The 57671-nt window shown below is 71.7% G+C and carries 48 protein-coding genes (1 of these 48 only partly in view); 27 read left to right on the top strand and 21 right to left on the bottom strand.

Going from position 1 to position 57671, the window contains the following annotated elements; all coding sequences use genetic code 11:
• Positions 1-110 precede the first annotated feature (110 nt).
• Positions 111-1220 carry a glycosyltransferase gene (locus AB0I81_RS34060; RefSeq protein WP_360665128.1) on the bottom strand — a complete coding sequence of 370 codons (1110 nt, stop codon included), beginning with the start codon at positions 1218-1220 and terminating at the stop codon, positions 111-113.
• A 135-nt stretch (positions 1221-1355) separates the two neighbouring features.
• On the opposite strand from AB0I81_RS34060, the gene tatA reads away from it, so the two are divergent.
• The 4 genes from tatA to AB0I81_RS34080 all read left to right on the top strand — a co-directional run bounded on the left by tatA (position 1356) and on the right by AB0I81_RS34080 (position 6012).
• Positions 1356-1664, top strand: coding sequence for a Sec-independent protein translocase subunit TatA (gene tatA / locus AB0I81_RS34065; RefSeq protein ID WP_360665131.1), 309 nt, complete (start codon positions 1356-1358; stop codon positions 1662-1664).
• A gap of 65 nt (positions 1665-1729) precedes the next feature.
• Positions 1730-2077: a metalloregulator ArsR/SmtB family transcription factor gene (locus tag AB0I81_RS34070; RefSeq protein WP_360665133.1), complete on the top strand. Its 348-nt coding sequence runs from the start codon at positions 1730-1732 to the stop codon at positions 2075-2077.
• Positions 2061-4592 (top strand): magnesium-translocating P-type ATPase, encoded by a 2532-nt coding sequence (gene mgtA, locus AB0I81_RS34075; RefSeq protein WP_360665136.1) that lies wholly within the window; start codon positions 2061-2063, stop codon positions 4590-4592. Before AB0I81_RS34070 ends, mgtA begins: the two co-directional genes overlap by 17 nt.
• A 121-nt stretch (positions 4593-4713) precedes the next feature.
• Positions 4714-6012: a hemolysin family protein gene (locus tag AB0I81_RS34080; RefSeq protein WP_360665139.1), complete on the top strand. Its 1299-nt coding sequence runs from the start codon at positions 4714-4716 to the stop codon at positions 6010-6012.
• A gap of 99 nt (positions 6013-6111) precedes the next feature.
• Here the strand turns inward: AB0I81_RS34080 and AB0I81_RS34085 are convergent, their stop codons facing one another.
• The 3 genes from AB0I81_RS34085 to AB0I81_RS34095 form a co-directional block, all read right to left on the bottom strand.
• The gene (locus tag AB0I81_RS34085) at positions 6112-7071 is read right to left on the bottom strand and encodes a CoA ester lyase (RefSeq protein ID WP_360665142.1); all 960 of its coding nucleotides are present in this window, start codon (positions 7069-7071) and stop codon (positions 6112-6114) included.
• Positions 7061-8272 carry a CoA transferase gene (locus AB0I81_RS34090; RefSeq protein WP_360665145.1) on the bottom strand — a complete coding sequence of 404 codons (1212 nt, stop codon included), beginning with the start codon at positions 8270-8272 and terminating at the stop codon, positions 7061-7063. The genes AB0I81_RS34085 and AB0I81_RS34090 overlap by 11 nt, the downstream gene beginning before the upstream one ends.
• Positions 8273-8483: 211 nt before the next feature.
• Positions 8484-9407, bottom strand: coding sequence for a LysR family transcriptional regulator (locus tag AB0I81_RS34095; protein ID WP_360665148.1), 924 nt, complete (start codon positions 9405-9407; stop codon positions 8484-8486).
• A gap of 24 nt (positions 9408-9431) precedes the next feature.
• Between AB0I81_RS34095 and AB0I81_RS34100 the strand changes: the two genes are divergently transcribed.
• The 5 genes from AB0I81_RS34100 to AB0I81_RS34120 all read left to right on the top strand — a co-directional run bounded on the left by AB0I81_RS34100 (position 9432) and on the right by AB0I81_RS34120 (position 18033).
• Positions 9432-10820, top strand: a complete 1389-nt coding sequence (locus tag AB0I81_RS34100) for a citrate:proton symporter (RefSeq protein WP_360665151.1) — start codon at positions 9432-9434, stop codon at positions 10818-10820.
• Between the two features lie 25 nt (positions 10821-10845).
• On the top strand, positions 10846-11790 hold the full coding sequence (sigJ, locus tag AB0I81_RS34105; RefSeq protein WP_360665154.1) for an RNA polymerase sigma factor SigJ: 945 nt from the start codon (positions 10846-10848) through the stop codon (positions 11788-11790).
• Between the two features lie 94 nt (positions 11791-11884).
• Entirely contained in the window at positions 11885-13084 is a 1200-nt protein-coding gene (locus AB0I81_RS34110; protein WP_360665156.1) for an FAD-dependent oxidoreductase, read from the top strand.
• 129 nt (positions 13085-13213) lie between these two features.
• Positions 13214-16771 carry a protein kinase gene (locus tag AB0I81_RS34115; protein ID WP_360665159.1) on the top strand — a complete coding sequence of 1186 codons (3558 nt, stop codon included), beginning with the start codon at positions 13214-13216 and terminating at the stop codon, positions 16769-16771.
• On the top strand, positions 16768-18033 hold the full coding sequence (locus AB0I81_RS34120; protein ID WP_360665162.1) for a protein kinase: 1266 nt from the start codon (positions 16768-16770) through the stop codon (positions 18031-18033). The genes AB0I81_RS34115 and AB0I81_RS34120 overlap by 4 nt, the downstream gene beginning before the upstream one ends.
• 7 nt (positions 18034-18040) lie before the next feature.
• On the opposite strand, the gene AB0I81_RS34125 is transcribed toward AB0I81_RS34120, so the two are convergent.
• Positions 18041-19081, bottom strand: coding sequence for a LacI family DNA-binding transcriptional regulator (locus AB0I81_RS34125; protein WP_360665165.1), 1041 nt, complete (start codon positions 19079-19081; stop codon positions 18041-18043).
• A gap of 149 nt (positions 19082-19230) precedes the next feature.
• On the opposite strand from AB0I81_RS34125, the gene AB0I81_RS34130 reads away from it, so the two are divergent.
• From AB0I81_RS34130 to AB0I81_RS34155, 6 genes are read left to right on the top strand one after another with little or no spacing between them, the layout of a single operon-like run.
• A complete protein-coding gene (locus AB0I81_RS34130; protein WP_360665168.1) occupies positions 19231-20151 on the top strand; it encodes a PmoA family protein in 921 nt (306 codons plus the stop codon).
• Positions 20148-21476, top strand: coding sequence for an ABC transporter substrate-binding protein (locus AB0I81_RS34135; RefSeq protein WP_360665171.1), 1329 nt, complete (start codon positions 20148-20150; stop codon positions 21474-21476). The genes AB0I81_RS34130 and AB0I81_RS34135 overlap by 4 nt, the downstream gene beginning before the upstream one ends.
• On the top strand, positions 21473-22441 hold the full coding sequence (locus AB0I81_RS34140) for a sugar ABC transporter permease (protein WP_360665174.1): 969 nt from the start codon (positions 21473-21475) through the stop codon (positions 22439-22441). Before AB0I81_RS34135 ends, AB0I81_RS34140 begins: the two co-directional genes overlap by 4 nt.
• On the top strand, positions 22438-23274 hold the full coding sequence (locus AB0I81_RS34145; protein WP_360665177.1) for a carbohydrate ABC transporter permease: 837 nt from the start codon (positions 22438-22440) through the stop codon (positions 23272-23274). The genes AB0I81_RS34140 and AB0I81_RS34145 overlap by 4 nt, the downstream gene beginning before the upstream one ends.
• A 6-nt stretch (positions 23275-23280) precedes the next feature.
• Complete coding sequence (locus AB0I81_RS34150; protein ID WP_360665180.1) at positions 23281-23871, top strand: hypothetical protein; 591 nt, start codon at positions 23281-23283, stop codon at positions 23869-23871.
• A 42-nt stretch (positions 23872-23913) separates the two neighbouring features.
• The gene (locus tag AB0I81_RS34155) at positions 23914-25710 is read left to right on the top strand and encodes a sugar-binding domain-containing protein (protein WP_360665182.1); all 1797 of its coding nucleotides are present in this window, start codon (positions 23914-23916) and stop codon (positions 25708-25710) included.
• A 6-nt stretch (positions 25711-25716) separates the two neighbouring features.
• Here AB0I81_RS34155 and AB0I81_RS34160 read toward each other — a convergent pair whose 3' ends face one another.
• From AB0I81_RS34160 to AB0I81_RS34185, 6 genes are all read right to left on the bottom strand, one after another.
• Positions 25717-26664, bottom strand: coding sequence for a zinc-binding dehydrogenase (locus AB0I81_RS34160; protein ID WP_360665185.1), 948 nt, complete (start codon positions 26662-26664; stop codon positions 25717-25719).
• Between the two features lie 4 nt (positions 26665-26668).
• Positions 26669-27709: an alpha-hydroxy acid oxidase gene (locus AB0I81_RS34165; RefSeq protein ID WP_360665187.1), complete on the bottom strand. Its 1041-nt coding sequence runs from the start codon at positions 27707-27709 to the stop codon at positions 26669-26671.
• A 70-nt stretch (positions 27710-27779) separates the two neighbouring features.
• Positions 27780-28718, bottom strand: a complete 939-nt coding sequence (locus AB0I81_RS34170; protein WP_360665190.1) for a dihydrodipicolinate synthase family protein — start codon at positions 28716-28718, stop codon at positions 27780-27782.
• Positions 28719-28744: 26 nt separating this feature from the next.
• A complete protein-coding gene (locus AB0I81_RS34175; RefSeq protein WP_360665193.1) occupies positions 28745-29605 on the bottom strand; it encodes an ABC transporter permease in 861 nt (286 codons plus the stop codon).
• Between the two features lies 1 nt (position 29606).
• Positions 29607-30635, bottom strand: coding sequence for an ABC transporter substrate-binding protein (locus tag AB0I81_RS34180; protein WP_360665197.1), 1029 nt, complete (start codon positions 30633-30635; stop codon positions 29607-29609).
• A gap of 36 nt (positions 30636-30671) precedes the next feature.
• Positions 30672-31463 (bottom strand): ABC transporter ATP-binding protein, encoded by a 792-nt coding sequence (locus AB0I81_RS34185; protein WP_360665200.1) that lies wholly within the window; start codon positions 31461-31463, stop codon positions 30672-30674.
• A 114-nt stretch (positions 31464-31577) separates the two neighbouring features.
• Between AB0I81_RS34185 and AB0I81_RS34190 the strand changes: the two genes are divergently transcribed.
• Positions 31578-32474, top strand: a complete 897-nt coding sequence (locus AB0I81_RS34190) for a LysR family transcriptional regulator (RefSeq protein ID WP_360665202.1) — start codon at positions 31578-31580, stop codon at positions 32472-32474.
• A 127-nt stretch (positions 32475-32601) separates the two neighbouring features.
• Here AB0I81_RS34190 and AB0I81_RS34195 read toward each other — a convergent pair whose 3' ends face one another.
• Together AB0I81_RS34195 and AB0I81_RS34200 are read right to left on the bottom strand one after the other, a co-directional pair.
• Complete coding sequence (locus AB0I81_RS34195; protein WP_360665205.1) at positions 32602-33825, bottom strand: serine hydrolase domain-containing protein; 1224 nt, start codon at positions 33823-33825, stop codon at positions 32602-32604.
• Between the two features lie 166 nt (positions 33826-33991).
• Positions 33992-34861, bottom strand: a complete 870-nt coding sequence (locus tag AB0I81_RS34200) for an LLM class F420-dependent oxidoreductase (RefSeq protein WP_360665208.1) — start codon at positions 34859-34861, stop codon at positions 33992-33994.
• Between the two features lie 182 nt (positions 34862-35043).
• On the opposite strand from AB0I81_RS34200, the gene AB0I81_RS34205 reads away from it, so the two are divergent.
• From AB0I81_RS34205 to AB0I81_RS34225, 5 genes are all read left to right on the top strand, one after another.
• The gene (locus AB0I81_RS34205) at positions 35044-36252 is read left to right on the top strand and encodes an MFS transporter (RefSeq protein ID WP_360665210.1); all 1209 of its coding nucleotides are present in this window, start codon (positions 35044-35046) and stop codon (positions 36250-36252) included.
• A gap of 43 nt (positions 36253-36295) precedes the next feature.
• The gene (locus AB0I81_RS34210; RefSeq protein ID WP_360665213.1) at positions 36296-38005 is read left to right on the top strand and encodes an IlvD/Edd family dehydratase; all 1710 of its coding nucleotides are present in this window, start codon (positions 36296-36298) and stop codon (positions 38003-38005) included.
• 185 nt (positions 38006-38190) lie between these two features.
• The gene (locus AB0I81_RS34215) at positions 38191-38724 is read left to right on the top strand and encodes a hypothetical protein (protein WP_360665216.1); all 534 of its coding nucleotides are present in this window, start codon (positions 38191-38193) and stop codon (positions 38722-38724) included.
• Positions 38725-38756: 32 nt separating this feature from the next.
• A complete protein-coding gene (locus tag AB0I81_RS34220; protein WP_360665219.1) occupies positions 38757-39662 on the top strand; it encodes a DUF4097 family beta strand repeat-containing protein in 906 nt (301 codons plus the stop codon).
• Positions 39663-39691: 29 nt separating this feature from the next.
• Positions 39692-40273, top strand: a complete 582-nt coding sequence (locus AB0I81_RS34225; RefSeq protein ID WP_360665222.1) for a DUF1707 domain-containing protein — start codon at positions 39692-39694, stop codon at positions 40271-40273.
• A 90-nt stretch (positions 40274-40363) separates the two neighbouring features.
• Here AB0I81_RS34225 and AB0I81_RS34230 read toward each other — a convergent pair whose 3' ends face one another.
• The 4 genes from AB0I81_RS34230 to AB0I81_RS34245 form a co-directional block, all read right to left on the bottom strand.
• Positions 40364-43474: a glycoside hydrolase family 2 TIM barrel-domain containing protein gene (locus AB0I81_RS34230; RefSeq protein WP_360665225.1), complete on the bottom strand. Its 3111-nt coding sequence runs from the start codon at positions 43472-43474 to the stop codon at positions 40364-40366.
• A gap of 107 nt (positions 43475-43581) precedes the next feature.
• Positions 43582-44568: a LacI family DNA-binding transcriptional regulator gene (locus AB0I81_RS34235; RefSeq protein ID WP_360665228.1), complete on the bottom strand. Its 987-nt coding sequence runs from the start codon at positions 44566-44568 to the stop codon at positions 43582-43584.
• A 79-nt stretch (positions 44569-44647) separates the two neighbouring features.
• Entirely contained in the window at positions 44648-45307 is a 660-nt protein-coding gene (locus AB0I81_RS34240; RefSeq protein ID WP_360665231.1) for a class I SAM-dependent methyltransferase, read from the bottom strand.
• 92 nt (positions 45308-45399) lie between these two features.
• Positions 45400-45855 (bottom strand): STAS domain-containing protein, encoded by a 456-nt coding sequence (locus tag AB0I81_RS34245; protein WP_360665234.1) that lies wholly within the window; start codon positions 45853-45855, stop codon positions 45400-45402.
• 329 nt (positions 45856-46184) lie between these two features.
• Here AB0I81_RS34245 and AB0I81_RS34250 point away from each other — a divergent pair, with 329 nt between their 5' ends.
• From AB0I81_RS34250 to AB0I81_RS34275, 6 genes are all read left to right on the top strand, one after another.
• Positions 46185-46913: a TetR/AcrR family transcriptional regulator gene (locus AB0I81_RS34250; protein ID WP_360665237.1), complete on the top strand. Its 729-nt coding sequence runs from the start codon at positions 46185-46187 to the stop codon at positions 46911-46913.
• On the top strand, positions 46910-47500 hold the full coding sequence (locus AB0I81_RS34255; protein WP_360665240.1) for a GNAT family N-acetyltransferase: 591 nt from the start codon (positions 46910-46912) through the stop codon (positions 47498-47500). The genes AB0I81_RS34250 and AB0I81_RS34255 overlap by 4 nt, the downstream gene beginning before the upstream one ends.
• A gap of 74 nt (positions 47501-47574) precedes the next feature.
• On the top strand, positions 47575-48672 hold the full coding sequence (locus AB0I81_RS34260) for a histidine kinase (RefSeq protein WP_360665242.1): 1098 nt from the start codon (positions 47575-47577) through the stop codon (positions 48670-48672).
• A gap of 21 nt (positions 48673-48693) precedes the next feature.
• Positions 48694-49371 carry a response regulator transcription factor gene (locus AB0I81_RS34265; RefSeq protein WP_360665245.1) on the top strand — a complete coding sequence of 226 codons (678 nt, stop codon included), beginning with the start codon at positions 48694-48696 and terminating at the stop codon, positions 49369-49371.
• A 59-nt stretch (positions 49372-49430) separates the two neighbouring features.
• Positions 49431-50909: a glycosyltransferase family 39 protein gene (locus AB0I81_RS34270; protein WP_360665248.1), complete on the top strand. Its 1479-nt coding sequence runs from the start codon at positions 49431-49433 to the stop codon at positions 50907-50909.
• 10 nt (positions 50910-50919) lie between these two features.
• Complete coding sequence (locus AB0I81_RS34275) at positions 50920-51726, top strand: polyprenol monophosphomannose synthase (RefSeq protein ID WP_360665251.1); 807 nt, start codon at positions 50920-50922, stop codon at positions 51724-51726.
• Here AB0I81_RS34275 and AB0I81_RS34280 read toward each other — a convergent pair.
• The 4 genes from AB0I81_RS34280 to dnaE all read right to left on the bottom strand — a co-directional run.
• Positions 51611-52441: a ChbG/HpnK family deacetylase gene (locus AB0I81_RS34280; protein ID WP_360665254.1), complete on the bottom strand. Its 831-nt coding sequence runs from the start codon at positions 52439-52441 to the stop codon at positions 51611-51613. The two genes, AB0I81_RS34275 and AB0I81_RS34280, sit on opposite strands and share 116 nt — an antisense overlap.
• Positions 52438-53811 (bottom strand): MFS transporter, encoded by a 1374-nt coding sequence (locus AB0I81_RS34285; RefSeq protein WP_360665257.1) that lies wholly within the window; start codon positions 53809-53811, stop codon positions 52438-52440. Before AB0I81_RS34285 ends, AB0I81_RS34280 begins: the two co-directional genes overlap by 4 nt.
• 245 nt (positions 53812-54056) lie before the next feature.
• Positions 54057-54398 (bottom strand): DUF6300 family protein, encoded by a 342-nt coding sequence (locus tag AB0I81_RS34290; protein WP_360665260.1) that lies wholly within the window; start codon positions 54396-54398, stop codon positions 54057-54059.
• Positions 54395-57671: the 3' portion of a DNA polymerase III subunit alpha gene (gene dnaE / locus AB0I81_RS34295; protein ID WP_360665263.1), read on the bottom strand. Its footprint extends 278 nt past the window's final position; only the last 3277 of its 3555 coding nucleotides appear in the window; its start codon lies off the right edge, out of view; its stop codon occupies positions 54395-54397. The genes AB0I81_RS34290 and dnaE overlap by 4 nt, the downstream gene beginning before the upstream one ends.

The following is a 57671-nucleotide window of genomic DNA, read 5'->3' on the forward strand; positions in this document are numbered from 1 at the left end:
GGCCTCACCGGCACGTTGATCAGGGGCGGCCGTCATCGCGGCCTCACCGGCACGTCGGTCAGGGGCGGCGGTCATCGCGGCCTCACCGGCAGGTCGATCAGGGGCGGCGGTCATCGGGGGCTCGCTGACGTGTCGATCAGGCGGTGGGCTCGCAGGAAGCCTCTGACGGCGGCCGGCCAGGTGTAGTGCTCGGCGCGGGCGCGGGCCGACTCGCGGCGTTCCCGGCCGAGCAGGCTCATGACCGCGTCGGCGTAGGCCCCGGGGTCGTCGTCCACCGCCGCCCCGGCCGGGCCGATGACCTCGGGCAGGGCGCTGTCCCGGCTGACCACCACCGGAGTTCCGCTGGCCAGCGCTTCGAGCGCGGCCAGCCCGAACGTCTCGACCGGGCCCGGCGCGAACGCCACGTCGGCGGTCGCGAGCAGTTTGGCCAGCGCGTCCCGGTCAGCGAGGTGCCCGAGGAAACGCACCGGCAGCCCGGCGGCCCGTGCCCGCAACGATCCGAGCAGCGGCCCGGTGCCGGCCACGGCCAGCACCGCGGGCACGCCCCTGCGCCGCAGCTCGGCCAGGGCCAGGATCGAGCGGTCGGGACGTTTCTCCGGCGAGAGCCGGCCGCAGTGCACCAGCAGGAGCTCACCGGGCCGGGCCAGCCCGGCCCGTAGCCCGTCGTCGAAGTTGCCGGGGGTGAAGGAGCGGAGGTCCACGCCCAGGGGCACACGGACCAGGTTCGGTACGGCGAGCCGCTGGAACTCGGCGGCGGCCCAGGCGGTGGTGCAGATCACCGTGTCGAACGCCTCTGCGCTGGCCCGGTTGAGCCGGTCCGCCAGGGTCCGGGCGGGCAGCCGGTACAGGCGCAGCAGCCCCGCCAGGCTCTCGTGCGACACCATGGCCGACGGCACGCCCGCCGCCCTGGCCCAGGAGCCGGTCCAGCGCAGCGTGGTCCGGTCCGACACTTCGAGCCGGTCGGGTTCGAGGGCGTCGAGCAGCCGGCGCAGCCGCCGCCTGCCCGTGATGACGCGGTATCCGCCCATTCCCGGAACCAAGGGGCCGGGCACGGTGATGCGCCGTCCGGCGCGGGTCCGCTCGTCCCCGGCGCTCTCGCCGGGCACGACCAGCACCGGTTCGTGACCGGCGGCGAGGTATCCGGCGCCGAGCTCGTCGAGCGTGGTACGCAGCCCGCCCGAGACGGGAGTGACGAAGTTTGCAAGCCGAACGATACGCACAGCCAGGTGATTGCCGGATATTTCACACAACCAGGTAACGGCGCGTGACGAGGAAGGTAAGAGTGCCCGACGCATCAGCACCGGAGCACAGTCCTATACTTGCGCATCCGAGCAACTATCGGCCGGGAGGCACGCATGTCGCAACTGGGCTGGGGCGAGATTCTCATCATCGCGCTGGTGTTCGTCCTTCTCTTCGGGGCCAAGAGGCTGCCCGACACCGCCCGCTCGATCGGCCGTTCGCTGCGCGTCTTCAAGGCCGAGACGGTCAAGCTCCATGACGACGAGGAGCCCGCGAGCCCAGCGGTCTCCGTGGAGGAGCAGGCCCGCCGCCTGGAGGAGCAGGCGGCCCGGCTGCGCGCGGCGGCCCGGCAGGACCACGGGCAGGACAAGGGGCAGGGCGACGGGCAGGGCGACGGGCGGAGCAAGGGAGCCGATGCCGCCTGAGCGGCGGGTCGTTGCCCGCCGATCCCGGCCTACACTTGGCTACGGCCGGGACGGAGGAAGATCACATGACAGCTGCGGAGACGAGCGATCCGTCGGCCGAGGTGCTGGCCGAGGCGGCGGCCGCGTTCGGGCTGCTGTCCTCTCCCCCGCGCCTGCACATCGTCTGGGTGTTGTCCCAGGGCGAGTGCGACGTCACCGGCCTGGCCGAGCGGGTGGGCAGCAACCTTCCCGCGGTCAGCCAGCACCTGGCGAAGCTGAAGCTCGCCGGCCTGGTCCGCTCACGGCGTGAGGGCCGCCGGGTGGTCTACCTGATCGACGACCCCGACATCGTGACGACCGTGCAGAACCTGATCGAACGGCTGGCCACGCGTTCCGGCCCCGCGGCTGGACGTCTTCGTGGTCTGGGCGCCTGAAGCTTCGACGGCCCGTACGAGCAAGCTTGAGCTGCTGCGCCGGCTCAGCACAGGCCCGCGCGGCCTGACCGAGGCCGAGGCCGAGGCCCGGCTGATCAGTCACGGCGAGAACGTCCTGCCGCTCCGGCGCCCCTTCTCCTGGCCGCGCCGCCTGGCCCGCAGCCTGCGCGACCCGTTCACGATGGTGCTGTTCGGCCTGGGCCTGGTCTCGCTCACGGTGGCCTCGTGGGGCACCGCCGCCGTCATCGTCGTCCTGGTGGCGGCCAGTTGCGTGCTGCGCGCCAACGGCGAGTACCGGGCCGACCGCTCGACCGCCGCGCTGCGCGAACTGGTCGCGAGCACGGTGACGGTACGCCGCAGGCCGTCGCCCGACGCCGAGCCGAGCGAACGCGAGATCCCCCTCGACCAGCTCGTACCCGGCGACGTGATCAAGCTGGGCCCCGGCGACCTGGTGCCCGCGGACGTCAGGCTGCTGCGCTCCAGCGGCCTGAGCGTGCACCAGGCGGCGCTGACCGGGGAGTCGGCCCCGGTGCCCAAGCTGGCGCCCGACCGGCCCGACGGCGAGGACCACCTGTGCTGGCAGGGCAGCAGCGTCGTCGCCGGCAGCGCGCTGGCGGTGGTCGCGGCGACCGGCACGGACACCGTGCTGGCCGGCGCCTACCGGGAGGAGAGGCCCACCTCGGCCTTCGACCGCTCGGTCAGCGACCTGTCCTGGACGCTGGTCAGGCTCACGCTCATCATCCCGCCGATCGCGCTGGTCGCCAACGCCCTCCTGCACGGCGACGGGCTCGGCGCGCTGCCGTTCGCCGTGGCGGTGGCGGTCGGGCTGACCCCCGAGATGTTGCCGGTCGTGGTCACCACCGCGCTGGCCAGGGGCGCGGCGCTGCTGGCCCGCGACGGCGTGATCGTCAAACGGCTGCCCGCGCTGCACGATCTGGGCGCCGCGGACGTGTTGTGCCTGGACAAGACCGGCACGCTCACCCGCGACCGTCCCGTGGTGGACGGCTCGTTCGCGCCGGACGGCCAGCCGGATCCCGAGGTGCTGCGCTGGGCGGCGATCAACAGTTTCTGGACGCTGCACCTGGCCGACCTGCCCGCGCCCGACGCCCTGGACGAGGCCATCCTGGACAGCGTGCCGGACCCCGGCGACGTGGAGGGACTCCGGGCGTGGCCCTTCGACCCGGTCACCCGCGTCTCCCGGGCGCTGGTCCACGACGGCGCCTCGCGGGTGAGCGTGGTCAAAGGCGCGGTCGAGGCCGTACTGGAGCGCTGCGCCCACGTCTCGCCCGAGGCGGAACAGCAGGCGGAGCGGACCGCGCGGCGGCTGGCCGATCGCGGGCTGCGGGTGCTCGCCGTCGCCCTGCGGCGCGACGACGCGACACGCGACCACGTCGCCGACGGCCGCGACGGCGCGGTGCGCGACCACGTGGCCGATGGCCGCGACGACCGTGAGGCCGGCCGGCCGGACCTGACGCTCGCCGGGTACGTCACGCTGACGGACGAGCTCTCCCCGCACGCCGCCGACGCGCTGGCGCAACTGTCGCAGCACGGGTGCGAGCCCAAGGTGCTCACGGGCGACCATCCGGCCACCGCCGCCCGCATCTGCCGCGACCTGGGCATGCCGGTCGTCGAGGTGGTGGACGCCGGCGAGTTGTCCGACGCCGGGCTGGCCGAGGCGGCCAACCGCGCGACGGTGTTCGCCCGCTGCACCCCCGAGCACAAGGCCCGCGTCGTACGAGCCCTGCGTCGGGCCGGCCACACCGTCGGCTTCCTGGGCGACGGCGTCAACGACCTGCCCGCCATGCGCGCCGCCGACGTCGGCATCTGCCCCCGCGACGCGGTGGACGTCACCCGCGAGACGGCCGACATCGTGCTGGCCCGCAAGGATCTCAGCGTGATCGGCCAGGCCGTCGCCGCGGGCCGGCGCAGCACCGGCAACATCGTCACCTACCTGCGGGTGGCCCTGTCCTCCAACCTCGGAAACGTCGTGGCGATGCTGGTGGCCGGCCTGATGTTGCCGTTCCTGCCGATGTTGCCCGCCCAGGTGCTCCTGCAGAACCTCTGCTTCGACGCGGCGCAACTCGCCTTCGCCTTCGACCGGCCCGACCCGGCGCGCATGGCACGCCCGCACCGGTTGCGGCCCCGCGCGACCCTGCGCTTCATCCTCGGCTTCGGCGCTTTGAACGCCGCCGCCGACCTGCTCACCTTCACCACCCTGAGCTGGTCGGTCGGCACGGGCCAGGCGGCCTTCCACAGCGGCTGGTTCGTGGAGAACCTGCTCACCCAGGCCGCCATCATGTTGCTGCTGCGCCCGCGCACCGCCGTCCCCCTGCCGCTCTGGGTGGCCACCGCCGCGCTGGCGGCCATCGGGGTGTTCCTGCCGCTGTCCCCGCTGGCCGCGCCGCTCGGCCTGATGGCGCTGCCGTTCAGCACCTATCTGACGTTGTTCGCCCTGGTCATCGGGTACGGGCTCGTACTGGCGGCCCTGGTGCGGCTGACCGCGCGACGACCTTGACCACGGGCTCTCCACAGCCGGTTATATAGTTGCGCAATGCGGCAACCGATCGGCCTGAGCGTGCACGTCGGCTCGCGTTCCCACCGCTCCCACCACCGGCGTCTCAAGGAGTCCCACTGTCATGGACGGCTACTGGTTTCAGCTCGCCCTTGTCGTCATCCTGGTCATTCTCAACGCCATCTTCGCGGGCAGCGAGATGGCGCTGATCTCCCTTCGCGAAGGCCAGTTGCGGCGGCTGGAGCAGCAGGGCTCCGGCGGCCGGACCCTGGTACGCCTGGCCCGTGACCCCAACCGGTTCCTGGCCACCATCCAGCTCGTGATCACCCTGTCCGGTTTCCTCGCCTCGGCCACCGCCGCCGTCACCCTGGCCCAGCCGCTGGTGCCGCTGTTGTCCTTCCTCGGCGCCGGCGCCAACCCGGTGGCCATCGTGCTCGTGACCATCGTGCTCACCTTCCTCACCCTCGTCTTCGGCGAGCTCGCGCCCAAGCGCGTGGCCATGCAGCGCGCCGAGACCTGGGCGATGCTGGCCGCCCGGCCGCTCAGCTTCGTCTCCACGTTGTCCCGGCCGGTGGTGTGGGCGCTGGCCAAGTCCACCGACGTGGCCGTACGGCTCATGGGCGGCGACCCCGACCTGCACCGCGAGGAGATCAGCCCCGAGGAGGTCCGCGACCTGGTGGCCACCCACCGGGGCTTCACCGCCGAGCAGCGGCTGATCATCTCCGGCGCCGTCGAGATCAGCGAGCGCGTGCTGCGCGAGGTGCTGCTCTCCCGCCGCGACGTCTTCACCCTGAACGCCGACACCCCCGTCGAGGAGGCCCGCGCGGCGCTGGCCCGTTCCGGCCACTCGCGCGCGCCGGTGATCCGCGACAACTCCTTCGACGACGTCGTCGGCATCGTCAACCTGCGCGACCTGCTCACCGACGAGAAGGCCACGACGGCCGCCGACGTGGCGGTGCCGCCGCTGCTGCTGCCCGACGGGCTGCCCGTCGCCGACGCGCTGCGCCGCTTCAAGACCGAGCGCCAGCAGTTCGCCCTCGTCATCAACGAGCACGGGGTGACCAACGGCATCGTCACCCTGGAGGACCTGCTGGAGGAGGTGGTCGGCGAGATCTACGACGAGACCGACCGCGACGTCATCGAGATCCGCCCCGAGGCCGACGGCAGCATGGTGCTGCCCGGCAGCTTCCCCATTCACGACCTGCCCGATCTGAACATCCACCTCGGCAGCCGGCCCGAGGGCGACTACACGACCGTGGCCGGCCTGGTACTCGCGCTGCTGGGCCACGTGCCCACCGCGCCCGGCGAGAGCGTCACGGCCGACGGCTGGCACCTGCAGATCGCCGCCATTGAGGGACACGCCATCACCCAGATCCGCGCGCAGCCCGCGACGACGTCCGTGACGGCGGACGCCTCGGACTGACCCCCGGACGCCTCGGTTCACTCCGGCGACGGGCAGCTCAGCTTGCTCAGCGCGCAGCTCAGTTTGCTCGGCGCGCAGGTGGGTTGCTCGGCGCGCAGCTCAGTTTGACCGGCGTGCGCGACGCAGGGCGGCGCGGGCCCGTGCCGCCATTGCCTCGTCGACCATGTCGCCCTCGAAGGTGACCGCGCCTGCGCCGGCGGCCTGGGCGTGCTCCACGGCGGCGATCATCCGCTCGTAGCGGTCCAGTTCCTCGGCGGTGGGTGAGAAGACCTCGTTGATGACCGGGACGTGGGAGGGATGGATGGCCATCATGCCCTCGTAACCCAGCGCACGGTTCTGCTCGGCGAACGAACGCAGCCCGTCCAGGTCGGCGATGGGCGTCCACAGGCCCGCGACCGGGCACGGGACGCCCGCCGCGCGCACGTCCAGGAGCACGCGGGAGCGCAGGGCCAGCGTCTCGGCGCCCCCTGGGGTCCAGCGGTAGCCGACGGCCTGCTCCACGTCGCCGCCCTTGCCGGTGACCGCCCCCAGGTAGGCGACCCGGGAGGCGGCCCCGGCGATCTCGTACGCACCGCGCAACGCGGCCGCGCTCTCCAGCAGCGGGACCAGGGCGATGTGTCCTTCCGGCAGGCCGTTCTCGCGTTCGCACCAGGTGAGCAGGCGGTCGGCGACGATCACGTCGGCCGGCCCCGCGACCTTGGGCAGGACGACCCCGGCGAGACCGGCACGGGCGACGGCGCGCAGGTCCTCGGCCCCGCCCCAGCCGTCCAGGGGATTGACCCGGACGAACAACGCCATACCACCAGCCGCCCCCGCGACTCCCCCCGCGCCCGGCGCCGTGTCACCGGACTCTCCCGTGCCTTGCGCCGTGTCACCGGACGCGCCCGCGATCGCCCGCGCGACCTCCTCGCGGGCGGCGGTCTTCCCCGCGGACGGGACGGCGTCCTCCAGGTCGAGGATCGCGGCGTCCGCCCCCGCCGCACGCGCCTTGACCAGCCAGTCCGTACGATTCCCCGGCACGAACAGCAGCGACCGCAACGGCGGCCGATCAGATGACACCGGACTCCTCCAGTTCCGCCAGTTCGTCAGCTCCCAGGCCGAGCCACTCCCGGTAGACGAGATCGTTGTCCTGCCCGAGCGCGGGCCCGGTGCGCCAGACACCGCCCGGCACCTGGTGGAAGCGGGGGATGACGGCCTGCATGCGTACCGGCCCGAGGTCGGGGTCCTCGACGGTGACGATGTCCTCGCGTTCGGCGTAGACGGGATCGGCGGCGATGTCGGCGGCGCTGAACACACGTGAGGCGACCACCTCCGCCTCGGCGAACGCGCTCAGGCACGCCTCGGTCCCGCGCTCGGCCACCCAGGCGCGCAGCCCGTCGTCGAGCCGTTCCCGGCCGGCGAGCTGCTGCGCGGTGGTGGCGAACTCGGCCTCGGGCAGCCCGAGCAGGCGTACGACGTTCAGCACCGAGCGCAGGGTCGCGGAGGTGACGGTGATCCAGTCGCCGTCGCGCGACCGATAGGTGTTGATCACGGCGGCGGGCGCCACGGCGAGCTGGTTGCCCGATCGCGCGGGCACGTCCCCGAGTTGGTCGTGCGCGATGACCTGCCACTCGACCAGCCGGAACAGCGGCTCGAACAGCGCCAGGTCGATCCACTCCCCGTCGAAGCCGGGGTCGTTGGCCTTGCGGTGCAGGGCGGCGAGCACCGCGTACGCGCCCATCAGCCCGGTCACCGCGTCCCCGTGTGAGAAGCCGGTGTGCACGGGCGGCCCGTCGGGGAACCCGGTCAGGTGCACCACCCCGCTCCTGGCCTCCCCCACCTTGCCGAACCCCGGCGCGTCGGCCAGCGACGACGTAGCGCCGTACCCGGAGATCTGGAGCAGCACGGCCTTGGGGTTGAGCCGGTGCACGGCCTCCCAGTCGAGCTCCCAGGAGCGCAGCCGGCCGGCCCGCAGGGTGACGATCACGACGTCGGCCCAGGCCACGAGCCGGTGGGCGACCTTCCGGCCCTCCGGGGCGTGCAGGTTGAGTGTGACGGAACGTTTGTTGCGGCCGGCCACCTTGAACCACAGCGGCACGCCGTCCCGGGTCGGCCCCATCGAGCGGGCGGCGTCGCCCGTCCCGGTGGGTTCGACGTGCACCACGTCCGCGCCCTGGTCGGCCAGCATCGAGCCGGCCAGCGGCCCGGCCACCACATGGGCGAACTCCACCACCTTCAGCCCGCGCAACTGCCCCTGGCCGTGCTGCTGTCCGCTCGCCACGCAAGAACTCCTTCGCCGCCGTCCGGTGATGTCATCCTGCCCAAGGACAGAAATGCGGGTCCAGCACGAGAAGTCGATAAATTCATGCTGTTTACGCATGGACCCAGGAGATGCCCCGGCAGCTACTCCGGTTACCCATGGACCCAGGAGATGCCCCGGCGGCTACTCCGGTTACGCATTCACCCAGGAGACGCCCCGGCGGCTACTCCGGTTACGCATCAACCCAGGAGACGCCCGGCGGCAGCTCCTCCGTACGGAAGCCTTCGAGGAGGTCGAGGAAGGCGGCCGCCGCGAGCGGCAGGGTGCGGCGGGCGCGGACCACCACGTCCAGGCGGCGATCCACCACCGGGTCGGCCAGCCGCCGGTGGACCACCTGCCCCGGGATCAGCAGGGGCAGGACCAGCGCGGGCATCGCCGACACGCCGAGGCCGGCGGCCACCAGGCCGCCCACGGTCGCCACGTTGCTCGCCTCCGCGGCCAGGGTGACGCCGGCCCCCGCCTGGTCGAAGGCCGCGTCGGTGAGCCGGCGCACGCTCGACTCGCGCCCGACGGCCAGGAACGGCTCCGCCGCCAGCTCCACCCAGGTGACCTCCTCGCGCTCGGCCAGCCGATGCCCCTCGGGCAGCACGGCGTGGAACTGGTCGCGGATGAGCGGGCGGTGCTCGAACTGCTCCGACGACGCGCGGACCGTGGTGATCGCGAAGTCGGCGTCGCCGGACAACACCCGGCCCAGCACGGCGCGTTCGAGGCCGTCCATGATGCGTACGGAGACGTCGGGACGCCGCCCGCGGAAGGCGGAGATCATGCGTGGCAGCAGCACCGCGGCGACCGAGGGCAGGGTGGCGACGGCGACCACGCCCGACTCGCCGAGCAGGTAGCGCCGCAGCTCCTTCATGCCCGACTCGTGCGCGGCGACGATCTGCTCGGCCACCCGCAGCGTCTCCACGCCCGCCGCGGTGAGCTGCACGTTGCGGGTGTCGCGTTCGAGCAGCCGCACCCCGAGCGTGCGTTCGAGGTCGGCGACCGCGCGGCTCAGCGTGGACTGGGAGACGCGCAGGCGGTGCGCCGCGGCGGTGAAGCTCGCCGCTCTGGCCACGGCGGCGTAGGCGGCGAGCTGGCGGAGGGCTGGTTCCACCTTGCCTACCTTTGCGCAAACCGCATGGATAAATCCACCACTGATGGTGGACGTGAAAGGCCGGCGCTCGGAAACTTCTCCGTAACCCCCGAAAGGATCCCGATGATCGCGACCCTGGGCTTCCTCACCATCGGCCTGTTCCTGGTGCTCACCATGACCAAGCGCGTCTCGGTGCTCACCGCTCTGGTGCTGATACCGGCACTGGCGGCGCTCGTGGCCGGGTTCGGGGGTGAGATGGGGCCGATGATCCTCGACGGGCTGGCCAAGGTGGCACCCACCGGCATCATGATCGCCTTCGCGGTGTTGTACTTCAGCCTGATGATCGACACCGGGCTGTTCGACCCGCTGATCAGGGGCATCCTGCGGCTGGCCAAGGACGACCCGCTGCGGATCGCGGTCGGCACGGCGGTGCTGACCATGTGCGTGGCCCTGGACGGGGACGGGGCCTCGACCTTCCTCATCACGGTGTCGGCGCTGCTGCCGGTCTACAAACGGCTGCGGATGAGCCCGCTGGTGCTGACCGGGGTGGTCTGCCTCGGGGCGGGCGTGATGAACATGGTGCCCTGGGGCGGGCCGACCGCGCGGGCGATGGCGGTGCTGAAGCTGGACAGCTCGCAGGTGTTCACGCCGGTGCTGCCCGCGATGGCCGCCGGGATCGCCTGGGTGCTCGTGGCGTCGTACCTGATCGGGCTGCGTGAGCGGCGGCGGCTCGGCGCGCTCTCCCTCGATCGGGAGGCCGTCCCGGTGGCCGGGGGCGGGCCGGGGACGCCGCTCGCCCCGGCCCGCACCCGGCACCCGCTGCTGACCGCGTTCAACCTGGCCCTGACCGTCGCGCTGCTGGTGGGACTGGTGACGCAGGTGATGCCGCTGCCGGTGCTGTTCGTGATCGGCTTCGCGATCGCCGCGATCGTCAACCACCCCACCTGGGAGAAGCAGCAGGAACTGCTTGAGAGGCACGCCAAGAGCGTCGTCCTCGTCACCACGATGATCTTCGCGGCGGGCGTGTTCACCGGCATTCTCACCGGCACCAAGATGATCGACGAGATGGCCGCCGCCTTCGTCGGCGTCATCCCCGAATCCTTCGGCGGCCACCTGCCGGTGCTGGTGGCGGTCACGGGCATGCCGCTGAGCCTGGTCTTCACCCCGGACGCCTACTACTTCGGCGTGCTGCCGGTGCTCGCGCAGACCGCGGGCGGCTTCGGCATCGAGTCCGCCGAGATCGCCAGGGCGGCCATCCTCGGCCAGATGACGACCGGCTTCCCGCTGAGCCCGCTGACGGCCGCGACGTTCATCCTGGTCGGGATGAGCGGGGTGCAACTCGGTCAGCACCAGCGGTTCATCTTCGGCTGGGCCTTCGCGACCACCCTGGTCATGACCGCGGCCGCGCTGCTGACCGGCGCCATCTCGCTTTGATTAACGGCTGGCTTAGTATCGGGCCATGTCGCTGACCGCGGACGAGGTCGATCGGTTCGAGGCCGCCAGGCCGCGCCTGGAGGCCATCGCCTACCGCATGCTCGGCTCCGCGGCGGAGGCCGAGGACGCCGTGCAGGAGACGTTCCTGCGCTGGCAGGCCGCCGACGCCGGCCGCATCGAGGTCCCCGAGGCCTGGCTGACGAAGGTGCTCACCAACCTGTGCCGCACGGAGCTGACCTCCGCGCGGGCGCGCCGCGAGACCTACGTCGGCGAATGGCTGCCAGAGCCGCTGCTCGCGGGCGACCCGATGCTCGGCCCCGCCGACACCGCCGAGCAGCGCGACTCGGTCTCGTACGCGGTCCTCACCCTCATGGAACGCCTGTCCCCCAACGAACGGGCCGTGTACGTGCTGCGCGCGGCCTTCGACTACCCGCACCGGGAGATCGCCCAGATCCTGGACCTCACCGAGGCCGCCAGCCAGCAGATCTTCCACCGCGCCAAGAAGCACGTCGCGGACGGCAAGCCCCGTGAAGAGGTGGACGAGGCCGCCGCCCGCCGGATCGTCGAGGAGTTCCTGGCCGCCGCCACCAGCGGCCGGACCGAGCCGCTGGTGCGGCTGCTCACCTCGGACGCCATCTCGGTCGGCGACGGCGGCGGGAAGATCCCGGCCAGGACGACGCCGTGGGTGGGGGCCGTCGCGGTCGCCAGGTTCCTGCGCGGCCTGTTCCAGCCCGGCAAGGCCAAGCGCGACCTGCTCGGCGGCTCCCCCGAGGTCTATGCCTGGACCGCCAACGGCGACCCCGCCATCGTGGCCGTCCTGGACGGCCGGGTCATCGGCGTGCTCTGCCTGGAGGCCACCGCCGGGGGCATCGCCGCCTTCCGCAGCCAGGTCAACCCGGACAAGCTCGGACGCGCGACCGCGCGCTGGGCCGCCACCGACCATGGGGAGCCGCTGCTCAACGCCTTCTGAACGCGATGTGAGGTGCTTCACACCGTTTTCCTGTCAGGAAACGGCGGGCCGCCCGGTTCAAGGGGCACAACCCGCGCAGAACAGGAGCAACGAAGTGAAGCACCACATCATCGTTCTCGGCGCCGGATACACCGGGGCCATCGCCGCCGGCCGTCTCGCCAAGCGGTTGCGCCGCGAGGACGTCTCCATAACCCTCGTCAACGCCGAGCCCGATTTCGTGGAACGGGTCCGCATGCACCAGCTGGCGACCGGCCAGGACCTCAAGCCCCGGCCGTTCAGCGAGATGTTCGCGGGCACCGGCGTCGAAGTACGGCTGGCCAAGGTCACCGGCATCGACGTGGACCACAAGACCGTCACCGTCACCGACGCAACCGAAGAACTCTCCTTTGACACTCTCGTCTACGCCCTCGGCAGCGGCTGGGACCCCCAGGGCGTGCCCGGGACCGCCGAGCACGCGTACCAGATCGCCGGCCGCCCCGGAGCCCTCAAGCTGCGTGAGCGCCTGGCCCGCCTCGACGCCGGGCAGTCCGTGGTCGTGGTCGGCGGCGGCCTGACCGGCCTGGAGGCCGTCACCGAGATCGCCGAGGCCCGCCCGGACCTCGGCGTCGCCCTGGCCGCCCGCGGCGACCTCGGCGACTGGCTGGCCCCCAAGGGCCGCGAGCACCTGCGCAAGGTCTTCGGCAGGCTCGGCATCACCGCGCACGAGCACACCTCGGTCACCGGAGTCGAGGCCGACCGCGTGACCACCGCCGACGGCGGGTCCATCCCGGCCACGGTGACCGTCTGGACCACCGGCTTCGCGGTCCACACGCTCTCCAAGAGGACCTCCCTGGAGCTCGCCGACAACGGCCAGATCGTGGTGGACGGGACCATGCGCTCGATCTCGCACCCGGACGTGTACGCCGTCGGCGACGCCGCCATGGCGATGGGCCCCGGCGACAAGCCGCTGCGGATGTCGTGCGCCTCGGGCGGCCCGACCTCGTGGCAGGCCGCCGACGCCATCGCGGCCCGCCTGACCGGCGGGAAGGTCCCAGACCTGGGGATCCGCTACGTCAGCCAGTGCGTGTCTCTGGGCCGCAGGGAGGGCCTGATCCAGTACGTCACCGCCGACGACCGCGCGGTGGGGGCGGTCCTGACCGGATGGCTCGCCGCCGTCTACAAGGAAGTGGTCTGCAGGAGCGCCGCCTGGGGCGTCGCCAACCCGACGCTGGGCATGCCGGCCCGCCGCCGCCGCGTCCGGCCGGAGCAGGCCACGGCGGGCACTTCGCGTACCGCCCAGTCGACCTCGGTGTGACGCGAGGTTGAACGACGAGCGACCATCAGCGGGCCGCGGGACGGCCCGCGCCGCCATCCCGCCTCCCCATTCACCTGTCATGCATACACTTGCGACGATCAAGGGCGAAGTGATCAAAGGGGCTCGCAGATGGCCGGGGGACGTGAAAGCGCGCTCGTCTGGCGGCCCGGCCACGTGGTCGACGGCCGCTACGAGGTGATCCGCGAGCTCGGCCGGGGCGGGATGGGCGCGGTGTATCTGGTGCGCCACCGGGAATGGGGCACGGATCTCGCGGTGAAGGTCCCGTTGCGGGACATGTTCGCCGGTGAAGCCGACCGCGAGCGGTTCGCGGCCGAGGCGGAGCACTGGGTCGGCCTCGGTCTCCATCCGAACGTCTGCGGATGCCACTACGTCCGCACCATCGACGGGGTCCCGACGGTCTTCGCCGAGTACGTCCCCGGCGGCGCGCTCGACGATCACATCGACGACCGCCGCCTGTACGCGGGCGACCCCCGGGAGGTGCTCGCCAGGATCCTCGATCTGGCGGTGCAGCTCGCCTGGGGGCTCGAACACGCCCACGCCCAGGGCCTGGTGCACCGGGACGTGAAGCCGGCCAACATGCTGCTCGGCGACGGCTGGACGGCCAAGGTCACCGACTTCGGTCTCGCGGCGGCCCGGCGACCAGGACCCCGCGCGCACCGGCCGCACCCGGGAGAGACTCATCCGGCGGAAAGATCGCGCGAGCCACAGGCCCGTCCGGGCCAGAGCGTCCTGGTGCCGAACGGCGGCCTGATGACCCCTCTGTACGCCTCTCCCGAGCAACTGGCCGGCGACCCCCTCGGCCGGGCGACCGACGTCTACAGCTTCGCGGTCTCCGTCCTGGCCATGTTCACGGGCGGCCCGACCTGGCTGTACGGCATCGCCGCCGCCGAGTCGTTGCGACTGCACCGCGACTCGCCACCGTCCGACCCGGCGCTCCCCGAGATCCCCGGCGACGTCGCCGACCTGCTGCTGGCCTGCCTCGCCCACGACCCGCGCGCCCGTCCCGCCACCATGGCCGACCTCGCCGCGCGCCTGCGCGACAGCCACCGGCGGATCACCGGCCGCCCGTATCCGAGACGCCCGCCCACGGCCGCCGACCTGCGCGCCGACGAGCTGAACAACCGGGCGTTGTCCCTCCTCGACCTCGGCAGGACCGGCGAGGCGGACCGGGCGCTCGCCGCCGCGCTGCGCGCCGACCCCCACCACGTCGCCGCCACCTTCAACGCCGAACTGCTGCGCTGGCGCCGCGGCGAGGTCACCGACGAGCAGGCGCTGACGACGCTGGCCCGCCTGGGCAAGGAGCTGGACGATCCCGCCGAGACGGTGCTCGCCCGCGCGCTCGTGCACCTGGAGCGCGGCGACCTGACCTCGGCCCGTGCCCTGCTGGAACAGTGCGCCCTCCCGGAGAAGCACCTGCTGAGGTCGGCGGAGGTCGTCGACGCGAGCTGCGTCGAGACGTTGCGGATCCCCTGGCGCACCTACGCCAGGCCGCCGTACGGATACGAGATCCGCCTGGCCGCCGGCGGACGGCTGGCGCTCACCGGGGCCGAGGACCGTACCGTCAGGCTTCTTGACGCCCGCGACGGACGGACCGTGCGCACCCTGCACGGGCACGACGACCGGGTGAACTCCGTGGACGTCAGCGCGGACGGACGGCGGGCGGTGTCGGCGGCGCTGGACGGGACCATCCGGTGCTGGGATCTGCCGGGCAGTGCCTGCCTGACCGTAGCGCGGGTCACCCGCTGGCGGGACGGCAACGGGGAGCGGCGGCGGCGGGAGATCGAGGAGGCGGAGGCGCGCGAGGGCATCATGGTCCACCGGACGTACGCGCCGCCGGACTCGCTGCTGCTGAACAGCGCGACCTCTCCCGTGCGGATCAGCGCCGACGGGTCGGTGGCCGCCTGGGTCGAGGCCGACGGCAGGATCCAGGTCTGGGATTTCGCCCGTGGGGAAAGGCGGGCAATCCTTGACGGGCACGACAGCGCGGGGTTGCTGGAGCTGAGCGCCGACGGCAGGCTCGCGGTGACGGCCTTCGGCGGCGACCCCGGCAACATCCGGCTGTGGGACGTGCGCGGCGGCCGGCCACTGTGGGAGGTGGACGGCTCGCACTGCGGCCTGCTGCGGTTCGGGCCCGGTGAGCGCACGGTGATCGCGGCCGGGATGAACCAGGTGCTGCGCGTCTGGGAACGGGACTCCGGGCGGCTGCTGCGCACACTCAGGTTCCCTCCGGGGCACCAGGTCAAGTCGGTCGAACTCGGTGCCGACGAGCGCCTCCTGCTCGTCGGCTGCTGGTCGGGGAGCGTTGAGGTCTGGGATCTCGAACATGGGCGCTGCCTGCGTACGTACCTGGGCCATGAGGACCGGGTGGACGCCGTCCGGCTGCACCCCGACGGCCGTCACGCGACGTCGGTGAGCCAGGACGGGACCTCGCGGACCTGGCGGCTGCCAGGGCGTTTCGAGGCTCCCCTGCGGATCAGCCGCCCCCGCGCGCAGAGCGAGTTGTCCGGGCACGAACTCCGGCTGGAGACCCTGCTGGAACGGGCGGGAGCGGCGATGGGCTCCGGCGCGCACGCCGAAGCGCTGGACTCGCTCAGGCAGGCCAGGGCGATCCCCGGCTGCGAACGCCTGCCGCGGGTCGTCGAGATGTGGAAGGCGCTGGGCCGCCGCACCGGGCGCGGCGGCCTGCGTACCGCCTGGGTCGCGCGGACGATGCGGACCCGCGCGGACGGGGAGAGCGGCGCGAGCACCGTGGACCTGAGCCGGGACGGGCGGCTGGCCGCCACCGCCGGCCCCGAAGGGCGCATCCAGCTCTGGGAGGTGTCCTCGGGACAACTCCTGCGCTCCATCGACAGCGGGCAGCGCGCGGTGGGCAACCTGCGGTTCAGCCCGGACGGCAGGCACCTCACCTCCACGGGCGCGAACGACACGCTCAAGGTGTGGGAGGTGGCAACGGACCGATGTGTGAACGCGGTCAGCGTGCCCAGGTCACACGGCAGGGCGCTCAGCGGTGACGGGCGGCTGGCCCTGCTCGCGCACGGTGTCGAGGGCAGCATCAGGCTCTGGGACGCCTTCACCGGCGAGTGCCTGATGACTCTGCCCGGCCCGCACCCGGTCAAGGTCTGGATCGACGAGCACGGCCGCCGCGCGCTGTCGGCCGGGCAGGACAGCCACCGGGATCCGAGGTCGGGCAAGCCCACGCTGATCAGAGTCTGGGACCTGGCCGACGGCCGCTGCCTGCTCACGCTCGATCCACGGGTGTACGGCGTGCGCTCGATCTGCCTCAGCGCCGACGGCTCGGCCGTTTTCGCCGGCGCCGAGGTGCTTACGAAACGGGACGAGCCGGACGCGAACCGGATCCGCATGTGGGACGCGACGACCGGTGGCGACGTGCGGGCCTTCGATCCGCTGCGGCACGCCGCGTCCAAGCTCGCCGTCAGCGCCGACGGACGTTTCGCGGTCTCCGCCGCTCTGGGACCCGAGGCCCACGTCTGGGACGTCGCCACGGGGCGGCCCCTGCGCCTGCTGGAAGGCCACACCGAGATCGTGGACACGATCACCATCGGCACCGACGGCTCGACGGTGCTCACCATCGACAAGGCGGGCGTCCTGCGGGTGTGGGAGCTCGACTGGGAGCTCTCGGCCGATGCGAAGGAGGCCGGGCCATGACGGCGACGGTCACGCTCACCCTGGTCAGAGGACGGCTCGACCCTGGCTCCTACGTGTTCGACGAGCGCACCACCTGCCTGCTCGGCCGGGCCGAGGACTGCTCGCCGCGCCTGCCCGACGACGAGCACCACAACACCGTCTCGCGGCACCACTGCCTGCTGGACATCAACCCGCCGCAGGTCCGCGTCCGCGACTTCGGCAGCCTCAACGGCACCTACGTCAACGGCGCCAAGATCGGGCAGCGCGAGCAGGGCATGTCGGCCCGGGAGGCGGCCGCGCTGAGGTTCCCCGAGCACGATCTGCGGGACGGTGACGAGATCCGGCTCGGCGAGACGGTCTTCCGCGTGGACGTGCACGCCCCCGACCCGGTCGCCGACGGTGATCCAGATGGTGACCCTGATGTCAAGGCCCGCCTCCTGCTCGACCTGGCCCACGCCGGCGAGCGCGACCTGGCCCCGCTCGCCGGGTACGAACTCCTGCGCCTGCTCGGCCGTGGCGGCATGGGCGCGGTCTACCTGGCCCACGACCCCAGGACCGGCCGGCAGGTCGCGCTGAAGCTCATGCTGCCCAAGGCCGCGGCACGGGCGGAGGCGCGCCTGCGTTTCCTGCAGGAGGCCGCCTTCGGCGCCACGCTGCGCCATCCCAACATCGCCGCGCTGCACGACTACGGCTACGCCGACGGCGCCTTCTTCTTCAGCCTCGAATACTGCCCCGGCGGCAGCCTGGACGAGTTGTTGCGGCAGCGCGGTGGCCGCCTGCCCGCGCACGAGGCCGTCCCGCTGATCGTCCAGGCCCTGAACGGCCTGGCGCACGCGCACGCCGCCACCGTCGTCCACCGCGATCTCAGCCCGCACAACATCCTGCTCGCCGACGTACCCAAGATCGCCGACTTCGGCCTGGCCAAGTCCTTCGACCAGAACGGGCTCAGCGGCCTGACCCGTACCGGGGCCGCCGCCGGCAAGCCTCTCTTCATGCCCCGCCAGCAGGTGGTGATGTTCAAGAACGCCACCCCCGCGGTCGATGTGTGGGCCATGGCCGCCACCCTCTACCACTGCCTGACCGGCGCCTACCCGCGTGACTTCTCCCCCGCCAAGGACGTCTGGCAGACCGTGCTCCAGTCACCCGCGGTGCCCATCCGGCAGCGCGACCCCTCGATCCCGCGCCCGCTGGCCGAGGTCATCGACCGGGCACTCACCGAACGTCCCGCCATCGGCTTCCAGACGGCGGCCGAATTCCGTCAGGCTCTCCTGTCCGCCTTCTGAGCGGGGATCACGGCAGCGGCCTGCGTACCCCGTCGGTGGACTCCCGCACGACCAGCCGGTGCGGGGCCAGGTGCACCTCGAACGGCAGGGGCTCCTCCGAGCGGATGCGGGCCGCCAGGCTCCGTACGGCCATGGCGGCGATCGCGGCCTTGTCGGGGACCACGGAGGTGAGGGACGGCGTGCTGTAGAGCGCCTCCTCCGAGCCGTCGATGCTGGCGACGGCGACCTGCCCGGGGATGTCCAGGCCGGCTTCGTACAGGGCCCGCAGCGCGCCGGCCGCCAGCAGGTCGCTGAAGCAGAAGACCGCGTCGGGGCGTACGTCGGGCGGCAGCGCCATGAGGGCGCGCATGGCGAGCAGGCCGTTGTGGCGGTCGAACAGCTCCACCAGGGGCACGAGCCGGGGATCGTAGGTCAGCCCGGCCTCGTGCAGCGCCCGCTGGAAACCCTCCAGACGTTGCCGGCTGGTCGCGCCCGAGTGCGCCTTCACGCCGATGGCGGCGATCCTGCGGCGGCCCAGCCCGGCCAGGTGCGCGGTGGCCTCCCTGGCCGCCGCGATGTTGTCGATCAGGACGTGGTCGGCGGCGACCTGGTCGCGCTCGTAGCTGCGCTCGCCGAGCAGCACCAGGGGGAACCTGTCGGCGACGGGGGCGAGTTCGTCCAGCGAGGCGTGCAGGGGTGAGAGGATCACGCCGTCCAGCAGCGCCGCCCCGACGCCGGTCGCCAGGCGCAACTCCTCCGTCGCGTCGCCCATCGTCTCCTCGATGAGCACGGTCAGGCCCAGCTCGACGGCCTCCGCCCGCACATGCTGGGCCAGCTCCGCGAAGTAGGGCGTCACCAGGTCGGGGACGGCGAGGGCGATCAGGCCGCTGCGGCCCGTACGGAGGCGGCGGGCCGACGGGTTCGGGCGGTAGCCGAGCTCGCGCACGGCCCGTGTCACCCGTTCCCTGGTGGCGTCCGACACCTGCGGGACGCCACGTACAACGTTGGACACGGTCTTGATCGACACCCCGGCCCGGACCGCCACGTCCTTGAGGGTCACTGCTGTCACCGACCAGATTATGCAGGCTCCGGCATCGTGTGTCAGCACCTTGGCGCGCCTTGCGCCATTTACCGCCGAAAGGGTTGACCCAGGGAAACGTGCCTGTTACAACGTTGGAATATTTCGCCCACGGCCGCGTCGAAGGAAGAGGATCACGCATGACCCTGGCACTGACCCACACCCACGGTGACCGCATCACCGTGCGGCATGAGGCGACAGGGACAGAGCTGTTCGCCTACGTCTACCGGCCGGAGGCCGCGTGGGAGGCGCCCAAGCCGTACCTGCACCCGATCAGGACGTTGTCCGGCGGGCTCGTCACCGACTACCGCCCCAACGACCACCGCTGGCACAAGGGACTGCAGCTGACGGCCTCCCACCTGTCGGGCCAGAACCTGTGGGGCGGCAACACCTACGTGCACGGCGAGGGATACCTCCGGTTGCCGGAGCGGGTCGGCTCGATGGCCCACGTCGCCTTCGACGAGGTCTCCGCCGCTGCTGACAGCGCTGTCATAGCCGAGCGCCTGACCTGGCACCCCTACGACGGCGAGTTGTGGGCCGAGGAGGAGCGCCGCATCGAGGCGCGCGTCGGCCTGGAGGCCGGCACCTGGTCGCTGGTCTGGACCTCGGCGATCACCAACCGCCGGGCCGAGCCGCTGCGTTTCGGCAGCCCCACCACCCATGGCCGGGAGTCGGCCGGATACACCGGGCTGTTCTGGCGCGGGCCGCGCGCCTTCCGCGGCGGCCGCGTCTTCACCGCCGAGGCGGACGGCGGCGACCTGATGGGCAGCCAGGCCGCCTGGCTGGCTTACGTCGGTGAGCACGACGGGCGCGACGGCCATGCCACGGTCGTCTTCCAACACGCCCCCGCCAACGACCACACGGGCAAGGAGGGCACGCATCCGGCGCACTGGTTCGTGCGCAGCGAGCCGTTCGCCGCGGTCGCGCCGTCCTGGGCGTTCCACGAGGAGCTGGTCCTGGCCCCCGGCGAGACGCTGACCCGGGGCTACCGCGTCGTGATCGCCGACGGCGCCTGGGACCGCGAGCGGGTCGCCGCCCACGTGGCCGGACTCGCCTGGTGAGCGCGACGTACGGCCGGCGCGGATCCCCCGGCCGCCGCGCCGTCCTGACCGCGGCGAGCGCCGTCCTGGTCTCCTCGCTCACCGCGTGCGCCCCCTCCGACGGCGGCGGAACGTCCGGAGGCGGAGTCGTCCTCACCTTCTCCTGGTGGGGCAACGACGACCGCGCCGAGCGCACCAACGAGGCCGTGCGGCTCTTCGAGAAGGAGCACCCGGGCGTCACCGTCCGCACCTCGAACGCGGACTTCGGCTCCTACCTGCAGAAACTGGCCACGCAGGCGGCGGGCGGCGGCATGCCGGACGTGGCCCAGCTCGACTACCGCCAGATCTCCCAGTACGCGGGCAGCGGCGCGCTCCTCCCCCTGGGCGAGAGCATCAAGAACAACTCGATCCGTACGAACGAGATGGATCAGGGCCTCCTGCGCACCGGCACCTACGAGGGCGGGCAGTACGCCCTGCCCATGGGCCGCGGCATCACCGGCTACGCCTACGACTCCAAGCTCTACCAGAAGGCCGGCATCGCCGCCCCCGAGCCGAGCTGGACCTGGCAGGACTGGGAGAACGCCAACAAGAAGGTCGCCGCCCTGGGCCTGAAGGGCCCGGACGGGCGCGCCGTCACGGGCGCCAACGACGGCGGCGGCAACCAGGACGTGTTCGAGACCTGGCTGCGCAGCCGCGGCGGTCAGCTCTACGCCAGCCAGACCAAGCTCGGGTTCACCGAGGACGACCTCACCGAGTTCTGGGCGTTCTGCGACCGGCTGCGCAAGGAGGGCTCCATCGCCTCGGCCAACGACACCACGCAGGCCAACAGCATGGAGACCAGCCCCATCGGCCGTGGTCTCGCGGCGGCCGACTTCACCTGGGACGCGCCGTTCCCCGGGTACACCAAGGCCCTCGGCGAGCACGTGCACTTCGCGCCGGTCCCCTCCACCCAGGGCCGCCAGGGCACCTACTTCAAGCCGACCATGCTCATCGGCATCGCCGCCAACTCCAAGCATCCCAAGGAGGCGGCCCAGCTCATCGACTTCCTGCTCAACGACCGGCGGGCGGGCGACATCCTCGGCTACACCCGCTCCACCCCGCCCAACCGGGCGATCGCCGAGACGGTCTCCAAGACGCTCAAGGACGCGGAGCTGGAGATCTACCAGTACTCCCAGAAGATGGAGAAGTACGGCATCGACCCGCCGCCGTTCGCGCCACCGCCGGGCGACGTCGCGATCAATTCCGCCTTCAACCGCCTCTACCAGCGCGTGATGTTCGAGCTGACCACGCCCCGGCAGGCGGCACGCGAGTTCTTCGAAGAGGCCAACCGGGAGTTGAGGTCATGAGCACCTTGTCGACCAAGGCGCCCGGGAGCGCCGGCGGGACGACCGGCCCGCGCACACCGTCCGGGCGGCGCCGTCAGGTGCGCGAGAAGCAGTGGCCCGCCTACGTGTTCCTGTCGCCGTGGATGATCGGCGCGGGCGTGCTGACCCTGCTGCCGATGGCCGTGTCCCTGTACCTGTCGTTCACGGACTACAACCTGTTCGACCCGCCGAACTGGGTGGGCCTGCGCAACTACGTCGACCTGCTCTTCGAGGACCCCCGGTACTGGCGCTCGGTCGGCACGACCCTCCTGTACGTGCTGGTGGCCGTCCCGCTCAAGCTGGCCGTCGCGCTCGCCGTGGCGCTGCTGCTGAAGAACCTCAGCAGGGGCCGCGGCTTCTACCGCTCGGCGTTCTACGCGCCGTCCCTGCTCGGGGCGAGCATGTCCATCGCGCTGGTGTGGCGGGCGCTGTTCAACGACGGCGGCACGGTGCCGAACGTCCTGGCGGCGGTCGGCATCGACACCGAGGGCTGGGTCGGCAACCCCAGCCTGGCCGTGTTCGCGGTGGTCCTGCTGACGGTGTGGCAGTTCGGCGCGCCGATGGTGATCTTCCTGGCGGGGCTGCAGCAGATCTCGCCCGAGCTCTACGAGGCGGCGGGCATCGACGGCGCGGGCGCGTGGCGGAAGTTCGTCTCCGTCACCGTGCCGATGTTGTCGCCGGTCGTCTTCTTCAACCTGGTGCTGGAGATCATCCAGTCCTTCCAGGTCTTCACCCCGGCCTTCGCCATCAGCGGCGGTAACGGCGGCCCCGCCGACTCCCTCAACTTCTACACCCTGTACCTGTACGAGCGCGGCTTCACCGCCTCCCACATGGGCTACGCCTCCGCGATGGCCTGGCTGCTGCTGATCGCCGTCGGTGTGATCACCCTGATCATGTTCCGCACGTCCCGGTCCTGGGTCTTCTACGCGGGCGAGGAGAACCGATGAACATCGCCACGAAGCGGTGGCTGCCGCACACGGTCGCGCTTGTGTGCCTGCTCGTCCTGCTCTACCCGGTGGCCTGGCTGCTGGCCACCTCGCTGAAGCCGGCCGACGAGGTGATCAGCAGCCTCGACCTGTGGCCCAGCCATCTGGAATGGGAGAACTACACCACGGCCCTCGAAGGCGTGTCCGGCGTCTCGGTCACCCGGCTGCTCAGCAACACGCTGGTGATCGCGGTGGGCTGCGTCATCGGCAACCTGCTGTCCTGCTCGCTGGCCGCCTACGCCTTCGCCAGGCTGCGCTTCCGGATGCGGAAGGTGATGTTCGCCTTCATGGTGGCGACGCTGATGTTGCCGCACCACGTCGTGCTGATCCCGCAGTACATCATCTTCAACCAGCTCGGCCTGGTGGACACGTACTGGCCGCTGATCCTGCCCAAGTTCCTGGCCACCGAGGCGTTCTTCGTCTTCCTCATCGTGCAGTTCATGCGCGGGCTGCCGCGTGAGCTGGAGGAGTCGGCCAGGATCGACGGGTGCGGGCCGTTCCGTACGTACTGGGCGATCACGCTGCCGCTGAGCAGGCCCGCGCTGATCACCACGGCCATCTTCACGTTCATCTGGTCCTGGAACGACTTCTTCACCCAGATGATCTACCTCTTCGCGCCGGAGAACTTCACCATCACCCTCGCGCTGCGCAGCTTCGTCGACCAGTCCAGCACCTCGGCGTACGGGCCCATGTTCGCCATGTCGGTGATCTCCGTGCTGCCGATCGTGCTGTTCTTCTTCGTGTTCCAGCGCTATCTGGTGCAGGGCATGGCCACCTCCGGGCTGAAGGGCTGAGGCGCGATGTCCCAGGTACCGGCCCGGCGGGAGCCGGGCGAGGTGTTCGGCCCCGGCTTCACGCTCTTCGCCGACATGTTGCTCGTCGGCCTGCTCACCAGCCTCGCCAGCCTGCCGGTCGTCACCGCGCCCGCCGCCTTCGCCGCCGCCGCGGCGACCCTGCGGCGCAGCGCGGACGACGGCCTGCCGGTCAGGTTCGCCGGGTACGCGGCTCACCTGCGTGCCCGCCTGACCCCCGGAACGCTGGCCGCCGGGCTGGCCCTGCCGCTGCTCGTCGTGCTGGTGCTGGTCGACGCCGCCCTGGTGCGCGCGGGACTGCCCGGGGCGAACGTCGTGGCGCCCGCCCTGGCCCTGCTCACCCTGGGCGCCGCGACCGTGGGGCTGCGTGCCACCGCGCTGGAGCGGCTTTCCGCGCGCGAAGGGCTGCTCCGCTCGGCCGGCGATCCGCGCGGCTCGCTCCTGCTGGCCGCCGCCGTCCTGCTGGCCGCGCTGATCGCCTGGTCGATGCCGCTGCTCATCCCGCTGCTGCCGGGACCGCTGGCGCTCGCCGCCACCGCGGTGGAACTCCGCTCCACCGCGGGCCGTCGAGAAGACTGAACCACTTTGCCCGTTGACGACGACACCACCGGAGTTTCCTCGATGTCCTACACCCATCTCGACGCGGCCGGCCACCCGAGGCCCCAGCTCGTCCGGGACCCGGACTGGCGCGACCTGAGCGGTCCGTGGCAGTTCGGCTACGACGACGCGAACGCCGGCCGGTCGGAACGCTGGATGGATCCGGAGGTCACCGAACCCTTCGCCGGCGTCATCACCGTGCCCTACCCGCCCGAGTCCAAGGCCGGCGGGGTCCAGGACACCGGCTTCCATCCCGTGCTCTGGTACCGGCGCACGATCGAGGTGGACCGGCCGGGCGCGGGCCGGCGCCTCCTGCTGCACTTCGGGGCGGTGGACTACCGGGCCGAGGTCTGGGTCAACGGCCGCCTGGCGGGCCGGCACGAAGGCGGGCACACGGGTTTCTCCTGCGACGTGTCCGACCTCATCGACCACGACGGGGAACAGGTCGTCGTGGTCAGGGCCGAGGACCAGCCGCTCGACGCCGCCCAGCCGCGCGGCAAGCAGGACTGGCGCCGTGACCCGCACAAGATCTGGTACCACCGCACCTCCGGCATCTGGCAGCCCGTCTGGCTGGAGGAGGTGCCGGAGGAGCACGTGACGGTCCTGCACTGGACGCCCGACGTCGCCCACGCCCGCGTACGCTGCCGGGTCCAGCTCAGCCTGTGGCCCCGGCGGCCGCTCAACCTGACGGTCCGCCTGTCCATCGGCGACCGCCTGCTCGCCGAGCAGCGCACGCCGATGGACGGCCAGGAGATGGCCTTCGACGTCTCCATACCCGCCCTGCGCCACGCGCAGGACCTCGACGACCTGCTCTGGAGCCCCGACCAGCCGAACCTCGTGGACGCGACGGTCGTGCTGAGCGACGCGGCGGACGACACGCCCGTCGACCGCGTCGGCTCCTACCTCGGCCTGCGCGACCTCGGCTGGGACGACGGCGTCTTCCTGCTCAACCACAAGCCGTGTTTCCTGCGGTTCGCGTTGCAGCAGGGCTACTGGCCCGAGTCCCACCTGTCCGCCTCGGCCGACGAACTGCGCCGCGACGCCGAACTGGCCAAGGAGATCGGCCTCAACGGGCTGCGCGTCCACCAGAAGATCGAGGACCCCCGCTTCCTCTACTGGGCCGACCGGCTCGGCCTGATGGTGTGGGGGGAGATGCCGTCCGCGTACGCGTTCGGCACGCCGACCGTCGAGCGGGTGGTGAGCGAGTGGACCGAGGCGATCTCCCGCGACCTCAGCCACCCCTCGATCGTCGCCTGGATCCCGATCAACGAGTCCTGGTCCACCCCGAACCCCGCGCTGGTGCCGGAGCAGCGGCACTTCATGGACGCCGTCTACCACCTGACCAAGGCCCTCGACCCCTCACGCCCCGCCGTCTCCAACGACGGCTGGGAGGTCTCGGCCGCCGACCTCTGGGGCGTGCACGACTACACCCAGCACGCGCACGTGCTGCGCGAGCGCTACGGCTCCGCCGCGCTGCGGCGCGGCGAGATCGCCGAACGGTGGCCCGGCGCCAAGCGGCTGCTCCTCGACGGGGTACGCCATCAGGGCCAGCCCGTCATCCTGACCGAGTTCGGCGGGGCGACCTTTGAACCGGCGGAGGGCGCCGCCTGGTTCGGCTACGACACCGTGGGCACCGAGCAGGACTTCGCCGACCGGCTGTCCGCCCTGGTGGCGGCCGCGGTGGACTCGGGGCTGGCCGGGTTCTGCTACACCCAGTTCACCGACACCGAGCAGGAGACCAACGGCCTGTTCACCCCGGACCGCCGGCCGAAGATCCCCCTGCCCGAGTTGCGCGCGATCCTCACCCGTACCCGTACCTGAGCCGGGTTACCGGGGGCCGGTCGTGATCGCCACTTTGAGCCGGCCCTCGGCGGGGAAGGCGTAGCGCCGGTACGCCTCCTCCGCGCGGTCGATGGGGAACACGTCGGTGACGTACGCCCCGGGCAGGCCGGGGTGGTCCACGAGGTAGCGCTCGGCGGCGGCCAGGAACCGGGTCCAGTCCAGCGTCGTGCCGCCCTGCATGGTCAGGTGCTTGCGGAAGAACGTGCGCATCGGGAACACGTAGTGGTCCTCGGGCAGGCCGAAGACGAACAGGTGCCCGTGCGGCGCCAGCGCCTCGATCGCGTCGGCCACGATGTCCTGGCGGTGCCCGACGGCCTCGACGCACAGCTCGGGCTCCGGGGAGACCCGCGCCGCCCAGGCCCGGGTCTCCCCGACGAAGAGCTCGTCGATGCCGAACGTCCCCGCCACGGCCGAGCGGTCCACCCGGTCCACCCCGACGACCGTGGCCGCCCCCATGCTCTTCAGCACGTGGGTGAACAGCAGCCCAAGCGGCCCGAGGCCGAGCACGGCCACCCGCTTGCCCCGTACGGGCGGCATCCGGTCGAGCGTGCTCAGCACCGTGGACAGCGGCTGCACCACGGTCGCGTGCACGTCGTCGAGGTCGCTGTCCAGCCGGTGCAGCAGCCGGGCGGGGGTGACGAAGTACTCGGCCAGGCCGCGGGAGTTCTCCACGATGCCGACCACCCTGGCTCCGGCGGGCAGGGTCTCGGCGTTGGACTCGACCACGTCGCCGACCGCCTCGTGCAGCGGCACGCCGACCATCCCCGTGTACGGGTTGTCCGGGTCGTGCACGCCGAGGAACTTCGGCACGTCACTGCCGCAGATCGCCCCAGCCCGCAGCCTGATCAGGACCTCGCCGTCCGCCAGGCGGTCCGGCACCGGGACCTCGATCCGCTCGAACACGCCGGGACCCGGCTGACGCAGCGCCCACATCGCTTCATTCCTCCCAGAGCACATCTGATCCCGCCGCGCCGAGCGAGGTGACCCCGCACAGCGCCATGGCCATCTCCAGTTCGGTGCGGAGCACGTCGATCACGTGCCGCACCCCTTCGGCGCCGCCTGCCGTCAGGCCCCACAGGGCCGGCCGGCCGACGAGCACGGCGCGGGCGCCGAGCGCGACCGCCTTCAGCACGTCGGTGCCGCGCCTGATCCCGCCGTCCAGCAGTACCGGAACCCGGCCGTCCACCGCGCGGACCACGCCGGGCAGGGCGTCGATCGTGGCGGGCACGGTGTCCAGGTTGCGCCCGCCGTGGTTGGACACGATGATCCCGGCCACCCCGAGGCCGATCAGCGTGGCCGCGTCGCCGGGGCGCAGCACCCCCTTGGCGATCACCGGTACGCCGGCCTCGGCCACGATGCGTTCCAGGTCGGGCGCGGTGAATCCGGCGTCCAGGGCCGGGCGGTGGATCGAGCGGACCGCCGGGTCGGGGCGCAGGCCGGCGTACCTGCCGAGCATGGGGTAGCTCATGCCGTCCGGCAGGTCGAGGCCGTTCCAGGACTGGCGGTCGCGGGTGCCGGCGACCGGGGTGTCGAGGGTGACGACGATCGCCCGTGCTCCCGCGGCCACCGCGCCGCGCACGGTCTCGCGTACGAAGCCGGCGTCGGGCAGTGGGTTGAGCTGGAACCACAGCGGGCCCGCCGCGTTTGCGGCGAGGTCGGCGAAGGCGGTGGTGCTGTAGCTGCTGACCACGTAGACCGTGCCCGCGGCGCCGGCGGCGGTGGCGTGCTCGCCGCCGGGGTGGAACAGGCGGTGCGCGCCGGTCGGCCCGAGCAGGATCGGGTGCTCCAGGCGCGAGCCGAACAGGTCTGCCGAGGTGTCCAGGCTGCGCACGTCGGTGAGGATCCGGGGGACGAGCCTGAGGTCGGCGAAGCGGGCGGCGTTCCAGCGGGTGGTGTGCTCGTCCGCCGCGCCGCCCGCCAGGTAACCGGCGATGTCGCTGCCGAGCGAGTCCATCGCGGCCCGCTCGTAGTCCCGCAAAGTCCGCAGGCCGGTGGGGTGTGGGTCTGTGGCAGGGAAGTCTGCGGGACGCGGGTCCGTGGGACGCGGGTCAGGCACAGGTGAGACCGGCCTCTTCGAGGAGGGCGCGGATGGCGGCGAGGTCGCGGGGGTCGTCCACGGGCAGCTTGGGCCTGCGGGGGTAGCCGCCGGGCTGGCCGAGCAGGTTCATCGCCGCCTTCAGCGTGGGCTGCATGCCGCCGAAGGCCCAGTTGTAGCCGTCCACCCGGGCGCCGAGCATGCCGGTCATGAGCCGTTCGAAGCGGTCGGCGATCTCCCCCGCCCCCTTGGTGTCGCCCGCCCAGGCCCGCTCGAAGAACTCCGGCATCTGCCGGCCGAGCAGCAGGCCGCTGCCGAAGTGCCCGTCACCGCCGTAACCCGAGGTGATCAGCGCCAGGCCGAGCCTGCTCAGCAGGTGGCCGAAGACGACCAGCCGGTCGCCGACCGCCTCGATCGTGGCGAGCAGTTCCCTGGTGTCGGGTGTGCTCTGCTTGATGGCCACCACATTGGGGATGTCGGCCAGGCGGGCGATCAGGTCCACGCGGATGTTGTGCGCGTTGTCCTGCGGGAAGTTGTAGAGCCACATCGGCAGGCCGGTGGCCGCGGCCACCTCCTCGTAGTACGCCACGAGTTCGGCGTCCGTCGGCCTGGCCATCGGCGGCGGCGACGACATCACCGACGTGGCGCCCGCCTCGGCGGCGTGCAAGGCCAGCGCGGCGGCGTCGGCGGCCGTGGAGCACGACACCCCGATGGCGAGGGGCACCCGGCCCGCCACCGTCGTCACCGCGATCTCGGCCAGCCGCCTGCGCTCCTCCGTGGTCTGCGCGAACCACTCCCCCGTGCTGCCGTTGACCAGGATGCCGTGCACGCCCTGCTCGACGGCGTGCTCGACGACTCGGGCGAACGCGCCCTCGTCAACGGCGCCGGCGGCGGTGAAAGGGGTGACGGGAGCGGTCCAATAGCCCTTCCAGTCGACGTCGTTGCGATCCATGAGAACCCTCCATAACGTGGGAAAAATCAGGAGCTGCGGGACCAGCGCAGCGAGTCGGCGAAGATCCACTGCACCAGCCGGTCGGTGAGGAACCCGCAGGCGCCGAGGCTGGCCATCGCGGCGATCACGTAGTCGAGCCTGAACTGGTTGTAGGAGTCGATGAGCACATAGCCCAGCCCCGACTTGGCGCCCAGGATCTCCGCGACGACGACCGTGGTCCAGGCGATGCCGGAGGCGACGCGCAGGCCGGTGACGATGTTCGGCGCGGCGGCCGGCAGCGTCACCCTGATCAGGATCCGGCGTTTGGACGCGCCGAGCATCGCGGCCGCGCGCACCAGGTTGCCGTCGGCCAGCCGTACCCCGCTGAGGGTGTTGACGTACACGGGGAAGAACGTGGCCAGCGCGGTCAGGAAGATGGCCGGGCTGTCACCGATGCCGAACAGCAGCAGCGCCAGGGGGATCCAGCCGGTGACCGAGATGGGCCTGATCGCGCTGACCGTCGGATCCACCAGGCGGCGGCCGGTCGCGCTGGCGCCGCTCAGCAGCCCGAGCGCGATGGCCAGGGCGGAGCCGATGCCGTAGCCGAGCAGGATGCGGAAGACCGAGGAGCCCATGTGCGCGAGCCAGGTGCCCGAGTAGACGGGCGACGGGGTGAACCCGTCCATGATCCGCCAGCCGAACAGCCAGTCGAGCAGCGCGGCCAGGCTGGCGGACGCCGCCGGGAACAGGCCGTCGGCGAGCAGCCGCTGCCGGCCGACGTACTCCCAGATCGCGATCACGATCAGCGGGACCACCAGCGGCAGCACGACCCTGCCCGCGCGCCCGGCGGCCGACCTGAGATCGGTACGCCCGGCGCTGGTCCGGAGATCGGTGGCCGGCACGCTCACGTCACTTCCCCTTTCCCAGCTCGGCGGCCGACTTGCCGGTCACCTTGGACAGCAGGTCGTAGTCGAGCCGGTCGGCCAGTTCGTCGCCGGTGTCGCGCTTGATGATGTCCAGCCGGGTGAGCACCTCGGGCACCGATCTGATCGCCTTCTCATCCAGCCGCAGCGAGGGTTTGATGTACTGCTTGCGCAGCGCGTCCACCAGGCTCTTCTCCTCCGCGACCCCGGTCAGCTCGGCGTAGCTCCCGGCCCACTGCCCCGGGTCGGCGGCGAGTTCGTCGAAGCGCTTGGCGAAGCCGCGCAGCACCTGTTCCGCCTGGTCGGGGTGCCGGGACAGGAAGTCGTCGCCGGCCAGGATGCCGCTGGCCACGGTGAACGAGCCGTCGTACATGCCGCGCTGGATCTCCGGCACCTCGACGCCCTGCCCGCCCGCCACGGCCTGGCCCGAAAGGGGCGGGAAGGTCGAGATGGCGTCCACGTCGCCGCGCTGGAGCGCGAAGTTGAGGTCGCTGAAGCCCTGCATGTTCACGAACGTCGCGTCCTTGTTGAGGTCGAGGCCGTGGCTCTGCATGGCGGTCGCCAGGTTGACGTACTGCGTGGAGCCGCGTACGGAGGCGATGCGCTTGCCCTTGAGGTCCGCCCACGTGGTGATCCCGCTGCCCTTGCGCGCGATGAACACCGAGCCGTTCTCGCTGATCCCCGAGACGAACCTGATCTTGGGTTCGCTGTCGGTGAGCAGTGCGGCCAGGTTGTTGTAGCCGACCGGGGCCATCTGGATCGAGCCGTTGGCCAGGGCGGTCAGGCTGTCGTTGGAGCTCTTGAACGGGATGAGCTCCACGTTGACGCCCTCGGCCTTGAGGCTCGCCCACGGTGTCCACGAGGCGGCGGGCACCCACCCGATGCGTACGGTGGGCCCCGACGCTCCCGGGGATCCACCGCCCGCACGCTGGGCGCCGAAGGCGGACGCACTGGCCACGATCCCGGCCAGCAGCGCGATCGCGACCCCCAGCCGCCAGATCCAGCTCTTTGACATTCGCGTTTCCTTTTCGGCTTCCGGTGGCGCCGCTGCTCAGTGGGCCGCGCCGGCTCGTGCTTCCTCGTCCCTGAGCTCGTGGAACAGCCGGTTCTTCAGCTCCGCGAAGGCGGGCTCGCGCATCAGGTCGTAGCTCCTCGGGCGCGGCAGCGGCACGTCGACCACGGTCTTGACCTTGCCGGGCCGCGCCGACATGACCAGCACCCGGTCCCCGAGGAGCAGCGCCTCGTCGATGTCGTGCGTGACGAACAGGACGGTCTTGCGGTCCCGGTCCCAGAGTTCGAGCAGGAGCTCCTGCATGGTGATCCTGGTCTGCGCGTCCAGCGCGCCGAACGGCTCGTCCATCAGCATCACCGGCGGATCGTTGATCAGCACCCTGGCCAGGCCCACCCGCTGCCGCATGCCGCCGGACAACTCGCGCGGCAGGTGGTCGCCGAAGCCGTCGAGGCCGACCCGGCCCAGGTAGTGGGCGACCCGGTCATCAAGCTCCCTGCCGGCCAGCCGGCCCTGCACCGAGGGGCCGAAGGCGACGTTCTTCGCCACGGACATCCACGGGAAGATGTTGGCGTCCTGGAAGACCACGCCGCGATCGGGCCCGGGGCCGTCCACCGCGCGCCCGTCCACGGTGACCTGGCCGGCGGTGGGGCGGACGAACCCGGCGATGATGTTCAGCGCCGTGGACTTGCCGCAGCCGCTCGGCCCGAGCAGGCAGACGAACTCCTCGTCGGCGATCTCCAGGCCGATGCCGTCGAGCACGCGGACCGGCTCGCTTCGCTTGCCCGGCTTACGGAACTCGACGTCCACGCCGTCCAGGACGATCTCCGCCACGCGTACCTCCCTGCCACGAGATGCCCGGTCAACAGGCTCGTTGGGTGTTGACCCAAGCTAGGTGCCAGGGGAGATACTCGTCTAATTCAAATTTTCAGCAGATTGATGCCCTAGATGTCATCAGACTTCACCTTCCAGCAACTGCGGGCCTTCGTGGCGGTCGCCGACGAGCTCAACTTCCGGCGCGCCGCCGAGCGCATGCACACCACCCAGCCCGTGCTGTCCAGGCAGATCAAGGCGCTGGAGCAGGCGCTGCACGCCCCGCTGTTCGACCGCGGCACCCGGCGGGTCAGCCTCACCGCCGCCGGGCAGGCGTTCCTGCCCGAGGCCGGGCGGCTGCTCGGCAACATCGAGAGCGCCCGCCGCGCCGTCAGCGAGACGATCAGCGGGGAACGCGGTGTGATCCGCTTCGGCTACCTCGAACCGGCCGCGTACGGGCTGCTGCCCCTCGTGCTCCCCCGGTTCCGCGCCCGGTTCCCCAAGATCGACCTGGAGCTGCATGAGATGCACTCTTATGAGTCGGTACGGCAACTGCGCCGGCGCGCCATCGAGGTGGCCCTGCTGCGCCCGCCGATCGACCAGGACGGCCTGCACCTGGACATCGTCTACGCCGACCGGCTCGTCGCCGCGCTGCCCGAGCACCATCCGCTCGCCGGACGTGCCATCGCCCTGCGCGAACTGGCCGGCGAGCGGTTCGTGAGCTACTCGGCCAAGCAGGGCGCCGGGGTGCACGCCGCCGCCCTGCAGGCGTGCGCGGCCGGCGGCTTCTCGCCCACGATCGCGCACCTGGCCAGCAGCACCCCCATGCTCATGAGCCTGGTCGCCGCTGGCCAGGGCGTCGGCCTGGTGCCCGAGCCGTTCACGATGGCGCCGCGCCCGGGGGTCGGCTTCGCCACGCTCACCGACCCTGAGGCCCGCAGCTTCGTCGCCCTGGCCCGCCGCGAGGACGACGACAGGGCCGCCTACCGGGAACTGCGCGAAATCATCGAGCACCACACCGATCTCCGGTGAAATGCGGCTCCGTCCGGTTTCCGGTGAAATGCGGCGCCGTCCGGCGCTCCACCGGCCCGCTCACCCTCGCCGTGTCCGCGAGGCGGCAGATCACCCTCGCCCGCCTCCGGGAGGCGGCAGAGCGCAGTCAGCCCGGCATCTCGTACGGCTCCCCGCAGAAGTAACGGTTCAGCGCGTCCACGGCGGCCAGCAGCATGGGCGCGACCGCCGGATCGTTGCGCTGCACGTTGACCGACAGCGTCATCCGGCGCTCGCCCTTGGCATCGGCGAAGCTGAACGTCTGGTAGCCGGGAATCGAGCCGGTCGCGCCCCACGTCTCGCCGCAGGTGAGGCCCGCCGACTCCAGGCCGAGCCCGTACCGGGGGAAGACCGGGGCCTGCGGCGTGGCGACGCCGGTGCGCATCTGCGCCAGCAGGTCCCCGCCGACCAGCCGGCCGCCGAAGAGCGCCCGGTAGAAGCGGTTCAGGTCGCGGGCGTCCGATACCACGCCGTATGCCGCCCAGGCGAAGGACGGGTTCAGCCGGGTGATGGGCCGCAGGGCGCCGGGCTTGCCGGGGTCGGCGCCGGTGGGCAGGTGGTAGCCGGTGGCGTGCGGGCCGCGGATGCCGCTCCAGGTCCTGGGCAGATAGGAGCGCGTCATCCCGGCCGGGCGGAAGATCCGCCGGTCCAGCTCGGCGCCCAGCTCGCGGCCGGTCACCTTCTCGACGAGAAGTCCGAGCAGGATGTAGCCGGTGTTGGAGTAGGAGAAGCGGCCCCGCTCGGGCGCGGGCAGCCGTTCGGCCTCGTCGATGAGCTGCTGTGGGGTGTAGGTGCGCCTGCCGTACTGCTCGGGGTCGTCGAACTCGGCGGCCCTGTCGTAGGTGGCCAGGCCGCCGGTGTGGTTCAGCAGCTCCCGTACGGTGATCCGGTCGCCGTCCTCGATCTGGCCGGGCAGCCGCTTGCCGATCGGCTCGTCCAGGGTCAGCCTGCCCTCCTGGACGAGTTGCAGGACGATCGTGGCGACCATGCTCTTGGTCACGCTGGCGACGCGGAAGCGCGCCTCGCGCGGCACCGGCCTCCCGGTCTCCAGGTCGGCGGTCCCGCCCGTGCCGATCCAGGTCCCGCGCTCGTCATCGATCCTGGCCAGCACGCCGGGCGCGCCGGCGGCCACGATCTTGTCCAGCACCTGCCGCATCCCGGCGGGCTCCTCGCGCCACGTCCGCGCGGCAGGCTCCGCGTACCGCGCAGACAGAGCGGACGCGGCGGGCTCCTCATGGCGCGCGGACGCGGCGGCCGGTCCGGGGGACGGGGACAGCAGGCCGGCCGCGACGAGCACGGCGAGCGCCAGGTGTTTGCCATTCTTCGGCGACATGCGTCTTCCTTGGTGGGGGTCGTGGAAACGATCTCCATCCTGTCGGCGCAGGCAGCCGTCCTCGTCGGCACCGATGACGATTCGCCCGTGCGACCACGGTCGCACCCCGGTACGACCACGGGCTGACCGCACGACCCCGGGCGATCAGCCGGGCCGCACGCGGGAATCACAGGAGATCGCGCTGCTCCGCGACCTCGTCGAGAACCTCCAGCAGGTTCCGCCCCGGCACCCAGGGCAGCACCGCGAGCTCGCCGCCGGTCTGCCGGACCGCCTCCGCGTACACCTGCAGCTCCTTCGGTGTCGTGTACGGGACCCCGTAAACGCACCTCAGCTCGGCAGGGTCGCGCCCGGCGGCGGCGCACTCCTCCCGCAGCCGGTTCGTGGTGGGCCCGACCTCCTCCACCGGCAGCACCCAGCTGATCCAGCCGTCCCCGTGGCGGGCCGCGCGGCGCAGCGCGCCGGGGCTCTGGCCGCCCACGATGATGGGCGGTCCCGGCCGCTGCAGCGGCTGTGGCCAGGCCAGCACGTCGTGGAAGGAGACGAACTCGCCCTCGTAACTGGCGGGCAGGTCCTGCCAGAGGCGTCTCATCGCGGCGATGTACTCGTCGGCCCTGGCTCCCCTGCGCTCCCACGGGATGCCGAGCGCCGCGTACTCCTCCGCCGACCAGCCGATGCCGACCCCCAGGTCCAGCCGCCCGCCGCAGAGGTGGTCGAGGGTCGCCACCTGTTTGGCCAGGACCAGCGGATCGCGCTCGGGCAGGATGATGATGCTGGTCCCCAGCCGGAGCCTGGTCGTCGTCGTCGCGGCCGCCGCCAGGACGAACAGCGGGTCGAACCACCCGTTTCCGGGCGGGAGCTGGGGCACCCCGTCCGAGCTGTAGGGATACTTCGGCGCGTACTGCTCGAACATCACCACGTGATCGGGATGCCAGAGGCCGGAGAAGCCGTTCTCCTCCAGGTGTTTCGCCGTCCGCGCGGCGTCCGCCAGCGTGTTGCCCGGCTGTCCGTCGAACAGCGCGATCAGACCTATGTCCATGGCTACGCCTCCTCGGCGTTTGGCTTCACGGCCCAGCATCACGCGCGATCGCCACAGAAGCCAGGTGCTGCGACCGCCCTCAGGCGCGTCCCATATGATCCATTACGTCATATATACGCATCCTCCTCCTCATCTGTACGCCGATGCCCCCTGCCGCACTTCCTCCGGAGACCCCACCCCGCATGGACCTCGCCACGCGCCGCCGCAGGCAAGCGCTGTTCCTGTTCTTCTTCCTGCCGGGAATCGCGCTGTCGTCATGGGTGACCCGCACCCCGGACATCCGCGACCGGCTGGAGGCCTCCACCGGGCAGATGGGCCTGGTGTTGTTCGCCCTGTCGCTCGGCTCCATGCTCGGGATCCTCTGCTCGGGCCGGCTGACCTCCCGCTTCGGCACCAAGCCGGTCATCTTCGCCGGCACCGCGATGATCGTGACGAGCCTGGCCGTCATCAGCGCCGGCAGCCTCCTGTCGTCCGTACCGCTGGTCATGGCGGGCCTGTGCGTGTTCGGCGCGGGCATGGGAGCCGGTGAGGTCGCCGTCAACGTGGACGGCGCCGACGTCGAGCGGATCACCGGCAAGATGACGCTGCCCACCCTGCACGGCTGCTTCAGCCTGGGCACCGTCATCGGCGCGAGCACCGGCATCGCGGCCACCGCCGCCCGCCTGCCCTCGCACTGGCACCTGGCCTGCGTCACCCTGATCACGGCCGCGATCTTCGTGTACGCCATCCGCCACATCCCCGCGGGCACCGGCATCCTCACCCCCGGCCACGACGGGCCCGGCGCGGGGAAACCGCGGCAGAAGCTCTACAAGGACACCAAGCTCGTCCTGATCGGCGCGATCGTGCTGGCGATGGCGCTGGCCGAGGGCGCCGCCAACGACTGGCTGCCACTGCTCATGGTGGACGGGCACGGGCTGGGCGCGGCGGCAGGATCCCTGGTCTACACCGGGTTCGCCGCCGCCATGACGATCGGGCGCTTCTGCGGCGGCTTCTTCCTCGACCGCTTCGGGCGTACCAACGTGGTACGCGCCAGCGCCGTCTCCGGGGCGATCGGCCTGCTCCTGGTGATCTACTCCGACAACGCCGTCCTGGCCGGCGCGGCCGTGCTGTTCTGGGGCCTCGGCGCGTCGCTCGGCTTCCCGGTCGCGCTGTCGGCCGCCGGAGAGACCGGGCCCGACCAGACCGCCCGCGTCAGCCTGGTGGCCACCATCGGCTACGTCGCCTTCCTGGTCGGGCCGCCCGGCCTCGGCTTCCTCGGCGACCACTGGGACCTGCGCACGGCCATGCTGGTGGTGCTCGTCTTCGTCGTCTCCGCCATCTTCCTCGCGCCCGCCGTCGACACCCGCCGCCGGTTGGAGGCCGTACGGCGGCATGAGGACGCGGTGGGCTAGTCTCGCCGGCAGTGGTTCCGGCTAGGACAAAGGTGGTCACTTCATGTCAGGGAGCCGCAGCGCTCAGTGGTACGCCGGCGCCGACCGCAACGCCTACATCCATCGCGCCTGGATGCGGCGCGGACTGCCGTCCGGCGCGTTCGACGGCCGCCCGCACATCGCGATCGCGAACACCGCCTCCGACCTGACCCCGTGCAACATGCACCTGGACGAGGTGGCCGAGCACGTCAAGCACGGCGTGTGGGAGGCGGGCGGCGTCCCGCTGAACCTGCCGGTGATCTCACTCGGCGAGACGAACGTGCGGCCGACCGCGATGCTCTGGCGCAACATGGCCGCGATGGCGATCGAGGAGATGCTGCGCGCCAACCCGATCGACGGCGTGGTGCTGCTCGGCGGCTGCGACAAGACGATCCCCGCGCTGCTCATGGCCGCCGCCTCGGTGGACCTGCCCGCCGTGGTGGTGCCGGGCGGGCCGATGCTCACCGGCCACTTCCGCGGCATGCCGCTGGGCTGCGGCACCGACGTGTGGAAGCTCAGCGAGGAGGTACGCGCCGGCACGCTGTCCCAGGCCGACTTCCTGCGCTCGGAGTCGTCGATGATCCGCAGCAAGGGCCACTGCAACACGATGGGCACCGCTTCCACCATGGGCCTGCTGGCCGAGGTGCTCGGCATGACCCTGCCCGGCCTGGCCGGCACCCCCGCCGCGGACAGCCGCCTGCTGGAGGGCGCGCACGAGACCGGCCGGCTCATCGCCGAGATGATCTCCGCGGAGCGCCGCCCCTCGACCGTCCTGACGCGCGGCTCGTTCCTCAACGCGATCGTCGCGCTGGCCGCGCTCGGCGGCTCCACCAACGCCGTCGTGCACCTGCTGGCCATCGCCGGCCGCCTCGGCGTCGAGCTCACCCAGGACGACTTCGACCGTACGGGCTCCGGCGTACCGCTGCTGGTGGACCTGCAACCGGCCGGCCGGTACCTGATGGAGGACCTGTTCAGGGCCGGCGGCCTGCACGCCGTGCTAGGCGAGGTCCGCGACCTGCTCGACCCGCACGCCATCACCGTCACCGGCCGCCCCCTGGTCGAGCAGCTCGGCGACGCGCGGATCCACGACCGTGAGATCATCCGGCCGCGCGCGGAACCGCTGCGGGAGGACGCGGGGATCGCCGTGTTGTACGGCAACCTCGCCCCCGACGGCGCGGTCATCAAACCCGCCGCCGCCTCGCCCCACCTGCTCAGCCACCGGGGCCCGGCGGTCGTCTTCGACTCCATCGAGGACCTGCACGCCCGCATCGACGACCTCGACGTCACCGCCGACTCGGTGCTGATCCTGCGCGGCTGCGGCCCCAAGGGCTATCCCGGCATGCCGGAGGTGTCCAACATGCCGCTGCCGCCCAAGCTGCTCGCCCAGGGCGTACGTGACATGGTGCGCATCTGCGACGGCCGGATGAGCGGCACCGCGTACGGCACCGTCGTCCTGCACGTCGCCCCCGAGGCGGCCGCGGGCGGGCCACTCGGCCTGGTCAGGACCGGCGACCCGATCGTCCTGGACGTCGCCGCGCGGCGGCTCGACATCGACCTCCCCGCCGAGGAGCTGGCGTCCCGGGAACCGTCGCCGGCCATGACCGAGGCGTTCGCCCGCCCGGACCGGGGCTGGCAGCGCCTCTATGTCGAGACCGTGCGGCAGGCCAACACCGGCGCCGACCTGGACTTCCTCGTCGGCTCCAGCGGCGATGAGGTGGCCCGCGAGTCCCACTGAGACAGGTGGCGCGCGAGTCGCGCCGAGGCTGGTGGCCCGCGAGTCCCACTGAGACAGGTGGCGCGCGAGTCGCGCCGAGGCTGGTGGCGCGCGAGTCCCACTGAGGGCCGACGGCGTCTCAAATGACGCCATATAGCCGTCGCGCCCCAGTTGAAATGACGCCATCGTGATGTCATGATGGCGTCATGGATCTGGCTCCGTATGTAGATCATCTACGCCGCGAACTCGCCATCGCCGCGGGCGCGGGCGGCGAGGAAGCACGTGCGCTGGCCGAACGGCTCGCCGCCACGCTGGAGTCGGCCACCCGGCTCGCGCTGCTGGAGGCCCTGTCGGCTGCCGCGGACGAGATCACCCACGACCTCGCGCCCGGCTCGGTCGAGGTGCGCCTGCGCGGACGCGACCCCGGCTTCGTCGTGACGCCGCCGCCGAGCGCGCGCCCGTTCGACGAGGAGGGCGAGAAGGGGCAGTTCGAGGCGGCGCCCGCCCCGCCGCCACCACCCCCGGACGCCGACGAGGGCGGGACCTCCCGGATCTCGCTCCGGGTGCCCGAGCACCTCAAGCCGCGCATCGAGGAGGCCGCCGCCCGGGATGGGCTGTCGGTCAACGCCTGGCTCGTCCGCGCCGTCTCCGCCGCGCTCGACCCCGGTGACCCCGGCCGCCGCACGAGCCGGCGGCCGGCGCAGCAGAGCGGCAACCGCTACAGCGGCTGGGTGCGCTGATGTCCACACCGACTTACGACAAGGGGACCGGAATGCCTACCTTCGACAGCCCCGAACCCATCCTCGCCGTTCTCGATCTGGGCAGCGCCACCATCCGGATCACCGCGAGCGACCGCGCCGACACCGTCGTCGAGGTGCGCCCCGGCAGTGAGCACAATGACGCCGACGTGCAGGCCGCGCGGTCGGTGCAGGTCGAGTACGAAGGCGGCAGGCTCGTCGTGCGCGGGGGCAAGGAGCAGGCCGCCTTCTCCTTCGGCATGGGGCTCTCGCTCGACAAGCTCGTGGAGTCGCCCGCGAACTGGGCGCGTTCGCTGCTGCTCGGTCCGGGCTCGGTCGAGGTGACGATCGGCCTGCCGGCGGGCTCCCGCGTGGACGCCAAGTCGGCGGCGGACCTGCGCTGCCGTGGCCCGCTCGGCGAGGTGTCGTTCGCCACCTCCTACGGCGAGATCCAGGTCGAAGAGGCCGGACGGCTGAAGCTGAAGAGCACCTACGGCGACATCTCGGTCACCCACTCGACCGGGCACGCCGAGATCACCACCACCCACGGCGGCATCGACATCGGCACGATCAACGGCAGCGCGGCGGTCAAGACCTCCCACGGCGACGTACGCATCCGCGAGGTGACCGGCCAGCTGCGGCTCAACAGCGCGCACGGCGACGTCACCGTGGGCCGCGCCCTGACCGGCGTCGCCGCCAAGACCGCGCACGCCAGCGTGGAGATCGGCGAGGTGCGCTCCGGCTCGGTCGTCATGGAGACCACCGGCGGCGGGCTTGACCTGGGCATCAGCGACGGCACCGCCGCCTGGCTGGACGTGAGCTCCAAGTACGGCACCGTGACCGTCAGCCTCGACCCCAGCGACACCCCCGCCCAGAGCGAGCGGACCGTCGAGGTGCGCGCCCAGACCGACTACGGCGACATCACCATCCACCGCTCGTGAGCCGTCCCTCACAGAAAGGCCGCCGGTCGATGAACCCCGTGGCGATGAACCCCGTGCCGATGAACCCCGTGCCGATGAACACCGTGCCGACGAAGACCCTCTCCACGCTGGACCGCGAGCACGCTGTGGAGCTGATCCAGCAGGCGTACGCGGACGGCCGGCTCGGCACGGCCGAGTTGGAGTTGCGCATCGAACAAGCGCTCACCGCCACCACCTCCCAGGAGCTCGAACCGGCCGTCGCCGACCTGCCGCAGGTGGAGAAGGCTGAGGAGACGGTCCGGCTCGAATCCGTCGGCGGGAGCGTCACGCGCAAGGGCGACTGGCTCGTCCCGCGCCGGCTGCGCGTCGAGTCCGAGTACGGCAGGGTGCGGCTCGACCTGTCCCAGGCGCACATCCCGCACGCGCGGGTCGACATCGAGCTCTGGCTCGCGTACGGCGCCGCGACGATCATCCTGCCCGCCGGCGCCACCGCTGACGCCGACGGGGTGCGTACCGACTGGGGACGGGTGTCCTGCAAGGCCCCGGGCCGCCCACGGCCGGGCGCCCCGCACGTCCGTGTCACCGGCGAACTCCCCTACGGCCGCCTGACCATCCGCAACGCCCGCGCGTAGGCGGACGTCATGGCGGCCCTCAGCGGGGGCGAGGGCCGCCAAGCTGCGCGGAGCGGCCGGCTACCGCGCCGGGACGGGGATCCGTCCGGGCTACGGCGCCGGGACGGGGGTCAGGCGCACCACCAGGGAGGTGGTGTGCGGGTACAGGCGGTGGGCGGGGAAGGTGTCGGGGCCGCAGGAGCCGGAGCCGAGGCCGTACTGGGCGAGGTCGAGGTTGAGCCAGAGGCGGCCGTCGGGGGTCAGGTCGGTGGGGTGCCGGGCGGCGGCCAGGGCGTGGCTGGTCCAGGGGCGCAGGGTCAGGTCCACGCCGTTCGGGGCCTCGACGCGCAGGCCGTCGCCGGTGGGCCAGGTGATCTGGGCCCAGCGGACCGCGCGGCGGTTACCGTTCTCCTGGGGGCGGACGTACGGGGTCTGCAGGTCGGCCAGGCCGGCGCGGTGGCGGCCCAGGCGGACGGCGTGGTCGCTGTCGGCGTAGGACTCGCCGGGGCCCAGGCCGTACCAGTCGAGCACCGCGTCGCCGCCGGGCAGGCCGAGGCGCAGGCCCATCCGGGGCACGCTCACCGCCATGGCGGGGCCGGGGCCCGTGCCAGGGCCGATGCCGGTGTTCCACTGGCCGACCGGACGCAGGTCGAGGCGGAGTTCGAGCGCGTCGTCCGAACCGGCCCGCCAGGTCATGCGCGCGTGCATGCCCGCGTCGCGGCCGGCGGCCATGGTGACCGTCTCGACCACCAGCGCGTCGCCGTCCTGGGCGGCGGCGACGGTGCGGTGGCGGAGCCGGTCGAGGCCGAGCTGCGCCCAGGTACGGGCCTGCCCGCGCCCGCCACGGTCGTTGTCGGTCGGCGCGCGCCACAGGTCCACCTCCGGCGGCACGATCTCCAGGCCGCCGAGCGCCACGAGCCGCCCGTCGCCGTCGAACCGCCCCGCCCCCAGCCGCCACCCTCCACCGGCCACCACCTCAACCGCGCCACCACGCGCCGCCTCAGCCGCGCCGCCGTTCGCTGCCCCAGCCGCGCCACCACGCGACGCTTCTGGTGCCTGGCCAGGCGACGAGGGTGTCTGGGCGTCGGTGAGGAGGTGCTGGGTGAAGGAGATCTCGTGTCCGGCCGGGACGCCGTGGCGGTCCTTGGCCCAGAGAGCGCGGACGGTCAGGACGACCTGGCCGGTGGGCGTGCCCGGCGTGCCAGTGCCGGTGGCGGTGCCAGTGCCAGTGCCGGTGGCGATGGCGGTGGCGGAGGCGGGCAGGTTGGCGGTGGTTACCGAGCGTGGGCCCGTCACGGGGACGTCCAGGGTTCCGCCGGCGACGCGGACGCCGTCCTCGTCCACCTGCCACTCGAAGACGACGTCCCCGGTGTCGATGTGGTCGTGGCGGTTGCGCACGCTCAGGGTGAGCCCTCCGCCACCCTCCTCCAGAGCCAGCGTGATCGGGGCGATCACGGCCTTGTACTCCAGCAGGCCCGGCGAGGGCGTGCGGTCGGGCAGGAGCAGGCCGTCGGCGATGAAGTTGTCGTCGTGCACCTGCTCACCGAAGTCGCCCCCGTAGGCGAAGAACTCCCGGCCGTCGGCGGTGAGCTGGGTGATGCCGTGGTCGATCCACTCCCACACGAACCCGCCGTGCAGGCGCGGGTAACGGTCGAAGAGCGCCTCGTAGTCGGCCAGCCCGCCGGGCCCGTTGCCCATCGCGTGCGCGTACTCGCAAAGGATCATGGGCAGGGCGCGGCGGTGCGCGTCGTTCGCGGCGTCGGCGGTGCGGTTCTCCGCGCCCTTGCCGATGAGCTCCATCTGGGGGACGTCGGTATACATGTGGCTGTAGACATCGACGTACGGGCTGTCGTAGTCGCCCTCGTAGTGGATCAGTCGGTCGCCGTCGCGCTCCCGCGTCCACTCGGCCATCGCGCGCAGGTTCTCGCCGGTGCCGGCCTCGTTGCCGAGTGACCAGATGACGATGCTGGGATGGTTCTTGTCGCGTTCGACGGTGCGGCGCATGCGGTCCAGGTACGCCTCCCGCCAGCGTTCGTCGTCGGAGGGGTTGTGCTTCCAGCCGGCCTCGACGAAGCCGTGCGTCTCCAGGTCACACTCGTCCACGACCCACAGGCCGTACTCGTCGCACAGGTCGAGGAAGCGGCTGTCGGGCGGGTAGTGGCTGGTGCGCACGGCGTTGATGTTGTGCCGCTTCATCAGCAGCACGTCGGCGCGCATGGTGTCCAGGTCGAGGGTCCGTCCGGTACGCGGGTGCCACTCGTGCCGGTTGACGCCACGGAAGCGGATCGGCGCGCCGTTGACGGTGATGAGCCCCGCGTCGTCCACCTTCACCGTGCGGAAGCCGACGCGCAGCTCGATCGTCTCCCCCGAGCTGCGCAGCGTGCCCGTGTAGAGGCGGGGCGTCTCGGCGGTCCACGGCTCGACGCCGGCGACGCGGCGGGTCTCCCCGGCGGGCAGGCCGGTGACGCCCAGCTCGGGCAGGTCGATCACGGCGTCCACGTCGCAGTCCACGCGCAGGACGCCTTCGCCGGTCAGGTGGTCGTAGCCGGCGTGCACGAAATGGTCGCCGATGGCTCCCGGGGGCCGTTCGACCAGGCGCACCGAGCGGAAGATCCCCGAGATCCACCACATGTCCTGGTCTTCGAGGTAGCTGGCGGCCGACCACTGGTGCACGCGTACGGCGAGCACGTTGACGCCCTCGCGCAGCGCGCCGGTGACGTCGAACTCGGTGACCAGCCTGCTGCCGGTGCTCCAGCCCAGCTCGGTGCCGTTGACCCAGACGGTGAAGTGCGAGTCGACGCCCTCGAAGCGCAGCACCCAGCGGGTGTCGAGGGCGTCCATGCGGAAGGTGGTGCGGTACTCGCCGGTCGGGTTCTCGTCGGGCGGATGCGGCGGGTCCAGCGGGAACGGATAGACGTGATTGGTGTACGCGGGCCGCCCGAACCGGGCCTCATCCGGGGCGAGCAGGTCGCCGGAAGGTGAGCGCAGGCCCTCCATCTGCCACGAGCCGGGCACCGGCAGCGTGTGCCAGTGCGCGTCGTCGAACTCGGGCCGCTCGAACCCGTCGGTCAGGCCACGGAGCGAGGGGGTGAGGTGGAAACGCCAGTCACCATCCAGGTCGAGGACGCGGGCGTCACCGGTCGCGCTGGCGCGCGGCGCGAGCCGTCCGGCGCCCGGCTCGAAGGACGACAGCCGATCGGCGGCGGTGGAGCGGAAAGACACGATGCACAGCTCCCAGAGATGTGACGACAACCGGGCCGTGAACGTTCACGGCCATGTACCAGCCATCACGGTATGAAGACGGCCGCCCGCCTGTCAATGGGGATGAATCACGCGGACTGGCGCCACAACATGCGCGGCCGAACCGTGCGCCGCATGGACGGCAGCAGGGCGAAGTCCGCCTCGGCCAGCGCGCCCGCGAGGTCGAGCGCCTCCCCCACCAGCGCGGAACGGTCAAGGGACACCGACGTCAGCGTCGGATAGACCGCCTCGCCCAGCGTCAGGCCGTCGAAGCCGCAGATCCGCACCCGGCCGGGCACGTTGATCCCGAGCGCGTGCGAGGCCTGCACCGCGCCGAGCGCCATGAGGTCGTTGAAGACCAGCACGGCGTCCACGTCCGGATGCGCGCCGATGAGCTCGGTGAAGGCCCGGCCGCCGCCGGTGATCGACTCGTCGCCGGCGACGACCGCCCCGGCCGACTCCGGGCCGGCGAACTCCTCGAAGAAGCCGCGCCGCGACGAGGGCACGTACCCGGACCCGTCGCCCGCGGAGTCGATCATGCCCATGCGGCGCGCGCCCTTGCCGCGCAGGGCGCGCACCGCCTCCAGCACGCCCTCGCGGATGTCGACCTCCACGCCGTGCAGGCCGGGCCGGTCGCTGGTCCGTTCCAGCATCACGACAGGCAGGCCGCGGGTGGCCCGTACCAGGTCGTCGTCCTGCTGCGCGAAGTGCCCGACGAACAGGTCGACCTGGCCCGAGAGCATCTCCAGTGCGCTCGCCTCGTCCTCCCGTTCGGTGGAGGCCATCAGCACGTGCCAGCCGCGCTCGGCGGCGGTGTTGAGCAGGTCGCCGGCGATCTCGGTGTAGTACGGGTTGCGGAAGGAGGCCACCAGGAAGCCCATCGCGCGCGACTTCTGGCGCAGCACCAGGTTGCGGGCGAACCGGCTCGGCCGGTATCCGAGCCGCTCGCAGGCGTCCAGCACGCGCTGCTTGGTCCGCTCGTTGATCTCCCCCATGTCGTTGATCGCCCGGGTCACGGTCTGCCGGGAGACGCCGGCGGCCTGCGCCACGTCGTTGATCGTCACACGCTTCGCCATCGCCGTCCTACGTCCGTTGCCTGGACCCGATCCGATCGTAGCGACGGCAGGCACCCGGGCATTCCCACCGGCGGGAGCCTCAGCCGGCGGGGGCGTCGTAGACCAGGGTGTAGCGCCAGAAGAGGCGGCGCCGGATCCGGGCCCCCGGCAGTTCGCGCGCCGCCGCGGCCCGGATCTCGGCGAGCGTCTCCCGCGGCTCGGCGGTGGGCGCGGTCATGTGCACGGGCATCGTCTCGGCGCGGGCGGGGTGCTTGATCATCCCCATGACCGGGTTGGCGAGCAACGCCGGCAGGTCGGTGAGCAGCTTGGCGGGCCCGTCCTCGCGGAAGCAGCCGACGATCACCAGGCGCCCGCCGGGGGCGAGGCCGGCGCGCAGCTCGCGCAGGGTGGGCACCAGCGGGAGATGGTGCAGCACGGCGACCAGGGTGATGGCGTCCCAGCGCCGCTCCTGGTCACGCCCGGCGAAGTCGGCCTGGATGACGCCGGCCCCGGGGTCTCCGGCGAACCGGCCCGCCGCGATCCTGGCGGTCTCCGGGTCGGGTTCGAGCCCGGTGACGGTGGCCGCGTGCGGGCGCAGTAGGGCGACCAGGTTTCCGGTGCCGCACCCGACGTCGAGGACGTGCCGGGCCCCTGAGGCGGCCACCTGGTTCGCGACCCAGGGGCCGTAGTGGTCGTTGTGGCTCCACGGGTGCCGCCGGTTGAAGCGGTTGAGCCGGGTCAGCAGCGACATGGCCATCATGTCGCCGCCCCGCCGATCCCGTGGGGACCGTCATGCCTGATGATCATAGGGAACCGACCCTATACACAAGGCATCCCGACAGTCCCCGAACTTCATGAAATGGGCTCGTCCTTCCCACCCGGATCGGTGGTCCAGACGTGCGGGGGAAGGACGAGGCCGATGGGTGAGGGCCGCCGCAGGGCGGGGTGCGCGGTGGCGTGCCGCTCGACGGCGGCGATGGCGTGGTCGAGGTCGGCGTGCAGGTTGAGCACCGAGCCCGCGCCGGTGACCTCCATCAGCCGCAGGAGCCGGGTTTGCGGGGCGACCAGGCGCAGGCGGTTCTTGCCGTCCAGGTCCAGCCGGTTCTGGGTGCGCAGCAGCAGCCGCAGCCCCGAGCTGTCCATGAAGGGCACCGCGCCGAGGTCGAGGATCAGCGTCTCGTGCGGTCGCGGGTGAGTCTGGGCGAGGCGCTCCTCAAGCGCGGCGTGGTTCGTGGCGTCGATCTCGCCGGAGATCTCGATCAGGATGGCGTCCGGCAACTGGTGGCGGGTCATTGACAGCGCGCCCACGGCGGTCTCCCCGGTCCTGACTCGTACGTGCAGGGCCGTCCGCGCCCAAAGCCCTGGTGCGGACGGCGGCGCCGCGCCTTGCCAGACGCTGCATCGCACCTGCTTCTCTCGCGGCCTTCATGATCGTGCTCATCGAGGTTGCCATAGCGTGCGCATCGGGTTACCGAGTGAAGGATTCCGAGGCGGCCCTCCCCCCAAACGCCCGCCACGGGAACCTCACCAAGACGCCACCCGGCATGACGCCCGCCGCGCGGCGAACCTCTTACTCCGTATGCCATATAGTGTAGGCCGTACAGTATTGGAGGTGCGTCATCGACAACGGACCGGAGATGCCGGCGGTCGTCGCGCGGATGTGGGGTCAGGAGCCCAGGACGTCGCACGGCCCGCGGCCCAGCCTGAGCCTGCAAAGGATCACCGAGGCCGCCATCGGGATCGCGGACGCCGATGGGCTGGCGGGGGTGCGGATGAGCAGCGTGGCGGCGCGTCTCGACGTGTCGCCGATGGCCTTGTACGGCTATGTCGGCAGCAAGGAGGAACTGCTCACCGCGATGACCGACGCCGCCGCGCCGCCACCGCCCGAGCCCGGCGAGCTGCACTGGCGGGACTATCTGACCGCCTGGACCCGGTCCTACCGCGAGTTCCTGCTCACCAGGCCCTGGCTCCTGGAGGTGTCCCCGCTGACGCCGCCGACCGGGCCGCGCGCGCTGAGCTGGCTGGACCGGCTGCTGGTCGCGCTGTCCCGCGCGGGACTCACGCCGGGCGAGGGCGTCAACATCGCCACCACCCTGTCCGCGTACGCGGTCAGCACCGCCTCACTCGCCCACAGCCTGCGGGGCGGCGCGGACGAGACGGGCATGGCCGGACCGGGCGACTACGGCGTGATACTCACCCGCCTGGCCGACCCGGCGCACTACCCGGGCCTGTCGGCGGCACTCGGCGCGGGCGCTTTCGGCGGCGCGCAGGAGTGGGTCGAGGACGCCGACTTCGGCTTCGGCCTCGGCCTGCTCCTCGACGGCATCGAGGCACTCATCACCCGCAGAGCGAAGGAAGAACGATGATCGACGTGGTACGCGCCACCGACCTGGGCGACGAACACCGCAGAGCCATAACGGAGATCTTCGTCGACGGGTTCGGCCCCGAATTCTCCGCCTTCTCCAAAGACCCGGCCCGGCTCACCGACGCCTTCGAGCACGCCCTGCCACTCGACCTCTACTGGGTCGCCCTCGTCGATGGGGAACCCGCCGGGATCACCGCCCTGACCGACGGCACGCGGCTGTCGTTCCGGCACGACGGACGCGAACTGCGCAGGCACCTCGGGCTGCTCAAGGGGACCTTCGCCGACCTCGCCTTCAGGAGCACGTTCAGCGCGACGCTCCCGTCCACCAGGGACGGGCTGGCTTCTCTGGAGTTCGTCGCCACCCGCGCGAAGCACCGGGGCCGGGGGGTGGGCGCGGCCCTGCTGTCCCATCTGCTCGCCCTGCCGCAGTACGACGAGTACGTCCTGGAGGAGATCTCCGACATCAACGCCCCGGCCCTGCACCTGTACGAGAAGCTCGGCTTCCGCGAGTACAAGCGGAAGAAGGTGTATCACACCCGGTGGTCAGGGATTAACTACTACATCTCCATGCGGCTCGTACAGGGCTGATCCGACCACGGGCAGACGGCGGGTATGCCTCCGGGTGGATGCGCGCCCGAGCCGGCTCTTCCTACGATGGGCGCGTGCTGACTCCCCGATGGCTGTTACCGGCCGGCTTCGGGCTGCTGATCCTGCTGGTCGGGCTGTCGTGGGTGCAGACGGTCACGAGCGGCTGCGGCTGCGGCTGGCCGTTCGCCGGCGGCGGCGCCCTCGTCCTGGCCTGCCTCGTCATCGTGCGCGATGTGCGGGGCCGGGCCGCCGAGGTCGCCGCGCTGCTGGCGCCCCTGGCCATCGCGGCGCTCACGGGGCTCGCGATCAACAGCATCGGCTGGTTCGTCCTGGTGCTCTACCTCGGGGCCGTCGCGCTGACCCAGCGGCTCTGGCCGGGCGTCGTGATGTGGCTCGCCTCGCTGGCCGTGGTGGTCGCGGCGGCGTTCACCACCCCCGACCCCGGCTGGCCGAACTGGCTGGGCGCCGCGACGCTCGTCTTCTGGAGCGGCTGGGCCGTGCGCTACCGCATCGAGGTGGGCGAACGGCTGCACCGGGCCGAGCGCGCCGCCAACGCGGCCGCCGCCCTGGCCGAGCGGCAGCGGCTCGCCGCCGACCTGCACGACATCGTCGCGCACACGCTCGCCGTGACGGTGCTGCACCTGGGCGGTGTGCGGCTGGCGCTCGAACACGATCACCGGGAGGCGGCGTCCGGCGTCGCCGAGGCCGAGCGCCTGGCCCGGCAGAGCATGGCGGAGCTGCGCAAACTGGTCCATGTCCTGGCCGAGCAGGGTCCCGATCCGGCCGCGGTCGCCCCGCAGCCCACCGCGTCCCTGCTGCCCGAGCTCTTCGCGGAGTACCGGACGGCGGGCCTGGAGCTGCGCTCGAACATCGAAGGCGAGTTATCGGCGGCGGGCCCGGCGACCGGGATGGTGCTCTACCGGCTGCTGCAGGAGGCGCTGGCCAACGCCAGCCGCCACGCCCCGCGCCGTCCGGTCGAGGTCCGGCTGCGCGTGTCGGAGGACGGCGCCGTCCAGGTCACGGTCGCCAACCCGCTGCCGGGCCGCCCGCCCCGGCACAATGGCGGCATGGGCCTGCGTGCGATGGCCGACCGGGTGAGTATGGTCGGCGGGCACGTCACCGCCGGTCCCGAGGACGACCGGTGGGTCGTGCGGGCGGAACTGCCGGCCTGAACGAGAGAGGGAGCCGCAGGCATGATCTCGGTGGTGCTCGTCGATGACCAGGAGCTCGCCAGGGCGGGGCTGCGGACGATCCTGCGCGAACCGTACGGGTTCGACGTGGTGGGCGAGGCGGCGGACGGCGAGTTCGCGCTGGCGGAGGTCGCGCGCGCCCGGCCCGACGCCGTGGTCATGGACATCCGCATGCCGCGGATGAACGGCGTGGACGCCACCCGCGCCCTGCTGGCCGAGGACCCGGCGTGCCGCATCCTGGTGCTGACCACGTTCGGCGAGGACAGCGTGCTGGCGGCGGCCCTGCGGGCCGGCGCGTCGGGCTTCTGCCTCAAGGACGCTCCCGCCGAGGACATCCAGCGCGCGGTACGCGCGGTGGCGGCGGGCGACGGCTGGCTGGATCCGTCCGTCTGCGGGCGGGTCCTGCAGCGTTACCGCGCCGACCCGGTGACCGACCCCGACGCGTCCCGGCGGCTCGGCGACCTCACCTCCCGCGAGGTCGAGGTGCTCAGGCTCATCGGCCGCGGGCTCACCAACGCCGAGATCGCCCGCCATCTCGTGATCGGCGAGGGCACGATCAAGACGCACGTCGGCCGGATCTTCACGAAGCTGGCGGTACGCGACCGGGCCGCCGCGGTCGTCTTCGCCTTCGACCACGGCGTGGTCCGCCCCGGGGAGCCGCCGCCTATCCCCGGGGTCTGACCCCAGGTTCCGCTCCTGGCCAGACGACAGGCGGTGGCCCCGTCGGAAACCGTGGGGGCATGCTTCTTCGAGACCCTGACCTCCGGACCACCGCTCCCGCGCCTCCCGCGTTCGCCTGGCGCACCACCGGCCCGATCGCCGCCATCGTCGTGATCACGCTGCTGTCGCTCAGCCCGTGGTACGGCTACCACCGCGACGAGCTCTACTTCCGCCTGCTCGGCCAGACCCCCGCGTGGGGCTACTTCGACCAGCCGCCGCTGACCCCGCTGCTGGCGCGGTTGTCCACCGAACTGTTTGGGGACACCATCGTCGGCTTACGGATCGTCCCCGCGCTCTGCACCGGCCTGCTGATCCTGCTCGGCGCCGCGATCACCAGGGAGCTCGGCGGCGGCAGGGGCGCGCAGACGCTGGCCGCCGCCGGCCTCGGCACCGGGATGTTCCCCCTGCTCGCCGGGCACACCCTGCTCACCCAGTCGGCCGACTTCGTGTTCTGGACGGCCTGCATCCTGTTCGTGCTCCGCGCCCTGCTGCGCGGCGACGGGCGGTGGTGGCCGGCGGCCGGCGTCGTCGCGGGGGCGGCCACGTTCAACAAACACCTCATCGTGCTGCTGATCATGGGGCTGGTCACCGGCCTGCTCGTCACCGTCGGCCTGGCGGTGAAGGGGCCGCGCGCGGTCTTCGGCGACAGGTGGTTCTGGTCGGGGGCGGCCCTGGCCGCGCTCATCGCCTCCCCCAACGTGCTCTACCAGGCCGTCAACGGCTGGCCGCAGCTCACCATGGCCGCCGTGCTGAACGAGCCGATCAACCGGATCATGTACGTGCCCATGCTGGTGGCGCTGCTCAGCATCGGAGCCTTCGCGATCGCCGTGGCCGGCTGGCTCTGGTTGCTGCGGCGGCAGGAGACCCGCTCGCTGGCGATCGGCACCCTGATGACGATCCTGCTCGGCTTCGCCTCCGGCGGGCGGGCGGACTACGTCGCGGGAAGCGTGCTCTTCGCCTTCGTGGCCGGCTGCGTGCCCGTCACCGCGTGGATGGCCGGCCGGGCCGCCCGCCGCCGGGCGGTGTGGTGCGGGTTGCTGGGCTCCTCGGTCGCCGGCATCGTGGTGGCGCTGCCGCTGCTGCCGCTCGCGGCGCTCGGCCACTCGCCGAACGAGGTGTCCAGGGAGTCGGTGGGCTGGCCGCGCTTCGCCGCCCAGGTGGCCGGGACGTACCGGGCGCTGCCGCCGGGGACGGTCGTGCTCACCTCGAACTACGGCGAGGCCGGCGCACTCGACCGGTTCGCCCCGGACATTCCCGTCTACAGCGGCCACAACGAGCTGTGGCAGCAAGGGCCGCCCCCGGAGACGGCACGCACGGTGGTCACCGTGGGGCTGCCGCCCGAGCGGCTGCGGCAGCGGTTCGAGTTGTGCGAATCCGCCGGGGTCGTCGACCACGGCACCGGAGTCGTCAACGAGGAGCAGGGTATGCCGATCACAGTCTGCTCGGGACCCCGGACCCCGTGGACGACCGCCTGGCCCGACTTCCGGCACGCGAGCTGAGGAGCGCAGCATGAGCGACGTCCTGGTCATCACGCCGACCTACAACGAACGGGACAACCTGCCGGCGATCGTCGGCCGGATCCGCGCGGCCGTGCCCGCCGCTCACATCCTCGTCGTGGACGACAACAGCCCCGACGGGACCGGCCTGATCGCCGACCGGCTCGCCGCCGACCACGGCAACGTGCACGTCCTGCACCGGGAGGGCAAGCAGGGGCTGGGCGCCGCGTACGCGGCGGGCTTCCGCTGGGGCCTCGACCGGGGGTTCGGCCTGCTGGTGGAGATCGACGCCGACGGCTCGCACCCGCCAGAGCGGCTGCCCGCCCTGCTGCGCGCGGCCGAGCACGCCGACCTGGTCATCGGCTCACGCTGGGTGCCGGGCGGCCGGGTGGCGAACTGGCCGCGGCGGCGGGAGCTGCTCTCCCGGCTGGCCAACCGGTACGTACGGCTGGCGCTGCGCCTGCCGGTCGCCGACGCCACGGGCGGGTTCCGCGTCTACCGGGCCGCCGCGCTGACGGAGATCCTGCTCGGCGGCGTGGAGTCGCGCGGCTACTGCTTCCAGGTCGATCTCACGCTGCGGGCCGTGCGCCGCGGGTTCACGGTGGCGGAGGTGCCGATCACCTTCGTCGACCGTACGGCCGGGGCGAGCAAGATGAGCTCCGGCGTGCTGTTCGAGGCGCTCTGGCGGGTGACCCTCTGGGCCTTCAGGTCCACCAGCCCCCGACCGCCTCGACTCCCTCGCTTTCGAGGGCTTTGTGCCACACCGGGTCGCGCAGCAGCCGCGTCTCCCAGATCCGCACGATTCCGTCCGCTCCCATGACCGCCTCCTCGCGGGACGGGTGCAGGAACAACTCGCTCGTCCCTTCCGGCAGGTCCGCGACCCGGCGCAGGTAGTCGTCCCGCAGCCGCTCGTAGGAGCCGAGTTCGTGCGCGCCGCGCCGGTTGGTCGCGATCGTCTCCGGGATGGCCACCCCCAGCGCGTCGGCGTGGGCGACCGCCTGCTCGTGCGCCGCCGCGAGCGGCGGGGGCAGCGGCCCGCCGAAGTACGGCAGCGGGTCACGGGGCAGCCGGAAGGCGAAACCGTGGCGCGCGCACCACTCCAGCGCCTCGGCCAGCCACGACCTGCCGTGCAGGCCGTAGAGGGTGCCGGCGTGGGAGTCGGCCGCCTCGGGCGTCAGGCCCCGCTCGCGCATCCAGCGCAGTTGCGCCTCCGCCTCCCCGATGACGTCCCCGCTCTCGCCGCGGGCTCCGAGTACGTACGGATCGTCGCTGAGCGTCCCGTCCCGATCGGCCAGGCTCGCCGCGCCGGTGAGCGGCCGCCAGCGCGGAAGCCCGCCCTCGCTGGTGAGCGTCACGTGCAGGCGGGGCACGACGCCGAGTTCGCGTACCGTCTTCGCGGCCTGCTCGGCCACCGGCGAGAGGCAGATGAGTGTCGTCGCGGTGGCCTGCCCCTCGGCGAGCAGCGAGGCGATCACCTCCGTCGTCCCCGGCTCCCGGCCGAGGTCATCGGCGGTGATCACGACGCGTCGGGTCATCGGGGTCCTTCCACAGCGGTCTCGTCCAAGGGCGGCGGATCGGCCGCCTCGGGCGGCGTCTCGATCGGGATCGTGATGAACCGCGCCGCGATCGCGCCGATCGTCGTCAGTACGAACGGGTAGGCGCAAAGGTACACCCGGAACGCGAGCCCGGGGTCCGCGCCCGGGTCGTCGCCCGAGTTGTAGCCGAAGAACACGCCCAGCGAGGTGAGCGCGAGCCCGGTCGCGATCCCGTTGAGCCGGTTGAAGAAGCCGAACGCGGACAGGAAGAGCCCTTCGCGGTGCTCCCCGTTGCGCGTGGCGTCGGCGTCCAGCACCCGCGCGACGATCAGGTCGGTCGTCGCGAGCATGCCCGACCAGCCCGCCCCGACGAGCACGCCCGCGGCGATCGCGGTGAGCAGGTCGGTGGCGAAGAACAGGGCCGCGAAGCTGATCGCGAGGACCGCGAAGGCGAGCCGCCAGGCCCACAGGGCGCCGCGGCGGGCGACGACGCGGGTCCACACCACCAGCCCGGCCGCCGAGATGAGGATGACGATGCCCTGAAGGTAGAGCGCGTTCACGACGGCGAGCCCGAGCGAGTAACGGACGTAGAGCTGGATGCCCGACAACACCAGAGCCATGGCGACGCCGTAACAGGCGCCGGTGAGCCCGACCGTCCAGAACATCGGGTTGCGCACGATCGACCACACGCTGGGCAGCAGCAACGGCCGCTCGCGGGTGGAGTAGCGGGGCCTCTCACGGGCGCCGAGCGCCATGAACACGATCACCGCGCACGCGATCACGCCGTAGATGACGGCCGTGATCTGGAAGCCCTCGGTGGAGTCCTCGGTACCGAACACCCCCGTCGTGAGCACCGGGGTGGCCGCGAGCGAGATCACCAGCGCCACGAGCTGGAAGCCCTGGCGCAGGCTGTTGGCCACGGCGCGGTCGCGTTCGCGCGGGTAGAGCTCGGGCAGCAGCGCGCCGTAGTTCGCGTTGAGCATCGAGTCGAAGGCCTCGCACAGGATCGCGAACACCGCGAACCACACCACCAGGCCCATGCCGTCCAGGGAGGTCGGCGCGGAGAAGAACGCGATCATGCAGGCCGCCAGCATCGGCGCGCCGACCAGCAACCACGGGCGACGCCGGCCGAAGCGGCTGCGGGTGCGGTCGGACAGGTGGCCGAGCAGCGGGTTGTCCAGCGCGTCGATGACCGCGTAGATCACCATGACCACGCCGTACGCGCGGACGTCGAGTCCGAGTATGTCGACGTAGAAGAGGATCATCGATCCCTTGATCATGTTGATCGGGATGGATGTGCCCAACATGCCGATGGCGTAGCGCCACGCGGGAGTCCGCCCCGGGGCGGGGGCCGTACCGGGCTGGGACACGCGATCACCTTCCTCGCTGAGGCCGCCGCTGTTCGGCGTCAGCCTCGCAGCCGGAAGTGACGCCGTACGGCGTTACCTTCGCACCGGAAGGACAACGGGAGCCATCCGTTCAGTGCACGATCCCGTAACCTCGGGCCTGCATGATCCCGTAACCTCGGGCCCGCATGATCCCGTAACCTCGGGCCGCTCACCTCATGGCAGAGGCCGGCCCCCACCGAGGGCCGGCCTCTGTCCTGGTTGGGCGGCTACCGTTCGCCGCGCCGCCACTGCTCGATCTCGTCCCGCAGCGCCCGCTCGTCCAGCGCGGGAATGCACACGCCGGCCGTCCACGCGACCAGCAGCCGCACGAACTCGGGGTCCTCGTCGTCGGCCGCGCCGTTGACGTGGAACCAGGTGATCAGCGCGGCCGCGTGCGGCGTGCGCGCGTCACACTCCGGGCACAACACGACCCCGCTGTAGCCCTCCACCCGCTCACCGGCCGCGTTGTCCCAGGCGTGCGGGACCCGCGCCCACAGCAGCGACTCGGCGCCGCAGCGCGCGCAGGCGGGCGCCTCGCCGCAGGTCACGACGTCGATCCGGCGGCTCACAACGAGAGGGATTCCGGGCCGAGCAGCGCCTTGATGTCGGCCGCGAAGCTGGGTGCGGCGTTCACCGGCCATTCCGGCAGCGCCATCACCATCACCTTGCCCGCCGGCCGCCGCACGTTGATGTGCAGCGGCACCTGCCCGTGGTGCGTCTTGAGCACCTGACGCAACTCCTCCAGCAGGTTGACGGTGATGCGCTCCTCCCGCAGCAGCAGCGTGATCGGCGCGCCGGAGTCACTGCTCACGCCGGACACGTCGATCGGGGTCATCTCCTGGGCGAACACCGAGATGGAACCGTCACGGTTGTTGATCTGACCACGCACCGACACCACGATGTCCGGACGCAGCTCAGGCCCGTACAACTCGTAGTTACGCGGGAAGAACAGGCACTCCACCGCCGCGTCCATGTCCTCCACGGTGAGGATGGCCCACGTGTTGCCCGCCTTGTTCACCCGCCGGTCCACCTTGGTCACCAGCCCGGAGACCTGCACGTCACCCCGGTCGTCCCGGCCGCTGTCGAGCAGGTCGGCGATCGTGGTGTCCCGGTTGCGCGCCAGCAACCGCTCCGCGCCGGCCAGCGGATGGTCCGACACGTACAGGCCGAGCATCTCCCGCTCGAAGTCCAGCTTGGTCTTCCTGTCCCACTCTCCGTCGGGGACGGCGATCGTGAACGCCGCGTCGTCGCCCGTGTCGTCCATCCCGCCGAAGAGCGAGTCCTGGCCGTGGGCCTCGTTCTTCTTGATGTCGATGACGGATTCGACCGCCTGCTCGTGGATCATCAGCAGGCCCTTGCGCGGATGTTCCATGGAGTCGTACGCGCCCGCCTTGATCAGCGATTCGATGACCCGCTTGTTGCAGGCGGTGAGCGGCACCTTGGCGAGGAAGTCGTTGAAGTCGGCGAAGCGGCCCTTCTCGGTGCGGGCCTTGACGATGCCGTCCACGACGTTCTCCCCGACGTTGCGGACCGCGCCCATGCCGAACCGCACCTGCGTGTCCCCGACGGCGACGAAGTCGAGCTGGGAGTCGTTCACGTCCGGCGGCAGCACCTGGATGCCCATCTTGCGGCACTCGGCCAGATAAACCGCCGCCTTGTCCTTGTCGTCACCGACCGAGGTGAGCAACGCGGCCATGTACTCGGCCGGATAGTTGGCCTTCAGATAGGCCGTCCAGTAGGCGACCAGTCCATAACCGGCGGTGTGCGACTTGTTGAAGGCGTACCCGGAGAAGGGCAGCATGACATCCCACAACGCCTGGATCGACTCATCCGAGTAGTTGTTGCCGCGCATGCCCGCCTGGAAGTTCTGGAACTCCTTCTCCAGGATCTCCTTCTTCTTCTTGCCCATCGCGCGGCGCAGCAGGTCGGCGCCGCCCAGCGAATAACCGGCCAGCTCCCGCGCCACCGCCATGATCTGCTCCTGGTAGACCAGCAGATGGAAGGTGGGACCCAGGATCGGCTCCAGCGCCTCCTTCAGTTCGGGATGGATCGGCTCGATGTCCTGCCGGGCGTTCTTGCGGTGCGCGTAGTTGGTGTGCGCGTTGGCCGCCATCGGACCCGGACGATACAGCGCGAGCACGGCCGCGATGTCCTCGAACCGGGTCGGCTCCATCAGCTTCAGCAACGACCGCATCGGCCCGCCGTCCAGCTGGAACACACCCAGGGTGTCGCCGCGCGCCAGCAGCTGGTAGGTCTTGGCGTCGTCGAGCGGCATCGTCAGGGTGTCCAGCTCGATGCCCCGGTTCTGCTGGATGATCTTGATGGCGTGGTCGATGATGCCCAGGTTCCGCAGACCCAGGAAGTCCATCTTGACCAGGCCCATGTCCTCGCACGACGGGTAGTCGAAGCCCGTGATGACGACGCCGTCCTTGTCCCGCATGTGCATCGGGATCAGTTCCAGCAGCGGCGTGGAGGACAGGATGACGGCGGCGGCGTGCACGCCGGTGCCGCGGATCAGGCCCTCGATGCCGCGGCCGGTGTCGATGACCTTCTTGACATCGGGGTCGTTGTCGTACAGGGCGCGCAGTTCGGTGCCCTCGTTGTAGCGGGGGTGGCTCTCGTTGAAGATGTCGGCGAGCGGCACGCCCTTGCCCATGACGTCCGGCGGCATCGCCTTGGTGATCTTGTCGCCCATCGCGAACGGGTAGCCGAGGATCCGGCTGGCGTCCTTCACGGCGGCCTTGGCCTTGATCGTGCCGAACGTGTTGACCTGCGCGGTGTAGGCGCTGCCGTACTTCTCGGTGACGTAGGCCACCATGCGGTCCCGATGGCGGTCGTCGAAGTCGAGGTCGACGTCGGGCGGGTTGATCCGCTCGGGGTTGAGGAACCGCTCGAACAGCAGCCCGTGCTCCAGCGGGTCCAGCTCGGTGATCCGGGTGGCGTAGGCCACGATCGACCCGGTGGCCGAACCACGGCCCGGACCCACCGCGATGCCGTTGTCGCGGGCGTACTTGCAGATGTCGGCGACCACGAGGAAGTAGGAGGAGAAGCCCATCGGCCCGATGACCTTCATCTCGGTCTCGTACCGGTCCAGCACCTCCGCCGGGACCGGGTCACCGTAGCGCATCACCAGGCCGCTCTCGACCTCCTTGCGCAGCCAGGTCTCCTGCGTCTCCCCCTCGGGCACGTCGGGGTAGTCGGGCATCCGGTCCACCTGGGCGAACACGTCGCCGTAGTCGCCGATCATCTCGGCCACCAGCAGCGTGTTGTCGCAGCCCTCCGGCAGCTCGGGGAACAGGGCGTACATCTCCTCGGCCGGCTTGAGGAAGTAGCCGGAGCCGTTGAACCTGAACCGGTTGGGGTCGTCCTTGTTCTTGCCCACGCCGACGCACAGGAGGCTGTCGTGCGCGTCGGCCTGGTCCTCGGTCACGTAGTGGGAGTCGTTGGTGACCAGCAGGGGGATGTTGAGCTGCTTGGACAACCGCAGCAGGTCCTCGCGCACCTGCCGCTCGATGTCGATGCCGTGGTCCATCAGCTCCAGGAAGTAGTTCTCCTTGCCGAAGATCTCCTGGTACTCGCCGGCGACCTTGACCGCCTCGTCGTACTGGCCCAGCCGGATCCGGGTCTGCACCGCGCCCGACGGGCAGCCGGTCGTGGCGATGATGCCGGAGGCGTGCTGCGAGATCAGCTCCTGGTCCATGCGCGGCTTGGAGTAGTAACCCTCGAAGCTGGCCATCGACGACAGGCGGAACAGGTTGCGCAGACCGTCCGCGTCCTTGGCCCACATGGTCATGTGGGTGAACCGGCCGCCGCCCGAGACGTCCTTGCCGCCTTCGCCGTCC

This window comes from Nonomuraea sp. NPDC050404, assembly GCF_040655495.1.
Taxonomy (GTDB): Bacteria; Actinomycetota; Actinomycetes; order Streptosporangiales; family Streptosporangiaceae; genus Nonomuraea.

Coding starts and splice junctions, on each gene's coding strand:
- tatA (WP_360665131.1), top strand. CDS start 1,356: ATGTCGCAACTGGGCTGGGGCGAGATTCTCATCATCGCGCTGGTGTTC.
- AB0I81_RS34070 (WP_360665133.1), top strand. CDS start 1,730: ATGACAGCTGCGGAGACGAGCGATCCGTCGGCCGAGGTGCTGGCCGAG.
- AB0I81_RS34080 (WP_360665139.1), top strand. CDS start 4,714: ATGGACGGCTACTGGTTTCAGCTCGCCCTTGTCGTCATCCTGGTCATT.
- AB0I81_RS34100 (WP_360665151.1), top strand. CDS start 9,432: ATGGATAAATCCACCACTGATGGTGGACGTGAAAGGCCGGCGCTCGGA.
- sigJ (WP_360665154.1), top strand. CDS start 10,846: ATGTCGCTGACCGCGGACGAGGTCGATCGGTTCGAGGCCGCCAGGCCG.
- AB0I81_RS34115 (WP_360665159.1), top strand. CDS start 13,214: ATGGCCGGGGGACGTGAAAGCGCGCTCGTCTGGCGGCCCGGCCACGTG.
- AB0I81_RS34120 (WP_360665162.1), top strand. CDS start 16,768: ATGACGGCGACGGTCACGCTCACCCTGGTCAGAGGACGGCTCGACCCT.
- AB0I81_RS34130 (WP_360665168.1), top strand. CDS start 19,231: ATGACCCTGGCACTGACCCACACCCACGGTGACCGCATCACCGTGCGG.
- AB0I81_RS34140 (WP_360665174.1), top strand. CDS start 21,473: ATGAGCACCTTGTCGACCAAGGCGCCCGGGAGCGCCGGCGGGACGACC.
- AB0I81_RS34145 (WP_360665177.1), top strand. CDS start 22,438: ATGAACATCGCCACGAAGCGGTGGCTGCCGCACACGGTCGCGCTTGTG.
- AB0I81_RS34150 (WP_360665180.1), top strand. CDS start 23,281: ATGTCCCAGGTACCGGCCCGGCGGGAGCCGGGCGAGGTGTTCGGCCCC.
- AB0I81_RS34155 (WP_360665182.1), top strand. CDS start 23,914: ATGTCCTACACCCATCTCGACGCGGCCGGCCACCCGAGGCCCCAGCTC.
- AB0I81_RS34160 (WP_360665185.1), bottom strand. CDS start 26,664: ATGTGGGCGCTGCGTCAGCCGGGTCCCGGCGTGTTCGAGCGGATCGAG.
- AB0I81_RS34170 (WP_360665190.1), bottom strand. CDS start 28,718: ATGGATCGCAACGACGTCGACTGGAAGGGCTATTGGACCGCTCCCGTC.
- AB0I81_RS34180 (WP_360665197.1), bottom strand. CDS start 30,635: ATGTCAAAGAGCTGGATCTGGCGGCTGGGGGTCGCGATCGCGCTGCTG.
- AB0I81_RS34190 (WP_360665202.1), top strand. CDS start 31,578: ATGTCATCAGACTTCACCTTCCAGCAACTGCGGGCCTTCGTGGCGGTC.
- AB0I81_RS34195 (WP_360665205.1), bottom strand. CDS start 33,825: ATGTCGCCGAAGAATGGCAAACACCTGGCGCTCGCCGTGCTCGTCGCG.
- AB0I81_RS34200 (WP_360665208.1), bottom strand. CDS start 34,861: ATGGACATAGGTCTGATCGCGCTGTTCGACGGACAGCCGGGCAACACG.
- AB0I81_RS34205 (WP_360665210.1), top strand. CDS start 35,044: ATGGACCTCGCCACGCGCCGCCGCAGGCAAGCGCTGTTCCTGTTCTTC.
- AB0I81_RS34210 (WP_360665213.1), top strand. CDS start 36,296: ATGTCAGGGAGCCGCAGCGCTCAGTGGTACGCCGGCGCCGACCGCAAC.
- AB0I81_RS34215 (WP_360665216.1), top strand. CDS start 38,191: ATGGATCTGGCTCCGTATGTAGATCATCTACGCCGCGAACTCGCCATC.
- AB0I81_RS34220 (WP_360665219.1), top strand. CDS start 38,757: ATGCCTACCTTCGACAGCCCCGAACCCATCCTCGCCGTTCTCGATCTG.
- AB0I81_RS34225 (WP_360665222.1), top strand. CDS start 39,692: ATGAACCCCGTGGCGATGAACCCCGTGCCGATGAACCCCGTGCCGATG.
- AB0I81_RS34235 (WP_360665228.1), bottom strand. CDS start 44,568: ATGGCGAAGCGTGTGACGATCAACGACGTGGCGCAGGCCGCCGGCGTC.
- AB0I81_RS34240 (WP_360665231.1), bottom strand. CDS start 45,307: ATGATGGCCATGTCGCTGCTGACCCGGCTCAACCGCTTCAACCGGCGG.
- AB0I81_RS34250 (WP_360665237.1), top strand. CDS start 46,185: ATGCCGGCGGTCGTCGCGCGGATGTGGGGTCAGGAGCCCAGGACGTCG.
- AB0I81_RS34255 (WP_360665240.1), top strand. CDS start 46,910: ATGATCGACGTGGTACGCGCCACCGACCTGGGCGACGAACACCGCAGA.
- AB0I81_RS34265 (WP_360665245.1), top strand. CDS start 48,694: ATGATCTCGGTGGTGCTCGTCGATGACCAGGAGCTCGCCAGGGCGGGG.
- AB0I81_RS34270 (WP_360665248.1), top strand. CDS start 49,431: ATGCTTCTTCGAGACCCTGACCTCCGGACCACCGCTCCCGCGCCTCCC.
- AB0I81_RS34275 (WP_360665251.1), top strand. CDS start 50,920: ATGAGCGACGTCCTGGTCATCACGCCGACCTACAACGAACGGGACAAC.
- AB0I81_RS34280 (WP_360665254.1), bottom strand. CDS start 52,441: ATGACCCGACGCGTCGTGATCACCGCCGATGACCTCGGCCGGGAGCCG.